This is a genomic window from Sphaerotilus hippei (assembly GCF_003201595.1).
Taxonomy (GTDB): domain Bacteria; phylum Pseudomonadota; class Gammaproteobacteria; order Burkholderiales; family Burkholderiaceae_C; genus Sphaerotilus; species Sphaerotilus hippei.
On the sequence record NZ_QJJS01000025.1, the window covers coordinates 1 to 44,746 of the forward strand.

General features: G+C 70.9%; 44 protein-coding genes and 1 pseudogene. 20 read left to right on the plus strand and 25 right to left on the minus strand.

Going from position 1 to position 44,746, the window contains the following annotated elements; genetic code table 11:
- A pseudogene (locus C7444_RS18545) lies at positions 1–112 on the minus strand (ribulose-phosphate 3-epimerase); the annotation flags it as partial.
- An 80-nt stretch (positions 113–192) separates the two neighbouring features.
- Here C7444_RS18545 and apaG point away from each other — a divergent pair.
- Positions 193–567, plus strand: coding sequence for a Co2+/Mg2+ efflux protein ApaG (gene apaG, locus C7444_RS18550; protein ID WP_110402351.1), 375 nt, complete (start codon positions 193–195; stop codon positions 565–567).
- Positions 564–2,669, plus strand: a complete 2,106-nt coding sequence (locus tag C7444_RS18555) for a site-specific recombinase (protein WP_245909637.1) — start codon at positions 564–566, stop codon at positions 2,667–2,669. The genes apaG and C7444_RS18555 overlap by 4 nt, the downstream gene beginning before the upstream one ends.
- Positions 2,670–2,697: 28 nt before the next feature.
- Here C7444_RS18555 and C7444_RS20340 read toward each other — a convergent pair whose 3' ends face one another.
- Complete coding sequence (locus tag C7444_RS20340; RefSeq protein ID WP_170130806.1) at positions 2,698–2,850, minus strand: hypothetical protein; 153 nt, start codon at positions 2,848–2,850, stop codon at positions 2,698–2,700.
- 88 nt (positions 2,851–2,938) lie between these two features.
- On the opposite strand from C7444_RS20340, the gene mltA reads away from it, so the two are divergent.
- Together mltA and C7444_RS18565 are read left to right on the plus strand one after the other, a co-directional pair.
- Complete coding sequence (gene mltA, locus C7444_RS18560; protein WP_245909638.1) at positions 2,939–4,249, plus strand: murein transglycosylase A; 1,311 nt, start codon at positions 2,939–2,941, stop codon at positions 4,247–4,249.
- 119 nt (positions 4,250–4,368) lie between these two features.
- Complete coding sequence (locus tag C7444_RS18565; RefSeq protein ID WP_110402353.1) at positions 4,369–5,181, plus strand: MipA/OmpV family protein; 813 nt, start codon at positions 4,369–4,371, stop codon at positions 5,179–5,181.
- A gap of 22 nt (positions 5,182–5,203) precedes the next feature.
- Here the strand turns inward: C7444_RS18565 and C7444_RS18570 are convergent, their stop codons facing one another.
- The gene (locus C7444_RS18570; protein ID WP_110402354.1) at positions 5,204–6,496 is read right to left on the minus strand and encodes an NAD(P)/FAD-dependent oxidoreductase; all 1,293 of its coding nucleotides are present in this window, start codon (positions 6,494–6,496) and stop codon (positions 5,204–5,206) included.
- Between the two features lie 171 nt (positions 6,497–6,667).
- Between C7444_RS18570 and C7444_RS18575 the strand changes: the two genes are divergently transcribed.
- Positions 6,668–7,075, plus strand: a complete 408-nt coding sequence (locus C7444_RS18575; protein ID WP_110402388.1) for a GlcG/HbpS family heme-binding protein — start codon at positions 6,668–6,670, stop codon at positions 7,073–7,075.
- Positions 7,076–7,165: 90 nt separating this feature from the next.
- Here C7444_RS18575 and C7444_RS18580 read toward each other — a convergent pair whose 3' ends face one another.
- The 4 genes from C7444_RS18580 to C7444_RS18595 form a co-directional block, all read right to left on the minus strand.
- Positions 7,166–7,957 (minus strand): SDR family oxidoreductase, encoded by a 792-nt coding sequence (locus tag C7444_RS18580; protein WP_110402355.1) that lies wholly within the window; start codon positions 7,955–7,957, stop codon positions 7,166–7,168.
- A gap of 84 nt (positions 7,958–8,041) precedes the next feature.
- On the minus strand, positions 8,042–9,469 hold the full coding sequence (locus tag C7444_RS18585) for an FAD-binding oxidoreductase (protein ID WP_110402356.1): 1,428 nt from the start codon (positions 9,467–9,469) through the stop codon (positions 8,042–8,044).
- 60 nt (positions 9,470–9,529) lie between these two features.
- The gene (locus C7444_RS20345; protein WP_170130807.1) at positions 9,530–9,667 is read right to left on the minus strand and encodes a hypothetical protein; all 138 of its coding nucleotides are present in this window, start codon (positions 9,665–9,667) and stop codon (positions 9,530–9,532) included.
- Positions 9,668–9,765: 98 nt separating this feature from the next.
- Positions 9,766–10,758 (minus strand): AraC-like ligand-binding domain-containing protein, encoded by a 993-nt coding sequence (locus tag C7444_RS18595; protein ID WP_170130808.1) that lies wholly within the window; start codon positions 10,756–10,758, stop codon positions 9,766–9,768.
- 339 nt (positions 10,759–11,097) lie between these two features.
- Here C7444_RS18595 and C7444_RS18600 point away from each other — a divergent pair, with 339 nt between their 5' ends.
- A complete protein-coding gene (locus C7444_RS18600) occupies positions 11,098–12,057 on the plus strand; it encodes an AEC family transporter (protein WP_110402359.1) in 960 nt (319 codons plus the stop codon).
- Between the two features lie 13 nt (positions 12,058–12,070).
- Here the strand turns inward: C7444_RS18600 and C7444_RS18605 are convergent, their stop codons facing one another.
- Entirely contained in the window at positions 12,071–14,344 is a 2,274-nt protein-coding gene (locus C7444_RS18605) for a helicase-related protein (protein WP_110402360.1), read from the minus strand.
- 314 nt (positions 14,345–14,658) lie between these two features.
- Here C7444_RS18605 and C7444_RS18610 point away from each other — a divergent pair, with 314 nt between their 5' ends.
- The 4 genes from C7444_RS18610 (at position 14,659) to C7444_RS18625 (ending at position 18,998) form a co-directional block, all read left to right on the plus strand.
- Positions 14,659–15,279 (plus strand): YitT family protein, encoded by a 621-nt coding sequence (locus tag C7444_RS18610; RefSeq protein WP_110402389.1) that lies wholly within the window; start codon positions 14,659–14,661, stop codon positions 15,277–15,279.
- Positions 15,280–15,429: 150 nt separating this feature from the next.
- On the plus strand, positions 15,430–16,089 hold the full coding sequence (locus C7444_RS18615; RefSeq protein WP_110402361.1) for a M48 family metalloprotease: 660 nt from the start codon (positions 15,430–15,432) through the stop codon (positions 16,087–16,089).
- 57 nt (positions 16,090–16,146) lie between these two features.
- Positions 16,147–18,591, plus strand: a complete 2,445-nt coding sequence (locus tag C7444_RS18620; protein WP_110402362.1) for a heavy metal translocating P-type ATPase — start codon at positions 16,147–16,149, stop codon at positions 18,589–18,591.
- A gap of 89 nt (positions 18,592–18,680) precedes the next feature.
- Positions 18,681–18,998, plus strand: coding sequence for a 4a-hydroxytetrahydrobiopterin dehydratase (locus tag C7444_RS18625; protein ID WP_110402390.1), 318 nt, complete (start codon positions 18,681–18,683; stop codon positions 18,996–18,998).
- On the opposite strand, the gene C7444_RS18630 is transcribed toward C7444_RS18625, so the two are convergent.
- The 9 genes from C7444_RS18630 to C7444_RS18670 form a co-directional block, all read right to left on the minus strand.
- Positions 18,979–19,404, minus strand: coding sequence for an organic hydroperoxide resistance protein (locus C7444_RS18630; RefSeq protein WP_110402391.1), 426 nt, complete (start codon positions 19,402–19,404; stop codon positions 18,979–18,981). The two genes, C7444_RS18625 and C7444_RS18630, sit on opposite strands and share 20 nt — an antisense overlap.
- A gap of 51 nt (positions 19,405–19,455) precedes the next feature.
- The gene (locus C7444_RS18635) at positions 19,456–19,920 is read right to left on the minus strand and encodes a MarR family winged helix-turn-helix transcriptional regulator (RefSeq protein WP_110402363.1); all 465 of its coding nucleotides are present in this window, start codon (positions 19,918–19,920) and stop codon (positions 19,456–19,458) included.
- Between the two features lie 93 nt (positions 19,921–20,013).
- Positions 20,014–20,898: an MBL fold metallo-hydrolase gene (locus C7444_RS18640; protein WP_110402364.1), complete on the minus strand. Its 885-nt coding sequence runs from the start codon at positions 20,896–20,898 to the stop codon at positions 20,014–20,016.
- 11 nt (positions 20,899–20,909) lie between these two features.
- The gene (locus tag C7444_RS18645) at positions 20,910–21,290 is read right to left on the minus strand and encodes a rhodanese-like domain-containing protein (RefSeq protein WP_110402365.1); all 381 of its coding nucleotides are present in this window, start codon (positions 21,288–21,290) and stop codon (positions 20,910–20,912) included.
- Positions 21,291–21,341: 51 nt separating this feature from the next.
- Positions 21,342–21,626 (minus strand): rhodanese-like domain-containing protein, encoded by a 285-nt coding sequence (locus C7444_RS18650; RefSeq protein WP_110402366.1) that lies wholly within the window; start codon positions 21,624–21,626, stop codon positions 21,342–21,344.
- Positions 21,623–22,069, minus strand: coding sequence for an OsmC family protein (locus C7444_RS18655; RefSeq protein ID WP_110402367.1), 447 nt, complete (start codon positions 22,067–22,069; stop codon positions 21,623–21,625). Before C7444_RS18655 ends, C7444_RS18650 begins: the two co-directional genes overlap by 4 nt.
- Before the next feature lie 126 nt (positions 22,070–22,195).
- Complete coding sequence (gene cynS, locus C7444_RS18660) at positions 22,196–22,639, minus strand: cyanase (protein ID WP_110402368.1); 444 nt, start codon at positions 22,637–22,639, stop codon at positions 22,196–22,198.
- A complete protein-coding gene (locus C7444_RS18665; RefSeq protein ID WP_110402369.1) occupies positions 22,626–23,288 on the minus strand; it encodes a response regulator in 663 nt (220 codons plus the stop codon). The genes cynS and C7444_RS18665 overlap by 14 nt, the downstream gene beginning before the upstream one ends.
- Positions 23,289–23,447: 159 nt before the next feature.
- Positions 23,448–24,056, minus strand: coding sequence for an Lrp/AsnC family transcriptional regulator (locus tag C7444_RS18670; protein ID WP_110402370.1), 609 nt, complete (start codon positions 24,054–24,056; stop codon positions 23,448–23,450).
- Positions 24,057–24,239: 183 nt separating this feature from the next.
- Between C7444_RS18670 and C7444_RS18675 the strand changes: the two genes are divergently transcribed.
- Positions 24,240–27,869 (plus strand): indolepyruvate ferredoxin oxidoreductase family protein, encoded by a 3,630-nt coding sequence (locus C7444_RS18675; protein WP_110402371.1) that lies wholly within the window; start codon positions 24,240–24,242, stop codon positions 27,867–27,869.
- A 20-nt stretch (positions 27,870–27,889) separates the two neighbouring features.
- Here C7444_RS18675 and C7444_RS18680 read toward each other — a convergent pair whose 3' ends face one another.
- Positions 27,890–29,674 carry an alkaline phosphatase D family protein gene (locus C7444_RS18680; protein WP_110402372.1) on the minus strand — a complete coding sequence of 595 codons (1,785 nt, stop codon included), beginning with the start codon at positions 29,672–29,674 and terminating at the stop codon, positions 27,890–27,892.
- 186 nt (positions 29,675–29,860) lie between these two features.
- Between C7444_RS18680 and C7444_RS18685 the strand changes: the two genes are divergently transcribed.
- Both C7444_RS18685 and C7444_RS18690 read left to right on the plus strand, forming a co-directional pair.
- On the plus strand, positions 29,861–30,412 hold the full coding sequence (locus tag C7444_RS18685; protein ID WP_110402373.1) for a hypothetical protein: 552 nt from the start codon (positions 29,861–29,863) through the stop codon (positions 30,410–30,412).
- A gap of 89 nt (positions 30,413–30,501) precedes the next feature.
- A complete protein-coding gene (locus C7444_RS18690) occupies positions 30,502–31,884 on the plus strand; it encodes an esterase-like activity of phytase family protein (RefSeq protein ID WP_110402374.1) in 1,383 nt (460 codons plus the stop codon).
- A gap of 7 nt (positions 31,885–31,891) precedes the next feature.
- Here C7444_RS18690 and C7444_RS18695 read toward each other — a convergent pair whose 3' ends face one another.
- The 3 genes from C7444_RS18695 to C7444_RS18705 all read right to left on the minus strand — a co-directional run bounded on the left by C7444_RS18695 (position 31,892) and on the right by C7444_RS18705 (position 34,101).
- Positions 31,892–32,488, minus strand: a complete 597-nt coding sequence (locus tag C7444_RS18695; RefSeq protein WP_146219447.1) for a PEP-CTERM sorting domain-containing protein — start codon at positions 32,486–32,488, stop codon at positions 31,892–31,894.
- Positions 32,489–32,565: 77 nt separating this feature from the next.
- Positions 32,566–33,651, minus strand: a complete 1,086-nt coding sequence (locus C7444_RS18700; protein ID WP_110402376.1) for a calcium:cation antiporter — start codon at positions 33,649–33,651, stop codon at positions 32,566–32,568.
- A gap of 108 nt (positions 33,652–33,759) precedes the next feature.
- The gene (locus tag C7444_RS18705) at positions 33,760–34,101 is read right to left on the minus strand and encodes a hypothetical protein (RefSeq protein WP_110402377.1); all 342 of its coding nucleotides are present in this window, start codon (positions 34,099–34,101) and stop codon (positions 33,760–33,762) included.
- 186 nt (positions 34,102–34,287) lie between these two features.
- Between C7444_RS18705 and C7444_RS18710 the strand changes: the two genes are divergently transcribed.
- Positions 34,288–35,478 carry an acetyl-CoA C-acyltransferase family protein gene (locus C7444_RS18710; RefSeq protein WP_110402378.1) on the plus strand — a complete coding sequence of 397 codons (1,191 nt, stop codon included), beginning with the start codon at positions 34,288–34,290 and terminating at the stop codon, positions 35,476–35,478.
- 66 nt (positions 35,479–35,544) lie between these two features.
- Here C7444_RS18710 and C7444_RS18715 read toward each other — a convergent pair whose 3' ends face one another.
- Positions 35,545–36,168 carry a methyltransferase domain-containing protein gene (locus tag C7444_RS18715; protein WP_110402379.1) on the minus strand — a complete coding sequence of 208 codons (624 nt, stop codon included), beginning with the start codon at positions 36,166–36,168 and terminating at the stop codon, positions 35,545–35,547.
- A gap of 16 nt (positions 36,169–36,184) precedes the next feature.
- Positions 36,185–36,487 (minus strand): antibiotic biosynthesis monooxygenase family protein, encoded by a 303-nt coding sequence (locus C7444_RS18720; RefSeq protein WP_110402380.1) that lies wholly within the window; start codon positions 36,485–36,487, stop codon positions 36,185–36,187.
- Positions 36,488–36,573: 86 nt separating this feature from the next.
- Between C7444_RS18720 and C7444_RS18725 the strand changes: the two genes are divergently transcribed.
- A complete protein-coding gene (locus tag C7444_RS18725; protein ID WP_110402381.1) occupies positions 36,574–37,128 on the plus strand; it encodes a YaeQ family protein in 555 nt (184 codons plus the stop codon).
- A gap of 82 nt (positions 37,129–37,210) precedes the next feature.
- Positions 37,211–38,842: a peptide chain release factor 3 gene (locus C7444_RS18730; RefSeq protein WP_110402382.1), complete on the plus strand. Its 1,632-nt coding sequence runs from the start codon at positions 37,211–37,213 to the stop codon at positions 38,840–38,842.
- Between the two features lie 67 nt (positions 38,843–38,909).
- Here C7444_RS18730 and C7444_RS18735 read toward each other — a convergent pair whose 3' ends face one another.
- Positions 38,910–40,082 carry an alpha-hydroxy acid oxidase gene (locus tag C7444_RS18735; RefSeq protein ID WP_110402383.1) on the minus strand — a complete coding sequence of 391 codons (1,173 nt, stop codon included), beginning with the start codon at positions 40,080–40,082 and terminating at the stop codon, positions 38,910–38,912.
- Between the two features lie 107 nt (positions 40,083–40,189).
- Complete coding sequence (locus C7444_RS18740; RefSeq protein ID WP_110402384.1) at positions 40,190–41,107, minus strand: LysR substrate-binding domain-containing protein; 918 nt, start codon at positions 41,105–41,107, stop codon at positions 40,190–40,192.
- A 156-nt stretch (positions 41,108–41,263) separates the two neighbouring features.
- On the opposite strand from C7444_RS18740, the gene rpsL reads away from it, so the two are divergent.
- The 4 genes from rpsL to C7444_RS18760 form a co-directional block, all read left to right on the plus strand.
- On the plus strand, positions 41,264–41,641 hold the full coding sequence (gene rpsL / locus C7444_RS18745; protein ID WP_058088974.1) for a 30S ribosomal protein S12: 378 nt from the start codon (positions 41,264–41,266) through the stop codon (positions 41,639–41,641).
- A gap of 178 nt (positions 41,642–41,819) precedes the next feature.
- On the plus strand, positions 41,820–42,290 hold the full coding sequence (gene rpsG / locus C7444_RS18750; protein WP_110402385.1) for a 30S ribosomal protein S7: 471 nt from the start codon (positions 41,820–41,822) through the stop codon (positions 42,288–42,290).
- An 87-nt stretch (positions 42,291–42,377) separates the two neighbouring features.
- Entirely contained in the window at positions 42,378–44,480 is a 2,103-nt protein-coding gene (gene fusA / locus C7444_RS18755; protein ID WP_110402386.1) for an elongation factor G, read from the plus strand.
- A 147-nt stretch (positions 44,481–44,627) separates the two neighbouring features.
- Positions 44,628–44,746, plus strand: a 119-nt coding sequence (locus C7444_RS18760; RefSeq protein ID WP_043420540.1) for a GTP-binding protein, incomplete at its 3' end; no start/stop codon positions are given.

Sequence of the window (44,746 nt, forward strand, 5' to 3'; positions counted from 1 at the left end):
CAAAATGTATCCAGTCCGCTCCCGCGGCCAGTACGTTGCGGACCTCTTCTCCCAGCCGGGCGAAGTCGGCCGACAGGATGCTGGGGGCGATGCGGAAGGTGGGACGAGTCATGGCGCGGATTGTAGGCAAGCGCGGAAGCGGGAACTTTCCGCACTGCAGCATGTTCTGAAATGAGCCTCTATCATGCAACGATGCCAGCGCAACCCTTCATCTGCACCGTCACGCCCCAGTTCCTGCCGGAACAGACCGATCCGGCCCAAGGCATCTATGGGTTCTCGTACACCGTGACGGTCACCAACAGCGGGCAGGTGCCCGCGCAGCTGATCGCCCGCCACTGGATCATCACCGACGCGACCGGCCACACCGAGGAGGTGCGCGGCCTGGGCGTGATCGGCCACCAGCCGCTGCTGCAACCCGGCGAGCGCTTCGAATACACCAGCTGGACCCGCATCGCGACCCCCCGCGGCCGCATGCAGGGCACCTTCTTCTGCATCACGGAGAACGCCGAATGGTTCGAGACCCCCGTCCCAGCCTTCGAGCTGTCCCAAGCCCGAGCCCTTCATTGATCAAGCGACTGTCGACTGCACTGACCCGCTGGCGGACCCGCCGGGACTGGGACCTCACCTCACTGCTCAACGCCGCCAGCACACCGGGCTCCCTGCCCGAGCGCCACCTCTGGCTGATCCGGCTGGCCGAATGGCTGCGCAGCGCCCCGCCCCGCACCGGCCTGGGCAGCACCACCCCCGCCAGCCCCACCGATGAACTGCCGACCGAACCCGGTGTCGGGGCGCTGTCGGCCAACCCGGCCACCCCCTGGCCGGTGCGGCGCCTGCGCCACCTGCTCAACGTGCTGGAGCGCCACCCCGAACATGCCCGGCAGGTCCGCCAGATCCTGCGCTCGGTGCTATCGGACACCAGCCTGAGCGGCCTGCTGGCCGACTTCGGCTTCGCGCCACGCACCGCCTTCGCCAGCGAGCTGGCCGAACGCCTGCGCCTGGCCTGCCTGCCCGGCACGCCCGAGACCGAAGACCTGGGCGAGCTGTTCCAGCTGGTCTTCGACCACCCGGACGACGCGCACTGGCTGGAGGCGGTGGACTCGACCACGCTGCAGCGCCTGGGCGCGCTGCTGGTCGACGAACCGATGGTCGAGCGTTGGCGCCTCGCGCTGTTCGACTCGATCCAGCTGCTGGCCAGCCAGGTGCGCGCCACCGCGATGTCGCCGCAGATGCGCCAGCGCATCGATGCCGACCTGATGGCGCAGCGCCCGTTCTACCAGCTGGCCAGCGCCGCCGAGCAGCTCGAGGAATGCGAGGGCGATGCCGCACGGCTGGCGCAGCAGGTGCAGCACCTGCGCACGCTGCTGCCGCTGTGCCGCCAGGCCGCCGCCAGCGTGCGCCGCCACCTGGAGGCCTACGGCATTTCGGTGGACGTGGTGTTCCAGGCCCGCCAGATGCAGCTGCGCTGCGACCGCATCGATGCGCTGCTGACCTGCCTGGTCTCGACCGAGCCGGCGCGGGACTGGCAAGGGCTGGTCGTGCAGCTGGCCGGCGTGCTGCAGTCGCGCCGCGGCCTGCGCCGCCTGTTCTCGCAGCACTATTCGCTGCTGGCGCGGCTGGTGACCGAGCGCAATGCCGAGACCGGCGAGCACTACATCACCCGCACCGGCGACGAGTACCGCGACATGCTGTGGCGCGCCTGCGGCGGCGGGCTGGTCATCGCCGGCACCACCTTCCTGAAGTTCTTCATCGGCCTGCTGGGCTTCACCACGCTGTGGGCCGGCTTCTGGGCCGGCATCAACTACGCCGGCAGCTTCGTGCTGATCCACCTGCTGCACTGGACGGTGGCGACCAAGCAGCCGGCGATGACCGCGCCGGCCATGGCCGCCAAGCTCGACGGCACGGTGCTGACCGACGAGGCGATCGACGGTTTCGTCGACGAGGTGGCGCACCTGATCCGCTCGCAGATCGCCGGCATCGTCGGCAACCTGATGGTCGTCGTCCCGGTGGTGCTGGCGCTGCAGGCGCTCGCCTGGTGGATGGCGGGCGCCCCGCTGATCAGCGCGACCGAGGCGCACCATGCGCTCGAGAAGCTCACGCTGCCGGGGCCGACGCTGGCCTATGCCGCCTTCACGGGCGTGCTGCTGTTCGCCTCGAGCCTGATCGCCGGCTGGGTCGAGAACTGGTTCGTCTGGCACCGGCTCGACAGCGCGATCGCCTGGAACCCGAGGTTCGTGCGCCTGCTGGGCGCGGGCCGGGCGCAGCGCTGGTCCCGCTGGTGGCGAGACAACATCTCCGGCATCGCCGCCAACGTGTCGCTGGGGCTGATGCTGGGCATGGTGCCGGCGCTGGCCAGCATCCTGGCCCTGCCGGTCGAGGTGCGCCACGTGACGCTGTCGACCGGCCAGATCGCCGCGGCGCTGGGCACGCTCAAGAGCGCGGCGCTGCACGAGCCGCTGTTCTGGTGGAGCATCGCCGCCATCCCCTTCACCGGGGCGCTGAACCTGCTGGTGAGCTTCCTGCTCGCCTTCAAGGTGGCGCTGCGCTCGCGCGGGCTGAAGCTGCGTGAACGGGGTCGCCTGTACGCGGCGCTGCGCGAGCGGCTGCGCGACGATCCGGCCAGCTTCCTGCGCCCGCCGCGCACGGGCCCGGCCGCGCCGGGCCCGCACTGAGCACACCCGCAGCCCGGACCCGGGCGGCTCAGCGACGCGCCGGTGGTGGATCGTCCGGCGTGTCCTCGTCCTCGGGTGGCGCCGCGCGCTCCCCGTGGCGGCGGCCGGAGAACATCGTCCACCAGACGATGGCCACCAGCAGCAGCCCGGCGCCGAGGGCTTCAAGCAGAATCAGCCACATGCCGATGTCGTCCTTGTCTCTTCAGCCTGCCTGCGGCAGGTCGGGTTCACCCGCGCCGATGGGCCGCCGGTGGGCCGCTCCGATTCTATTGAGCCTGCTGGCCGCCTGCGGCACCTCCAGCATGGACACCCGCCAGAACCTGCCGCCGCTGGAACCGGTGCCGGCACCGGCCCCCGAACCGCCGGCCCCGCTGTCCGACGGCGGCGAGGTGCGCCTGACCACCAAGGGCCGCTGGGTGCGCAGCGACTGGACCGCCCTGCCCGGCTGGCAGGCCGACAGCGTGCGCCAGGCTTGGCCGGCGCTGTGGCGCAGCTGCGAGCGGGTGCTGAACACGGGCCTGGCCAACCGCCCCGTCACCACGCCCGCCCGCCCGGCCGCCGTGCCGACGGCCACCACCGCACGCCCGGACCCCGCCGCGCTGCTGAACGGCAACGGCGCCGTGCCGGCCCCGGCGCCCGGCTACGACACCGCCAGCGCCGCGCTGTTCGCCCGCCACTGGAGCCCGACCTGCCGGGCCGTGCGGGCGCTCGGGCCGAACGCGGACGAGAACACCGCGCGGGACTTCCTGACCAGCCGCCTGCAGCCCTGGCGGGTCGAGAGCGCCGAGGGCCGTGCCGACGGCATGATGACCGGCTACTTCGAGCCGCTGGTCGAGGCCAGCCGGGTGCGCTCCGAACGCCACGCCGTGCCGCTGCACGGCGTGCCGGCCGACCTGGCCCTGCGCCAGCCCTGGTACAGCCGCACGCAGATCGACACCCTGCCCGAGGCCCAGGCCGCGCTGGCCGGGCGCGAGATCGCCTGGGTGGCCGATCCGCTCGAGGCGCTGATGCTGCAGATCCAGGGCTCGGGCCGGCTGGTGCTGGCCCCGCAGGGCCCCGCCGGCGAGCGGCGGGTGGTGCGCGTGGCCTTTGCCGCCCACAACGGCCAGCCTTACCAGTCGGTGGGGCGCTGGCTGGTCGACCAGGGCGCGTTCACGCTCGAGCAGGCCAGCTGGCCGGCGATCCGCCAGTGGGCGCGCCAGAACCCGCAGCGGGTGCGCGAGATGCTGCAGGCCAATCCACGTTATGTCTTCTTCCGCGAGGAGGCGCTGCCGGATCCGAACGTGGGGGCACTGGGTGCGCAGGGCGTGCCGCTGACCCCGGGGCGATCCATCGCCGTCGACCGCGACAGCATTCCCTACGGCACCCCCGTCTGGCTGGCCAGCACCGAACCCCAGCCGTGGAGCCTGAACCCGCCCCCCGCACGGCCGATGCAGCGCCTGGTGGTCGCCCAGGACACCGGCAGCGCCATCCTCGGCGCGGTGCGGGCCGACTTCTTCTGGGGCTGGGGCGACGGCATCGAGGACCGCGCCGGACGCACCAAGCAGCCGCTGCGGCTGTGGGTGCTCTGGCCCCGCTGACCCGGTTCGACCGAATGCCCCGGCCATTCACCCACCGTGGGCAGAAGATCGGCGATGTGCTGTGATCGGGCCTGCAGCTCCGGCCACCGGGGCACTTTCCTGTTTTTGACGGACCCCTCATGCACCCATCCACACCCTCGAGCCGGACACGCTCTCCCTCCCTGCGCCGCTGGGCCGCCCTGTCGAGCGGCGCGCTGCTGCTGGGCGCCCACGCCGCCGCCACGGCCCAGGCACCGGCCAGCGAGGGCTGGACCTTCCGCCTCGGCCCCACGCTGGTGGCCGGCCCCACCCACCCGGGCTCCGACCAGTCGAAGCTGCGGCTGCTGCCCAACTTCGAGGCGCGGCGCGGCCTGCTGACGATCGATCCGGTGCTCGGCGTGGGCATCGACTGGCAGGACGGCAGCGGGCTGCGGCTGCGCGGCGGGATCGGGCTGGACTTCAGCGCCCGCCAGGCCGAGGACGACGACCGCCTGCGCGGGCTCGAGGAGCTCAAGGGCACGGCGGCGCTGCGGCTGGGCGCCGAGCAGCGCCTGGGTCCGTGGACGGTGGGCGGGCGGCTGGTCAGCCGGCTGGCGCGCCAGTCGCAGCGCGGCAGCACGCTCGACACCGAGCTGGGCTACTCGCTGTACAGCGGCCCGCAAGGCGCCCTCAGCTCCGGCGTGTCGGTGCGCTGGATGGACGGGCTGTACGCGCGCCATTTTTTCGGCATCGACGCGTCCCAGGCCGCGATCAGCGGCCTGCCGGTCCACGCCGCGCACGGCGGGCTGATGAGCGCCGGCCTCTACGCGCAGGCCTTCGAGCGCCTGGATGCGAACTGGTCGGGCTTCGCGCGCCTGAACCTGCAGCGGCTCCAGGGCGATGCCGCCGACAGCCCGGTCACGCGCCGGCGCCTGCAGACGACCCTGGTGCTCGGCGTCAGCCGGCAGTTCTGAGCCGGCACGGGGGCCGGCCGGCTCAGAGACCGAGCCGGTCGCGCAGGTCGTAGTAGACCGCCCCGAGTGCGGTGAACGGCACCCGCAGCAGCCGCCCGCCCGGGAACGGCAGGTGCGGCAGGCCGGCGAACGCGTCGAAGCGCCCGGCCTGGCCGCGGATCACCTCGCTCAGCACCCGGCCGATCAGGTGGGTGAAGGTCACGCCATGGCCGGAGCAGCCCTGCGAGTAGTAGACGTTGGGCGCCAGCCGTCCCACCTGCGGCAGGCGCGACAGCGTGAGCAGGAAGTTGCCCGTCCAGGCGTAGTCGATGCGCACGCCGCGCAGCTGCGGGAAGGTGCGCTCCAGCTTGGGCCGGATGATGGACTCGATGTGCGCCGGATCACGCGCCCCGTAGATCACGCCGCCGCCGTAGAGCAGCCGCCGGTCGGCCGACAGGCGGAAGTAGTCGAGCAGGAAGTTGCTGTCCTCGACGCAGTGGCCGGTGGGCATCAGCTCGGGAAACCGCTCGCCCAGCGGCTCGGTGGCGATCACCTGGGTGCCGCAGGGCATCGAGCGCCCGCTCAGCTGGGGCTCGAGCCCGCCGAGGTAGGCATTGCCCGCCACGATGACGAAGCGCGCCCGCACCTGCCCCGCCGCGGTGTGCACCACCGCGGGGTCGCCGCGCTCGATGCGCACCACCGGCGAGGCCTCGTGGATCACGCCGCCGAGCGACTCGAAGGCCATCGCCTCGCCCTGGGCCAGGCGCAGCGGGTGCACATGGCCCGCGCTGCGGTCCAGCAGCGAGGCCTTGTAGCGGCCCGAGCCGATGTGGCGCGCCGTCTGGGCGGCGTCGAGCAGCTCCAGCTCGCGGTGGCCGTGACGCTGCCAGAGCGCCTGGTGGTGCTCGAGCTGGCGCACCTGACGCTCGTTCAGCGCGGCGAACATGCTCCCGGGCCGGAAATGGCAGTCGATGCCGTAGCGCTCGATGCGCTCGCGGATGATGGCCGCGCCCTCGAAGGCCATGCTGCCCAGGCTGCGCGCCACCGCCGCGCCATGGCGGGCCTCGATGACGTCCAGGTCACGCGAGTAGCTGTGCACCAGCTGGCCGCCATTGCGCCCGGACGCGCCCCAGCCGACCTGCGAGGCCTCCAGCAGCACCACCTTGAAGCCCGCCTCGGCCAGGTGCAGCGCCGACGACAGGCCGGTGTAGCCCCCGCCGACGATGCAGACATCGGCCTGGACCGCGCCGGCCAGCGCCGGGCGCGCGGGCTGGGGCAGGCCGGAGGCCGCGTAGTAGGACGGGGCGTGGGGTGCGGTGACTGCGATGGTGGTCATGCCGGAAGGAGGAAGTGGGGGAACACGGACTCAGCAAGGGTAGTGCCTGCAGCGGGCGGCTGCTGCCGGTCATGACCCCAGGTCACGACCGTCTTGATCGGGATCAGGCAGACAGGGGCGTGTCGGCTTGTCACAATGCCGCTCCTGTTTTCATCCATCGGAATGCTGCACATGATCACCCGCCCCGCCCTGAGCCACGATGACATCCAGACGATCCTGGCGGCGTCGATCGCCGAAGCCCGCGCCAACCAGTGGGCCGTCACCATCGCCGTCGTCGACGACGGCGGCCACCTGCTGGGCCTGACCCGCCTGGATGGCGCCGCGCCGCTGTCCTCGCACATCGCCCCGTCCAAGGCCCGCACGGCCGCGCTCGGCCGCCGCGAGACCAAGGCCTACGAGGACATGATCAACCAGGGCCGCTACTCCTTCCTGAGCGCCCCGCTGGTCGACGGCCTGCTCGAGGGCGGCGTGCCGGTGGTCGTCGACGGCCACACCATCGGTGCCGTCGGCGTCAGCGGCGTGACCTCGGCGCAGGATGCGCAGGTCGCCAAGGCCGGCATCGCCGCGCTGCTGGGCTGATCACACGCCCGCGTCCGTCCGGCCCCGCCACACCGAGCCGCCGCCCGTCGGGCTGGCGGCTTTTTCATGGCCGCCCCGCCAGCAGACGACTCAGAGGCTGGTGATCATGCCGCCGTCGACCCGCACCACCGAGCCGGTGACGTAGGACGCGCGGGCGCTGGCCAGGAAGGTGACGACGTCGCCGTACTCCTGCGGCTCGCCGATCCGGCCGGCGGGGATGCTGGCCACGCTCTCGGCCGTGACGTCCTCGACCGCACGGCCGGTGCGGGCCGCCTTCTGCGTGTCGAGGAACTGCAGCCGCTCGGTGGCGATGCGTCCGGGCACGACGATGTTGGCGGTGATGCCCTCGGCGGCGACCTCGCGGGCCAGCGTCTTGGACCAGGCCACCAGCGTCGAGCGCAGCGCGTTCGACAGGCCGAGGTTGGCGATCGGCGCGACCACGCCCGACGAGGTGCTGGTCAGGATGCGGCCGAAGCGGCGCTGGCGCATGCCGGGCAGCACCCGGTCGGTGATGGCGATGACCGACATCACCATCGCCTGGAACTGCTGAGCCCAGAGCTCGGGCGCCTGGCCGGCGGCGGTCGTCGGTGGCGGTCCGCCGGTGTTGTTGACGAGGATGTCGACCGGGCCGAGCGCCTGCTCGATCGCCGTGACGCGCGCCTCGATGACCGACAGGTCGCCCAGGTCCCAGGGCAGCACCAGCAGCCGGGCGCCGGGCACCTCGGCCTCGATCGCCGCACGGGTCTGATCCAGCTTGGCGGGGGTGCGCCCGGCCAGCGCGACCTGCGCACCTTCGAGGGCCAGCGAGCGGGCGATCGCCGCCCCCAGGCCGCTGCCCGCGCCGAGCACCAGGGCCGTGCGGCCCGTCAGTCCGAGATCCATGTTCTTGCCCTCGAGGATGGAAAGGAGCGGGATCGTAGCCGGGCGGGCGGCCCCTGCACGGCGCAGGGTGGCCCGCCGCCGGACTCAGGGCAGCAGCTTGCCGGGGTTCATCAGGTTCAGCGGATCGAGCGCCACCTTGATCGCCGCCATCAGGCGCTGCTCGACCGGGTCGCGGTAACGGGCCGCCTCGTCGCGGCGCAGCACGCCCAGCCCGTGTTCGGCCGAGATCGAGCCGCCGTGGGCGATCACCGCGTCGTGCACCAGCTGGTTGACCGGCCCCTCCAGCGCGAGGAAGGCCGCGACCTGATCCGGCGTGCGGGGCCCGGGGGCCGGCGAGACGTTGTAGTGCAGGTTGCCGTCGCCGAGGTGGCCGAACACGACCAGCCGCACCTGCGGGAAATGCGTGGCCATGGCCGCGTCGGCGTGCGCGATGAAGTCCGGCACCCGCGACAGCGGCAGCGAGAGGTCGTGCTTGATGGTCTTGCCTTCGGCGCCCTGGGACTCGGAGATGTGCTCGCGCAGGCCCCACAGGGCCTCGAACTGCGCCAGCGAGCTCGACAGCGCCGCGTCCTGCACCAGATCGGCCTCCATCGCCGCCTCCAGCAGCGCCTCGAGCCCGGCGCGTGCGCTCGACTCGCTCTCGCCGTCGGACACCTCCAGCAGCACGTACCAGGGCGACGGGGCCTGCAGCGGCAGGCGGGCCGTCGGCACATGGCGCAGCACCAGGCCGAGGCAGGTGTGGCTCATCAGCTCGAAGGCGGTCAGGCGCGCGGCCAGCCGGTCCTGCGCGCGCTGCAGCAGCTGCAGCGCCACGGCCGGATCGGGCACGGCCACCAGCGCCACCGCCTGCCCGGCGGGCAGCGGGAACAGCTTCAGCACCGCCGCGGTGATCACGCCCAGCGTGCCTTCGGAGCCGATGTAGAGGTCGCGCAGGTCGTAGCCGGTGTTGTCCTTGCGCAGCCCGCGCAGGCCGCGCCAGCGCTCGCCCTGGGCGGTCACCACCTCGAGGCCGAGGCAGAGCTCGCGCGCGTTGCCGTAGCGCAGCACCTGCACGCCGCCGGCGTTGGTCGCCAGGTTGCCGCCGATGGTGCAGCTGCCCTCGGCCGCCAGGCTGAGCGGGAACAGCCGCCCCGCCGCCCGGGCGGCCTCCTGGACCTGCGCCAGCGTGCAGCCGGCCTCGACCTCGATCGTGGCGTTGGCCAGGTCCAGGCCGCGCACCCGGTTCAGGCGGGACAGCGACAGCAGCAGCGCGCGGCCCGACCGGTCAGGCACCGAGCCGCCGGACAGGCCGGTGTTGCCCCCCTGCGGCACGATCGGCACGCGGTGCTCATGGCACCAGCGCACGACGGCCGCCACGTCCTCGGCGCGGTCGGGCTGGGCCACGGCCAGCGCCTGGCCGGTCCACAGGCCGCGCCAGTCGGTCAGGAACGCCGCGGTGTCGGCGGCATCGGTCAGCAGGCGACCACGGAAGGCGGAGCGCAGGGACTCCAGGGCAGGAACGGGCGGCGTCATGGTCGCCCATGATGCCTTGCCGGTCACCCCGGGGTCGGCGCCCCGCCGGCGGCCGCCAGGTCAGCGGCCGCCGTGGCGGGGACCGCCACCCCCGCCCCCGCCACCCCCCGGACCACCGATGAAGGGCGGCAGCACGCAGCAGGCCCCGAGCGTGAACACCACCATCAGCATCGCGCCCCAGCGCATCCATCGTTTCATGTCGATCTCCGTTGAGCGGGACACACGGACCGTGTCCCCGTCGACCTCAACGGACGGCGCCGCCGCGCGGACATTGCTCGCAGGTAAAGCCCGGCCCTTCAGCGCCGGACGCGCCATTCGGTGGGGGTCATGCCGAAGGCCTGGCGGAACACGCGGGAGAAGTGCGCCGCCTGGTTGAAGCCGCACTGGAACGCGATCTCGCTGATCGAGCGATGGGCGTGCGCGGGGTCGGCCAGCTGCTCGCGGCAGCACTGCAGCCGGCGCCGCCGGATCGTGGCGGCCACGGTCGCGGGCTCGGTCTCGAACAGCCGGTGGATGTGCGAGGGCGACAGGCGCGTGAACGAGGCGATGTGCTCCACGTCCAGGGCCGGGTCCCCCAGGTGCGCCTCGATCACCGCATGGATGCGCGCCAGGTGATAGGCCGACAGGCGGTTGCGGCCACGGCGACGTTCGGGCTCGGACGCTGGCGGCAGATGCGGCACGACCAGGGCCGCCAGGGTGTGCAGCAGCGCATGGCGCACATGGCCGCTGACCTGCGGATCCGGCGTCTCGACATCACCGGACCGGGCAGGAGTCGCCGCGATCACGCCGTCGGCCAGCTGGGTGAGCAAGCGGCCCGGCAGGCCGCTCCCGCTCATGACCTGAGCAAAAGGCAGCTCCGTCCGGCCGAGCAGGCCCCGCAGTTCGGCCGCGGGCACCCTCAGCACGGTGTGCTCGAACGAGGCCTGGAAATCGAGCCCGCAGGGCCGGGCACTCGAGATCAGCGTGAAGTCGCCGGGATGCAGGCAGGCGGTGCGGCCCGCCTGGCTGACCTGGCTGATGCCCTCACGCTGGATGTTGAAGAGGATGGTTTCGCACGAACCTTCGTCGGCCATCGACTGGGTCCGCCGGACGCTCTGGGCGCCCGATCGCACGCGACAGACATCGAGATCCTGGAGCGGAGCGCGTTCGATGGAGCCGTTGAACTCCCCGAGGGACCCGACCGTGTCCACCTGGACGCGGAGCAGCTGGGCACACACCTGATCGGCCCAGAACGCCAATCGCCGTCCGCTGGGCACCTCGTCCGTCGAGACCCGCACGGCAGCGGTCACCGGCTCGACGGGCGTCCCTTGGCTGGATGGCTGATGCAATTCGTCGTCCCTCTGCTGACCGGCCGGGGCCTTTCATGGCGGGAAAAGTTCCCTTCATGACCCGGTTGCGGCGCGGATGCGAGTATCGGGCAAGCTGGAGGCGAGCCCTGGACAAGCCGGATGCAAAAGGTCCGGCGATGATCAGATGATCACGCTGTCAACACGTTGCTGGACCGGCACGGCAGCGAGGCCAGGTGTGCTCCCCGGACACCACACCCCCTCGCCGTCGTGCCCCTGCCAGCCCCGGCGGATCCGCCAGGCACTAGGATGCGGCGCCACCACGCTGCCCGCCCTGCCCGCATGTTCACCATCCTGACCCTCACCATCCCCGTCTACCTGCTCATCGGGGCGGGGTTCCTGTCGGTGCGAGGCGGCCTGTTCGTGGCCTCGGACATGCGGGTGCTGGGCAAGTTCGTGGTGAATTTCTGCCTGCCCGGCCTGCTGTTCAACGCGCTGGCCTCGCGCCGGCTCGACGAGGTCTTCAACGCGCGCTACCTGGGCGCCTACGCGCTGGGTTCGCTGCTGGTGCTGGGCCTCGGCCTGTGGATCGCGCACCGCGTGCGCCGACTGCCGATGGACGTGGCCACGCTGCACGGGCTGGGCATGTCGGCCTCGAACTCGGGCTTCTTCGGTTACGCGATCGCCGCCCCGCTGGTCGGCGCCCCCGCGGCCGTGGGCCTGGCGCTGACGATGATGGTCGAGAACCTGCTGATGCTGCCCCTGGTGCTGGCGCTGGCCGATGCCGGAGCCAGCGGGCGGCGCGGCAGCCAGAGCTTCGTGCCGGCCTTCAGGATCGCGCTGCGCAACCTGGGGCGCAACCCGATGATCCTCGCCATCCTGGCCGGGCTGCTGTTCGCGCTGCTCGAGATCGAGCTGCCGGCGCCGGTGGCGCGCACCGTGCAGCTGGTGGCCACGGCCGCCAGCCCGGTGGCGCTGTTCGTCATCGGCGGCACGCTGGCGGGCTTCGGCGTGCGCGGCATGCTGCGCGACGTCTCGGTGGTCAGCACCGGCAAGCTGCTGCTGCATCCGCTGGCGGTGGGCACGCTGCTGTGGGCCTTCGGGCCGATCGACCCGGCGCTGCGCGAGACCGGCATCCTGCTGGCCAGCGTGCCGATGCTGAGCATCTACCCGGTGATCGCCCAGCGCTACGAGCAGGAAGGTTTCTGCGCCGCCGCGCTGCTGGTCACCACGGTGGCCTCGTTCTTCACCATCAACGCGGTGCTGTGGCTGCTGCGGCACGTGCCGCAGCTGACCGGCTGAACGCCGCCGCGGCTCAGGGCCGGCCGCCGCGGCGCGACTGCCACAGCGGCTTCTTGCCCTTGAGGTGGCGCTCGATGCCGGCGTTGAGCCGGTTGCGCAGGTCGAGCACGTCCTCGAGGTGGCCGTAGACGCCCGGGAAACGCAGGTCCAGCCACAGCCACAGCGTGCAGGCGCGCAGCGCCTGCTCCATGCGGTCCAGGCGGCTGCGCTCGTCGACCTCGTCGAGGAACCAGGGCTCGCCGGCGGTGCCGTTGTGCGCATGGCTGGCGGCCCAGCCGAGGAAGGCCTGCACCAGCTGCTCGGTGCGCAGGTCCACCGGCGCCTGGGCGTAGGTGAAGCGCTCCTTCAGGCTCAGCGGCGCGGCCACCCGGTCGAGCTCCTCGGCCAGCTCCAGCATCTGCTGCAGCTGGGCGACCTGGAAGTGGGCGTTGTCGAGCTCGAGCTGCTCCATGAACACGTGCAGCACCTCGTGCAGCCGGTTCTTGCCCAGGCGCGAGGCGATGGTGTGGATGTGCCAGCCGTTGGGCGCCACCGGGGCCTTGAAGTTGCGCGGCGCGCGCGGCTGGCGCGGCAGCAGCTCCTTGAGCACCCGGCCGGCGCCCGACTCGGCTTCCTTGAGCACCCCCGTCCAGCCCTCCTCGTGCATGCCGAAACGCCCGGCCCGCCCGGCGATCTGGTGCACCTCCGACTCGGTCAGCTCCCGGTCGGCCACGCCGTCGTACTTGCTCATGGTCGAGAACATGACCCGGCGGATCGGCAGGTTCAGGCCCATGCCGATGGCGTCGGTGGCCACCAGGATGTCGGACTCGCCGGACGCGAAACGCTCGGCCTCGCGGCGTCGCACCTCCGGCGGCAGCGCGCCGTAGACCACCGACACGGTGTGGCCGTGCTGGGAGATCTGGTCACGCAGCATCAGCACGTCGCGGCGGCTGAAGGCCACGACCGCGTCCCCCTTGACCAGCGCGTCGATGGACACCGGCGCGCGCAGCAGCTGCACATGCTGCTTGCGCTCGAAGTGGCGGATCTGCACCGACTCGCCGCACAGGCCCAGCAGGTTCTCGAGCGCCGGCACCGCGTAGGCCGAGCAGATGATGATGACCTCGCGCGCCGGCACGGCCACGACCGCCTGGGTCCAGGCCCAGCCGCGCCAGTCGTCGAAGATCATCTGGGCTTCGTCGATCACCGCGACGTCGATGAGCTCGCGGGTGCCGACCATCTCGATGGTGCTGGAGACGACCCGGGCGCCGTCGGCGGGCACGCTTTCTTCACCGGTCAGCAGCGAGCACGGCACGCCGCGCGCGACCAGCCGGTCGCGACCCTCGAGCGCCAGCAGGCGCAGCGGGGCGAGGTAGGCGCCCTTGTCGGCCAGCGCCAGCCGCTCGAAGGCAGCGTGGGTCTTGCCGCTGTTGGGCGGGCCGACGTAGAGCGTGACCTGGCGGCCCAGCTGGCGGGCCGGCTCGAAGGTGTCCGGATAACCCTGGAACGCGAGCTCGCGGGTCAGGCCGGCGAGCGTCTGCAGTTCGTAGACATGGTGTTCCCAGCGGTCCTGGGCGCGGGTGCAGGCAGCCTTCAGGCTGGCGATCGGCTGCGGCAGCGCACATTCGGACTGCAGCCGCGGCAGCAGCGAATCGAGGTGGCGGTCATCGCACATCTCGCTGCGCTCGACCAGCGAGTTCAGGTGGGCCAGCAGCTCGTCGGCGTGCGGGTAGGCCGGCACCGGACCGAGCGAGGCCAGCAGCACCCGCTCGTCGGCATGGCGGAAATAGCTCCAGACCAGCTCGGCATCGACCGGCGCCTGGAAGGCCACCGTCACCGACCAGCCCAGCTGCGCCAGCGCCAGCGGCCGGCGCACCAGCCGCTCCCAGCGGCCCTGCAGGTTGCGGCTGACCCCCTGGGCCTCGAGCCACGCGGTGCGTTCGTTGAGCTGGGCGCGGCTGTCGCGGCTGACCGGACAGGCGTCGAGGTGGCGCAGCGCGGCATCGAACAGGTCCGGCGCGATCCAGCGGCTCGGGCGCTGGCCCGGCACCGATTTCTGCAGCAGCACCAGGCCCTGTTCATCGAGCCAGCCCTCGGCATCGGGGTGGTCGGGCGGGCACAGGTCCGCCGGCTTGACCACCTGCGGCAGCACGTAGGCGGCCTGGCGCACCCGTTCGAGCTGCTCCGCAGCCAGGTGGGCCGGCACACGCGCCGCGTGGGCCGCACGCGGCAGCCGGGGGGTGCGCGGCGTGGCAGGTTTCGGGGCGGGGGCCGGCGCGGCGGTCGGAGCAACAGGGGAAGAATCGTGCATGTCGGGCAGGCCGCAGGGGCCTGCAGTGGAAAAGTTCGTACAGCATGCACTGTAACGTGAGCAGCCACCGACCTGCGGCCCGCGTGCCGGGTCCGGATGCGGCAGCCGATCACGCCCGGTGCGCATGATTCATGCAGCGAGGCCCTCCGAGCTGACGTTCTCCCTGTTGCAGTGCATCATGGAGCCTTCAGTGGCCTGACCCCGGCCTCGGCCCCCATCCGGTCCGTCCGGGGGCGCACCATCACGGGCCCATCGGCCCGGGCGGGTGCGCAGACCCTCCACGCCATACCCTGGCCTTCCTGGTGCTGCCCCTCATGTCCGCGACATCGACCCTTCCCCCGGCCCCGCGTCACACCCTGTTCGAGGATGCGCAGGCGCTCTTCGCCGGCACGCTCTTCGTGTCGCTGGCGCTGATCCTGTTCAAGCAGGTCGGCATGATGACCGGCGGCACGGCCGGGGCGGCCTTCCTGGTGCACTACGCCAGCGGGCTGGACTACGGCCAGGTGCTGTTCGCCATCAACCTGCCCTTCTACTGGTTCGCCTGGAAACGCATGGGCGGCGAGTTCACGCTCAAGACCTTCGGGGCGATCACGATGCTGTCGTTCATGACCAGCTGGTCGCCCACGCTGTTCGCGATCGAGCGGCTGCACCCGGCCTACGCCGCCATCCTGGGCGGGCTGCTGCTGGGCACGGGCTGCCTGTTCCTGGCGCGCCACCGCGCCAGCCTGGGCGGGGCCACCATCATCTCGCTGTACCTGCAGCAGGTGCACGGCCTGCGCGCGGGCAAGGTGCAGATGGGGCTCGACAGCATCATCCTGCTGGCCGCCTTCCTGGTCATCCCCGCCGAACGGGTCATGTACTCGCTGCTCGCCGCCGCGGTGATGAGCCTGTTCCTGGCGATCAACCACAAGCCGGGCCGCTACACGGTGCACTGAACGCGGCGCGCGTCGTGCCGGTCCGGGCGCTTGCCCGTGAACGATGCCCTTTGCCCGCAGGATTGCCCCGGAAACCATCCGGATTTCCCCTGATGAATGGCATGGCCCCTGCATACACTGAGCCGGTCTCTTGATGCACCGGAGCCGGAAATGCGCGCTGTCTGCCTGTCCGCACTGCTGATGTGCAGCGCCCCCGCCTGGTGTGTCGACATCGTCGAGGTGCTGGTCAGCTCGAATGAACGGCGGCTGTCGACCCTGGTCGATGCCCCCGCCGACAGCGCCCGCGCCGCGGTCGTGCGCGCCACCTGGGAGCGCCTGCGCCCGATGGTGCCGATGGCGCTGCCCACGCTGCGGGTGGTGACCGGCCCGCTGCAGGCCGAAGCGGTGATGGGCACGCTGGTCGTGGCCAGCGAGGCCCTCGCCGACCTGAGCGAAGGCGAACGGGTGCTGATGCTGGCCCATGAGCTGGGCCACGTCTCGCTGCACCACTGGGGTGAGCAGCGCACGCTCTACCAGCGTTTCATTCCCGGCGAGGTGCGCCCGGACACCACCGATCCGGTGGCCGGTGCGCTCGGCGCCGAGGCCCACACCCAGTCCTACCGCCACGAATTCGAGGCCGATGCCTTCGGCTACACGATCGCCCGCCGCATGGGCTACGGCACGGACACCGCGCTCGCGCTGATGGGCCGCCAGGCCGTGCCCATCGACACCGCGACCCACCCGGGCGCCCGGCGCCGCATGATGCAGTTCCGTGAGCTGGAAACCCGGCTGCAGCAGCCGTCCCGCCAGGCGGCCGCCACCGCCGACTGAAGCGGCGCCCCCACACACGCACCGGCACCGGCGCTTTGTGGGAAGCTTGCGGTCGCCATGTCGACCCCAGCGCCCTCCTCCCCCTCCGGCCCGCCGAGCGCGGCCCTGCAACTGCCGGTCACCGGCATGACCTGCGCCTCCTGCGTGCGCCGGGTCGAGAAGAGCCTGAAGGCCGTGCCGGGCGTGCAGCAGGCCAGCGTCAACCTCGCCACCGAGTCGGCGACGGTCCGGGGCGACACGTCGCTCGACCTGTCGGCGCTGACCGCCGCGGTGCGCCGGGCCGGCTTCGACGTGGCCACGGCCGACACCACGCTGCAGGTGACGGGCATGACCTGCGCCTCCTGCGTCGGGCGGGTCGAGAAGGCGCTGCTCAAGGTGCCGGGCGTGCTGGCGGCCAGCGTCAACCTGGCCACCGAACGGGCGACGGTGCAGGCCCTCGGCACGGTGCCGGTGGCCACGCTGGTGGCCGCCATCGAGCGCGCCGGCTACCAGGCCGAGGACCTGGCCGCGGCGGCAGGCGCCCCCGCACCCACCCGGCGCCGCCTGCCCGAGTGGTGGCCGGTCGGTCTGGCCGCGCTGCTGACGCTGCCGCTGGTCGCGCCGATGCTGCTGATGCCCTTCGGCCTGCACCTGATGCCCTCGCCCTGGCTGCAGCTGCTGCTGGCCACCCCGGTGCAGTTCGGCCTGGGCTGGCGCTTCTACCGCGGCGGCTGGCACGCGCTGCGGGCCGGCGGCGGCAACATGGACACCCTGGTCGCGCTGGGCACCTCCGCCGCCTACGGCCTGTCGCTGTACCTGATGCTCGAGCACGGCTCGCACGCCGGGGCGCCCCACCTCTACTTCGAGGCCAGCGCCGCCGTCATCACGCTGGTGATGCTGGGCAAGTGGCTGGAGAGCCGTGCCAAGCGCCAGACCACCGACGCGATCCGGGCCCTCAATGCGCTGCGCCCGGCGCTGGCCCGGGTGCTGCGCGACGGCATCGAGCAGGAGCTGCCGGTCGACCGGGTCCGGGTGGGCGACCAGGTCAGCGTGCGGCCGGGCGAGCGGGTGCCGGTGGACGGCGTGGTCAGTGCCGGGCGCAGCCATGTCGATGAATCGATGATCACCGGCGAGAGCCTGCCCGTGGCCAAGTCGGTCGGCGACCGGGTGACCGGCGGCGCGATCAATGCCGAAGGGGCGCTGACCCTGACCACCGCGGCAGTGGGCGCCGAGACCACGCTGGCGCGCATCATCCGGCTGGTCGAGTCGGCCCAGGCCGGCAAGGCGCCGATCCAGCGCCTGGTCGACCAGGTCGCGGCGGTCTTCGTGCCGGTGGTGCTGGTCATCGCGGTGCTGACCGTGGCGGGCTGGATGCTGCAGGGCGCCGGCTGGGAGACCGCGCTGGTGCATGCCGTGGCGGTGCTGGTGATCGCCTGTCCCTGCGCGCTGGGACTGGCCACGCCCACGGCCATCATGGTCGGCACCGGCGCGGCCGCACGTCACGGCATCCTGATCAAGGACGCCCAGGCGCTGGAGCTGGCCCACCGCGTGGACACCATCGTCTTCGACAAGACCGGCACGCTGACCGAAGGCCGGCCCACCGTGGTCGCGCTGCTGCCCGCCCCCGGGCACACGGATCACGAGGTGCTGGCGCTGGCCGCAGCGCTGCAGCGCGACAGCACCCACCCGCTGGCCCACGCCGTGATGCAGCGTGCCCGCGACCAGGGCCTCGACCTGCCGCAGGCGCTCGAGGCCCGCGCGCTGGCCGGACGCGGCCTGCAGGCCCGGGTCGGCGAGCAGATGCTGCTGTTCGGCAGCAGCCGCCTGCTGCAGGAGCAGGGCCTGTCGCCCGGGACGCTGGCCCCGGCCGCCACGACCCTGGAGGACGAAGGACGCACGCTGTCCTGGCTGATGCGGGCGGCCCCCGAAAGCGGCGCCGGGGCCGAGCTGCTCGGCCTGCTGGCCTTCGGCGATGCGCTCAAGCCCTCGGCGCTGGTCGCGGTGGCCCGGCTGCATGCGCGCGGCCATCGCACCGTGATGCTCACCGGCGACAACGCCGGCAGCGCCCGGGCCGTGGGCGCAGCGCTGGGCCTGAGCGAAGTGCGCGCCCAGGTGCTGCCCGCCGACAAGGCCCGCATCGTCGCCGAGCTGCGGGCCGCCGGGCGGGTGGTCGCGATGGTCGGGGACGGCATCAACGACGCCCCCGCGCTGGCCGCCGCCGACGTGGGCATCGCGATGTCCACCGGCACCGACGTGGCGATGGAGACGGCCGGCATCACGCTGATGCGGGGCGACCCGGGGCTGGTGGCCGATGCGCTGGACGTGTCGCGGCGCACCGTCGCCAAGATCCGCCAGAACCTGTTCTGGGCCTTCGCCTACAACGTGATCGGCATCCCGCTGGCCGCGCTGGGCGGGCTCAGCCCGGTGATCGCCGGGGCGGCGATGGCCTTCAGCAGCGTCAGCGTGGTCGGCAACGCGCTGCTGCTGCGGCGCTGGAAACCGGGCCACCCCTCCGGGCGCTGACGGACCGCGATGCACCGATGGCCCTGCTGCCGGCACGCCCGGAAGATGCTGCGACCATCGGTGCTCCGCGCCATGAACGGATCCGGACCATGACTGGACGCCTTGACGACACCGAACGGCCCGCCCTGCTGGCCAGCCTGCCCGACTGGGCCTGCGACCCCGCCGGCACGGCGCTCACGCGCGAGTTCCGCTTCGCCGACTTCCAGGCCGCCTTCGGCTTCATGACCCGGGTCGCGCTGTGGGCCGAGCGGCACGACCACCATCCGCAGTGGAGCAACGTCTACCAGCGGGTCACGGTGACCTGGAGCAGCCACGACGTGCAGGGCCTGTCGATGCGTGACATCGACGCGGCCCGGCACTGCGACCTGCTGTGGGCCGCGCAGGGCTTCAGACCACCGTCAGCGTGACGTCGATGTTGCCGCGCGTGGCGTTCGAGTACGGGCAGACCTGGTGGGCGGCCGCCACCAGCGCCTCGGCGGCGCTGCGCTCGAAGCCCGGCACCGTGATCGCCAGCGCGACCTGGATGCTGAAGCCGCCGGGGATCGGACCGATCCCCACGTCGGCGCTGATGGACACGTCGTCCGGCAGCTTGATCTTCTGGCCCGCGGCCACGGCCTTCATCGCGCCGATGAAGCAGGCCGAATAACCGGCCGCGAACAGCTGTTCCGGGTTGGTGCCCGCGCCGCCGGCGCCGCCCAGCTCCTTCGGGGTGGAGAGGGTCACCTCCAGCGCGCCGTCGGACGAACGCGAGGTGCCGGTGCGCCCGCCGGTGGAGGTGGCGTGGGCGGTGTAGAGAACCTTTTCGAGTGCCATGGTGCAGTCCTTCTTCAAGCGTCGGGAGGGAGGGAAAGGTGCCGGCCGGCTTCAGGCGGCCAGGCGCAGTCGCCCGCGCAGCGCCTGCAGGCGCTGCGTGAGCTCGGAGATCTCGTCGAGCGGACAGGCCGCCGCACAGGCGACCTGGAGCGGAATCGCCTCGGCACGCGAGCGCAGGGCCCGGCCGGCGACGGTCAGCCGCAGCCGCACCCGCCGCTCGTCGGCCGCATCACGCTGCCGCTCGAGCCAGCCGGCCGCCTCGAGCCGCTTGAGCAGCGGGGTCAGCGTGCCGGAGTCGAGCATGACCCGCTCGCCCAGCGCCGACACCGTCACGTCGTCGGCCTCCCACAGCGCCAGCATCACCAGGTACTGCGGATAGGTCAGGCCGAGCGGATCGAGCAGCGGCTTGTAGACCCGGGTCATCGACAGCGAGGCGGAATACAGCGCGAAGCAGAGCTGGCGGTCCAGCTCGAGCCAGCGGGCGGCGTCGGTGGCGGGGGTCGGTGCGGTGGCCATGCGCAATGATTGCTCACGACTAGATTGCACACGATCAATATGGTCTTGCGAGGGTCTTGCGACACCTCCCGCCCGCGCCGCCGGCGCCCGGCCTCACAGGGCGTCGAGCGGGATCTTCAGGTAGCGCACGCCGTTGTCCTCTGGCTCGGGCAGCCGGCCGGCGCGCATGTTGACCTGCACCGACGCCAGCAGCAGCGCCGGCATCTGCAGCGTCGCATCACGCGCCTGGCGCATCGCCACGAAGCGCTGCTCGTCGATGCCCTCGTGCGCCTGCACATTGCCGGCGCGCTGCTCGGCCACGGTGCTGCTGGCCTGCGGCGCCCGATCGCCGGGCGGGTAGTCGTGGCACAGGTAGAGCCGGGTGGCCGGCGGCAGCGCCAGCAGCCGGCGGATCGAGCGGTACAGCGTGCGGGCATCGCCGCCGGGAAAGTCGCAGCGGGCCGTGCCGTGGTCGGGCATGAAGAGCGTGTCGCCGATGAAGGCCACCGTCGTGTCGCCCGCCTCGACCACATAGGTCAGGCAGGCCGGCGTGTGGCCGGGCGTGTGCATCACGCGCACCGGCAGGCCGCCGATGCGGAAGGTGTCACCCTCGGCGAACAGGCGATCGAACTGGCTGCCGTCGCGAGCGAAGTCCGCCCCGGCGTTGAACAGTGCGCCGAAGGTCTGCTGCACCGTGGTGATCATCGCGCCGATGGCCAGCCGTCCGCCCAGCGCCTGCTGCAGCCGGGGCGCGGCCGACAGGTGGTCGGCATGCACATGGGTCTCGAGCAGCCACTGCACCTGCGCGCCCAGCTCGTGCACCCGCTCGATCAGCCGGTCGGCACTGCGGGTGGATGTCCGTCCGGAGCGGGGATCGAAGTCGAGCACGCCGTCGACCAGCGCGCACTGCCGCGTCGCGCGGTCGAGCACCAGGTGGCTCCAGGTGAAGGTGGCCGGGTCGAAGAACGACTCGACCTGCAGACGCGAGGCGAGGGTCACGGCAGGCCCCTTCAGTCGAAGCGCAGCGGCGCGGGCTGCACCACGGCGCCCCCCGCGGCGGTCCAGGTGTCGATGCCGCCAGCGATCGACCACACGTCCAGGTAGCCCATGTCCTGCATCGTGCAGGCGCCCAGCGCGGCGCGGCCACCGCTCTTGCAATAGATCAGCACCTTCAGGTCACGCCGCTGCAACGCCTCGGCCGCCGACAGGCGGAACTCCAGCAGGCCACGCGGCACGTTGATCGCCCCTGGCAGGTGCCCGACCGCGTATTCGTCGGGCTCGCGCACGTCGAGCACCAGATCGACGGCCGGCAGAGCGGCCTGAGCCTGGGCAGGGTCGAGCTCGCGGATGCGAGCCCGGGCGGCGACGACCAGATCGTGAGCGGTTTTCATCAGGGCAATCTCCAGGGCCAGGTTCAGGACATCGACGGGACGACGCGGCGATCAGCCACGGCGCAGCACGAGGCCGCTCTTCAGGGCCAGGTCACCGACACCACCCCCGTTGTGCACATTGCGGTAGCCCAGGCGCTGCAGCACGCCCAGCGCCAGGCCCGAGCGCATGCCCGAGGCACAGCAGAGCACGACCGGGGTGTCCCGATCGGCAACGGCAGCGGTGATCTCGCGCTCGAGCCGGTCGAGCGGCAGGTTGAAGGCTCCGTCGAGGTGGCCACCGGCGAACTCGCCCGGGGAGCGCACGTCGATGACCAAGGCATGCAGCGGTGCGCTCATTTCAGCACCGCGCCGGTCGAGTCCCGCACCGACACCACGACGGGAAACCCGGCGGCCACGCTCTGCGTGACGGTGCAGTAGGCCTCGAAGCTGGCCAGCACCCGGTCGAGGTGCTGCAGCGAGGCGGCCGGCACGCCCAGCGTCAGCACGGCCTGCATGCCCAGCACGCGCATGCGGGCGTCGGCGTTGCGGCCGACCTCGGCGCTCACCTCGCAGCTGACGGGCTCGGGCTGCTGGCGGAACTTGCGCAGCGCGAACAGCAGCGAATCGCTCAGGCAGTTGCCCACCGCCGCGGCCAGCAGCTGCACCGGCGACGGGCCGGCGCCCTGCCCCAGCGGCGCGGGCTCGTCGGTGCGCAGGGACGGCACGGGCGCCTCGAAGCGCACGTCGAACTGGTAGTCCTGCACCTGCTGCAGGTGCACGGTCACGCGGGAATCGCTCATGGGAATCCGGCCTTCGGAGTGGTCGACCGGCCCATTGTCACGGCACCGGACCCGGGAGGCCTCGATCCCGATCAATACCCCGGCAGGTTTCCGGGGGCAAACGCCCCGCCGGGGCGCCCGGTCGGCTCAATAGGTCCGGTAGGGCAGGAACTTGCCCGACATGGTGATGTGGACACGGTCGCCCTTGGGATCGGCCTCGCGGGTCAGGTCCATGCGGAAGTCGATCGCGCTCATGATGCCGTCGCCGAACTCCTCGTGGATCAGCGCCTTGAAGGTCGTGCCGTAGACGCTGACCAGCTCGTGGAAGCGGTAGATCAGCGGGTCGGTGGGCACGGTGGTCGGCAGCGACCCCTTGTAGGGCACGACCTGCAGCCACTTCACCGCCTCGTCGGGCAGCTCGAACAGCTCGCCGAGCAGCACGGCCTGCTCGGGCGAGAAGGTCATCTGGCCCAGGCAGCCGGCGGTGACCCACTCCTTGCTCAGGCCGAGCCTGGCGGCCACGTCCTCCCAGCGCAGGCCCTTCTTCACCTTGGCCTCGATGATCATTTCGGTGACGTCATTGCGGTTCATGGTCGCTCCTTGAAAGAATCGGTCGCCGGCTCAGCGCGTGGCGCGCCAGGCCGGCCTCGTCGTGCGCACCGGTTTTTTCCAGCAGGCGCGCCCTGCAGGTGCTCACCGTGTTCGAAGACAGTGCCAGCTGGCGGGCGATCTGCTCCACCGTGCGGCCGCTGGCGAGCAGCAGCAGGATCTGGTGCTCCCGGGGCGACCAGGGCTGGGCGCCGGCAGGCTCGCCCTGCGGGCTCATCGCCCGAGCCAGGGCGTCGGCCACCGCAGGCGTGAGGTGGGGCAGGCCGGCGGCCAGCGCCCGGATGGCCTGCAGCAGCTCGCTCGCCCCGGTGCTCTTGTGCAGGTAACCCGAGGCGCCCTGCTGCATGCAGCGCACCGCGTACAGGCGCTCCGGGTAGGTCGACAGCATCAGCACCGGCACCCGCGGACAGAGGGTGCGCAGCGCCGTCAGCGTCTCCAGCCCGTCACGGCCGGCCAGCGCGAGATCGAGCAGCAGCACGTCGGGCATCAGCCGCTGCGCCAGGCTCAGGCAGTCGGCGCTGCTGCCGGCCTCGTCGATGACCATCACGTCCGGCGCCGCGCCCAGGGTCTGCCGCAGACCCTGGCGCACGATGAAGTGATCGTCGCAGACCAGCACCCGGATGGCTCTCATGCGGCGGCCCCGGCACGCAGCCCCCGGACGGGGTGGAGAGACTGGAAGTTCGGATCGCCATTCATGCACCATGCGAGTGCAAGGCGCATGCCACTTGGCGTGGTTCAGGCCGGCATCGGGTAACGATTCGTGAGTGCCGGGCCGATGTGCCCCCCCCGTTCAGCCGGCCGGGCCGTGGCGCCCGGCGCGCCCGGCCTGCAGGTGGCCGAGCGGCCAGGCGGCGCCGGCCTTGACCTCGCCCAGCGAGAAGCTGGTGTGCAGGTCCTTCACGTTAGGCAGGCTGAACAGGTGAGCCCGCGCCCAGAGCGCATAACTGTCGAGATCGGTGCTCACCACATGCAGCTCGAAGGTGCCGGTGCCGCTGATGAAGTGGCAGGCCACCACCTCGGGCAGCGCCAGGATGGCCTGCTCCAGCTCGCGGGTCGCGCTGGCGTTGTTGCGCTCGGCATCGACGCGCACGAAGGCCAGCACGCCCAGGCCGATCTTGCGCCGGTCGATGTCGGCACGGTAACCGGTGATGATGCCCTGCTCCTCGAGCCAGCGCACCCGTCGCCAGGTCGGCGCGGTGGACAGGCCGATGCGGTGGGCCAGCTCGGCATTGGTCAGCCGCGCGTCCCGCTGCAGCTCGGCCAGGATGGCCAGGTCGTAGCGGTCCAGGCCGGTCTTTTCGCTGCCGCGCTCCTTCTCGCCGGTCGGTGCCCCGGCATCCGGCGAGCGCTTCGTCTCACCACGGGTTTTCCCTGAATCCGCATTTTCTGGCAATTTCATCTCCCGAATGACGTTGATTCGTCTTGTTTGTTGCGCCGAGTATCGTCATATCGACAAACAAAGAAAACCCTTCTCCGGAGCGAATTCCTACACTGGATCCCGCCACGAGCCCTTCGGGACCCGTCCGGCCGGCCACCGCCGGCCCGGCCGCCGCCCCGCCCGAACCGAGAACGGAGACCCGCCATGAACGCCCCGCTGCCCGATGCCGTCCGCCTTGCGCTGGAGGCCATCACGCTGGACGACAAGTACACGCTCGGCCACGGCCGGGCCTTCATGAGCGGGGTGCAGGCCCTCGTGCGCCTGCCGATGCTGCAGCAGCAGCGCGACGCGGCGGCCGGCCTGGACACGGCCGGCTTCATCAGCGGCTACCGCGGCAGCCCGCTGGGCACCTACGACCAGGCGCTCTGGGCGGCGAAGAAGCACCTCGACGCCCACCGGATCGTCTTCCAGCCCGGCGTCAACGAAGAACTGGCGGCCACCGCCGTCTGGGGCTCGCAGCAGCTCGACCTGTTCCCGCAGACGAAGAAGCACGACGGCGTGTTCGGCCTCTGGTACGGCAAGGGGCCGGGTGTGGACCGCTGCAGCGACGTGTTCAAGCACGCCAACATGGCCGGCACCGCCCGCCACGGCGGCGTGCTGGCGATCGCCGGCGACGACCACATCAGCAAGAGCAGCACGGCCGCGCACCAGAGCGACCACATCTTCAAGGCCTGCGGCATGCCGGTGTTCTTCCCGAGCACGGTGCAGGAGATCCTCGACATGGGCCTGCACGCGCTGGCGCTGAGCCGCTACTCGGGGGTGTGGGCCGGCATGAAGACGATCCAGGAGGTGGTGGAGTCCTCGTCCTCGGTCAGCATCGAGCCCGACCGCGTGAACATCCTGCTGCCCGAGGACTTCCAGATGCCGCCCGGCGGCCTGCACATCCGCTGGCCCGACACCCCGCTGGAGCAGGAGGCGCGGCTGATGGACCACAAGTGGTACGCCGCGCTGGCCTACGTGCGGGCCAACCGGCTGAACTACAACGTGGTCGCCACGGCGCACGACCGCTTCGGCCTGATCGCCAGCGGCAAGGCCTGGAACGACATGCGCCAGGCGCTGGTCGACCTGGGGCTGGACGACGACACCTGCCGCGCGCTGGGCATCCGCCAGCACAAGGTCAACGTGGTGTGGCCGCTCGAGGCGACGATCACGCGCGACTTCGCCCAGGGGCTGCAGGAGATCCTGGTGGTCGAGGAAAAACGTCAGGTCATCGAATACCAGCTCAAGGAGGAGCTCTACAACTGGCGCGCCGACGTGCGCCCGAACGTGCTGGGCAAGTTCGACGAGCCCGAGGGCGACCAGACCGGCGGCGAGTGGTCCATGCCCAACCCGAGCCAGAACTGGCTGCTGCGCGCCAAGGCCGACCTGACGCCCGCGATCATCGCCAAGGCCATCGCCCGGCGGCTGAAGAAGCTGGGCGTGCCGGCGCACGTGGCCGCCCGCATGGACCAGCGGCTGCAGGTCATCGAGGCCAAGGAGCGGGAACTGGCCGCCCCCGCCACCGCGCCGGTCGGCGACCGCGTGCCATGGTTCTGCAGCGGCTGCCCGCACAACACCAGCACCCGCGTGCCCGAAGGCTCGCGCGCGCTGGCCGGCATCGGCTGCCACTACATGGCGACCTGGATGGACCGCAGCACCATCACCTTCAGCCAGATGGGTGGCGAGGGCGTGGCCTGGGTCGGCCAGGCGCCCTTCACCACCGACACCCACGTCTTCGCCAACCTGGGCGACGGCACCTACTTCCACAGCGGCCTGCTGGCCATCCGCCAGAGCATCGCCTCGGGCGTCAACATCACCTACAAGCTGCTGTGCAACGACGCGGTGGCGATGACCGGCGGCCAGCGGGTGGGCGAACGCCCCGAGGGCCACTCGGTGCTGCAGATCATGCAGAGCCTGATCGCCGAGGGCGTGGCGAAGCTGGTCATCGTCACCGACGAGCCGGCCAAGTACGCGGGCGTGGCGCTGTCGCCAGGCGTGACGGTGCACCACCGCGACGAGCTCGATGCGATCCAGCGCCAGTTCCGCGAGTGCAAGGGCACGACGGCGATCCTCTACGACCAGACCTGCGCGACCGAGAAGCGCCGCCGCCGCAAGCGCGGCACGATGGTCGAACCCGAGAAGCGCGTCGTCATCAACGAGCTGGTCTGCGAGGGCTGCGGCGACTGCTCCGAGCAGAGCAACTGCCTGAGCGTCGAGCCGGTCGAGACCGAGTTCGGGCGCAAGCGGCGCATCAACCAGAACTCGTGCAACAAGGACTTCTCGTGCCTGAAGGGCTTCTGCCCCAGCTTCGTCACGGTCGAGGGCGGGCAGCTCAAGAAGCCGAAGAAGGAGCAGCGCGGTGACCTGAGCGCCCTGCCGCCGCTGCCCGAGCCGGTGCTGCCGGTGGCCGAGAGCGCCTGGGGCATCGTCGTGGCCGGCATCGGCGGCACGGGCGTGATCACGATCGGCCAGGTGCTGGGCATGGCCGCGCACCTCGAGGGCAAGGGCATCGTCACGCAGGATGCGGGTGGCCTGGCGCAGAAGGGCGGCGCGACCTGGAGCCACATCCAGATCGCCAACCGGCCCGACGCCATCCACACCACCAAGGTCGACGTGGCCCGGGCCGACCTGGTGATCGCCTGCGACCCGCTCGTCGCCGCCCACCGCAGCACGCTGGCGACGATGCACGCCGAACGCACCTTCGTCGCGCTCAACAGCCACGGCAGCCCGACCGCCAGCTTCGTGCACGACCCGGACTGGCAGTTCCCGGCCGCCGGCTGCGATGCCGCGCTGGACGCCGCCGCCGGTCCCGGGCACGTGGGCCGCTTCGACGCCGACGAAGCGGCGGTGCAGCTGCTGGGCGACTCGATCTACGCCAACCCGATGCTGCTGGGTTACGCCTGGCAGCAGGGCCGCGTCCCGCTCGGTCGGGCGGCCATCCATCAGGCCATGGCGCTCAACGGCGTGCAGGTCGAACGCAACCAGGCGGCCTTCGAATGGGGCCGCCACTGCGCGCACGACCTGGCCGGCGTGCGGTCGCTCTACGCGGCGGCGCAGGTGATCCGGATCGTGCGGCGGCCCTCGCTCGACGAGCTCGTCACGAAACGCGCCGAGTTCCTGACGGCCAGCCAGGACGCCGCCTGCGCACGGCGCTACCGCGACTTCGTGGCCCGGGTGCGCGAGGCCGAGTCCGGCGCGCTGGGCGCCGGGCCGCATGCCCAACTGCGCCTGACCGAAGCGGTGGCCCGCGGGCTGTTCAAGCTGATGGCCATCAAGGACGAGTACGAGGTCGCCCGGCTGCATGCCGACCCGGACTTCGCGGCCCGGATCGCCACGATGTTCGAGGGGGACTACCGGCTGGTGCACCACCTCGCCCCGCCGATCCTCGGACGCACCGACGCCCGGGGCCACCCCGTCAAGCAGGCCTTCGGGCCGTGGATGCACCGGGTGATGCCGTGGCTGGCGCGGTTGAAGTTCCTGCGCGGCACGGCCTTCGATCCCTTCGGTCGCACCGAAGAGCGCCGCACCGAGCGGGCGCTGATCGGCGAGTACCGCACGATCATCGAGACCCTGCTCGCCGGGCTGAGCGCCGAGCGGCTGCCCGCGGCGGTCGAGATCGCCAGGCTGGCCGAGCAGATCCGCGGCTACGGGCATGTGAAGGCCACGAACCTGGCCCGGGTGCGCGCCAGGTGGGCCGAACTGCTCGCCGGCTGGCACTTGCAACCGCACCCGCACCCGCACCTGTCCCCGGCCAAGCCGGTGGCCGACCGCCCGTCAGCCCCGCTGACTCGCTGACCCGGGCCGCGCGGCCGGCTTCAGGCCACGGCGACGATGCTGCGGTGGGCAGCCCCCGGCAGCACACGCAGCGCCTGGCCGGTCACCGCCGTGTAGACGTGGCTGGCCACGGTGCTGACGTAGACCCAGTCGGCGCGGCATTCGCTGGCGGTGGCCGTCAGCAGCAGGTAGCCGCGGCGGGAGGTGTCGCAGTACTGCAGCGGCCCGATCAGCTCGGTCAGGCCGGCGGCCAGCGCGGCCGGGGCCTCGGCGGGCAGGACGGCCTCGAAACCCGGCGAGCTGACCGAGCTGGTGGCGAATTCGACCCCCACCGGGTGGCCGCTCAGGTCCTTCAGGTCGCTGGCCCAGGCGTTGTGGGTGTCGCCGGCCAGCACGACCAGGTTCTTGTCGAGCGCGCGGGCGGTGGCCAGCACGGTCTCGCGCGCCACCGGATAGCCGTCCCAGGCGTCGAGGTTGTAGGGGATGGCGGGCTGGGCGAGCACGGCCAGCTCGGCCACGGTCAGCGTGGCCGGCGCGATCTGCGCCTTGACCGCCAGGGCCGCATAGGCCGACACGCTCACGCCACTGCCCGGGTTCAGCGCCTCGAACAGGATCGGCGCCGGGATGTCCATGCGCCCCATCAGCACCTGCTGGCCCAGCACCTGCCAGGTGGCGCTCGAGGCCGCCAGCTGCGCCTGCAGCCAGGCGGTCTGGGTCGCCCCGAGCAGCTGGCGGCTGGTGCTCGACAGCGCGGTGGTGAAGGTGGTGGCGTCCAGGCCGCCGCTGGCGCTGAGGTAGCTGGCGTAGTCGAGCTGCTGGTCACGCCCGATCACGCGGGTGTCGAGCATGTGCAGCGCCAGCAGGCCACCGAAGTCGAAGCTGCGGTAGATGGTCAGCGGATCGCTGCCGCTGCGCACCGGCAGCCACTCGTGCCAGGCCTGGGCGGCGGCGGCACGGCGGGAGGCGAAGCTGCCTTCGCTGGCGGCGTCGTGGTTGCCCGCACCGGCGCTCCAGGTGTCGTCGGCGAATTCGTGGTCGTCCCACACCGCGATCATCGGCGCGGCCGCGTGCAGGGCCTGCAGATCGGCGTCACCGCGGTACTGTGCATAACGGCGACGGTAGTCCGACAGCGACAGCAGCTCGGTGGCCGGCTCGACCAGCCGGCCCAGCGTGGCGGCATCGGCGCTGGCATATCCACCCCGCTCGTACTCGTAGAGGTAGTCGCCCAGGTGCACGGTGGCATCCAGGTCCTCGCGCCGGGCGGCTTCGGCGTAGACGTTGAAATGACCCGCCGGGTAGTTCGCGCACGAGAACACCGCCAGCCGGACCTGGCTGGCCGAGTCCGAGGGCAGCGTGCGGGTGCGCCCGACCGGCGAGCGCTGCTCGCCGACCGAGAAGCGGTACCAGTAGGCGGTGCCGGCGCTCAGGCCGGTCGCGTCGACCTTGACGGTCCAGTCGCGCGACACGTCGGTGCTGGTGCTGCCGCTGGCCACGACGGTGGAGAACGCCACCGAGGTCGCCACCTCCCAGCGCAGCGTCACGGCCGACGTGGCCGCGGTGCTCAGGCGGGTCCACAGGATCACCCGGTCGGCCAGCGGATCGCCGCTGGCCACGCCGTGGGCATAAGCGACCCCCGGCTCGTCGTCGTCGCTGCCGCCGCAGCCGGCCAGGCCGATCGTGCCGAGCACCAGCCCGCCCAGCGCCAGGTCGCGCACGAAGGAGCGGCGCCCCGGTGAGGCCGCCTCCTGCGGGACCAGCAGCCGGGGGCCACGCAGCACCGGCAGGCCGGACGGATCACGGGGTTCGGACGGGTCGTTTCGGTTCATGGCGGTCTCCGGCTTCGGGCGAGGGGGCGACACCTGGGCGCATCGTTCGGTGTCCGACTGTAGGGCGCGGGTGTGATGTCGGCGTGTCGTCGCCGCGCCACCACACTCCGTGACCGTGATCACGGCAGCCGGCGCCGGGCGGGACTAGATTCGGAATCCGGAAAAATCACTTCACGAGGAATTGCCATGTCCCACCTGCGCCTGACCCGCACCGCCTCCCTCGCCGCCGCGCTGCTCGCGGCCACCGCCGCCCAGGCCGCCGGCTGGCAGTGGCTGCCGATGTTCAACGATCCGGGCTACCGGGCCGAACCGAGCCTGGCGATCACCGGCAACCGCGTGCTGCCCGACACCGGCCCGACCGCCAACGCCTTCGGCCTGGAGTTCAACGCCAACTGCGGCCTGGTGCAGAGCCCGGACCAGCGCATCCGCACGCACGTGAACCTCAGCCGCACCGACAAGTCGGGCGTGAAGGTGACGGCGCTGGAACTGTCGCCGCGCTACACGGTGCCGCTGGGCGGCGGCCTGTCGGTCGGGGTCGGTCCGAGCGTGGGGGCCTTCCAGGTCAGCACGCCGGGGCTGGACCGCACGCTGCTGGGCCTGGGCGCGGCCGCGGGCGTGAACTTCCGCGCCGGCATGCTCTACACCGGCTTCGACGTGCGCTACCACGCCACCACCTCGCGCGACGGCGTCGATCACGACCCGCTGACCTTCGGCGCCAAGGTCGGCATCAACTTCTGATCCACCGGCCACCTCCACCGCGCTTCATCGGGATTTCATGGCCCCGGCCTAGATTGCATCGCACGTCCGAACCCCACAGGAAGCCCGCGATGCATCGACCCCTTGCCTTGTCCCGCCTGACGGCCACGCTGGCCGCGGCGCTGGTCACGCTCTGCGCCCAGGCGCAGAGCGAAGTGACCGCCGTGCTCGCCGGCCACGCGCTCGTGCCCCACGACACCACGGTGGCCGCCCCGAAGGATGCCGGCCCGCTGTTCGCCACGGCCGGCAAGTTCACCGCGGCCAGCCGCCTGCGCAGCGACACGATCGGGTCGGTGCCGGCCAGCACCTTCGTCGGCGACGCCCGCCATCCGCGCCCCTCCGGCGGGGCGCTGCCGGTGCGGGGCCAGGCGGTGCAGGGTTTTTCGGGCATCGTGATGCTTCAGCGCGACGAGTTCCTCGCGCTGACGGACAACGGCTTCGGCAGCCGGATCAACTCGCAGGACGCGCTGCTGATGGTGCACCGCCTGAAGGTGGACTGGGCCGGCGGCCAGGCGCGGCGGATGGCGACCACCTTCCTGCGCGATCCGGACCGCAGGATCCCGTTCTTCATCCAGAACGAGAACACGCGCGAGCGTTACCTGACCGGCGCCGACCTGGACGTGGAGTCCATCCAGGTGGTCGGCAAGGAGTGGTGGATCGGCGACGAGTTCGGACCCTGGGTGATCCGCTTCGATGCACAGGGCAAGGCGCTCGGCCTGATCGAGACGGTGGTGGGCGACCGGACCTACCGCGGCCCCGACCACTACCTGAACGCCCGGCTGCCGAACTACCCGGGTGAGGCGGGCGGCTACGAGGTGCGCCGCTCGGGCGGCTTCGAGCCGATGGCGCGCTCGATCGACGGCAGCCGGGTCTATCCGATGTTCGAGTGGCCGCTGTGGGACGCGGCGGCCAAGGCGCCCGAGCAGATCGACGGCAAGCCCTACACGCGCATCCTGGAGCTCGACGTCGCCACGCGGCAGTACACCGGCCAGCATAAAAAATACGCCTTCGAGGCGAGCGGCCACGTGGCCGCCGACTTCCAGATGCTGGACGCGACCACCGGCCTGGTGATCGAGCGCGACGACAGCACCGAAGGGGCCGGGCCGGGCTGCCCGGACGAGCCGCGCACCGACTGCTTCACGCGCCCGGCGAAGTTCAAGCGCCTCTACAAGATCGACCTGTCCCAGACCGACGCCCAGGGTTTCGTGCGCAAGGTCGCCTATGTCGACCTGACACGCATCGCCAACCCGAAGCGGCTGGCTCAGGCCGGCCCGAACGAGGCGGTGTTCGTGCTGCCCCACCTCGGCCCGGAAGGCCTGACCGTGGTCGACCGCCGGCACGTGGTGCTGGTCAACGACAACAACTTCCCGTTTTCTTCGGGCCGCCAGATCGGCAAGCCCGACGACAACGAGCTGACGCTGCTCGACATCGGCGCCCTGGTCGACGCGAAATGAGCGGCGCTCAGGCGCGACGGCGGCGTGCCGCCGCGCCGAGCAGCGCCAGCCCGGCGCCCATCAGCGCCCAGCTGCCGGGTTCAGGCACCGCGGCGGCCAGACCGCCGTATTCCACGAAATAGCCCAGGGCGTAGCTGGTGTCGTTCGGTCCGCCGTAGTCGCCCCACAGGCCGAGCGACGGCGCGTTGAGCACCACGTAGTTCTCGCCCAGGCCGAAGTCGTTGGGCTCGTCGGGCGCCCAGGCGCTGAAGGTCAGCGCCTGTCCGGCCTCCGGGCCGCTGCGCCAGGTCCAGGCGTTGGCATCGGTGCCGGCGTCGCTCGCACCGATCCAGCCGGTCTGCCAGGCCCAGCCGGGCTGGGCCGACAGCCAGTCGTTCTCGGCGGCCGACGTGAGCGTCGCGAGGTAACCCTGCTGCCCGTCGAACACCAGCGCGCCGGCCTGCGAGAACGCTTCCTTGGCCGTCACGGCGGTGGCGACCCATTCGTAAAAGTGGCCGTTGCCGGCCCATTGCACCGGCGCGGCGCCCGCCCCTGCGGACATGGCCAGAGCTGCCGCCGCCAGCGCCAGCGGACGGGTCATCGAGCGGGGAACGGAGCGGATCATGGGCAGGGCCTGCGGCGGGAGTTCGATGGCCCCAATGTAACGAACGGTGACCATCCTGGCCACCGTCCACCCCCGGTTCATGGCACCACGGCAAAAAACAGGAAAACCGCGAACAGCACCAGGTGCACCGCGCCCTGCAGCACGGTGGCCCGGCCGCTGCCCAGCGTCAGCACGCCGACGATGAAGGTCAGGAACAGCAGCACGGTGTCCCGACCGCCCAGGCCCAGCGTGAGCGGGTACGGCAGGAACAGCGACAGCACCGCCACCGCCGGCACCGTCAGGCCGATGCTGGCCAGCGCGGAGCCCAGCGCCAGGTTCAGGCTGGTCTGCAGGCGGTTGCTGGCCGCCGCCCGCACGGCGGCCACGGTCTCGGGCAGCAGCACCAGCAGCGCGACCAGCACGCCGACGACGGCCGGCGGGGCACCGACGGCCCGCACCCCGGCCTCCAGCGCCGGCGCCAGCGTCTTGGCCAGGCCGACCACGCTGACCAGGCAGACCACCAGCAGCCCCATCGACAGCAGTGCGACCCGGTCGGGCGGTGGCTCCGCATGGGACTGGTCCCCGCCCTCGGGCAGGAAATAGTCGCGGTGCCGCACGGTCTGCACGAAGACGAACAGCCCGTACAGCGTCAGCGACGCCACCCCCGCGAACGCGAGCTGCGCGACCGACAGCGTCGGGCCGGACGTGGTCGTGGTGAAGGACGGCAGCACCAGCGTCAGCGTGCTGAGGGCCGCCAGCACCGCCAGCGCGGGGCTGGTGCCCTCGACCCGGAAGGCCACCACCCGGTGGCGCAGCCCGCCGACCAGCACGCACAGGCCGACCACCCCGTTGCAGACGATCATGATCGCGGCGAAGACCGTGTCGCGCGCGAGCGCGGCGGTCGACTCGCCACCGGCCAGCATCAGCGCCACGATCAGCGCGACCTCGATGACGGTGACCGCCATGGCCAGCACCAGCGTGCCCATCGGCTCGCCGACGCGGTGGGCCACCACCTCGGCATGGTGCACGGCGGTCAGCACGGCTGCGACGATGCCGCCCCCCACCAGCACCCCGGACAGGCCGCCCAGCGGCTGACCGTAGGTCAGCGCCAGCGCGGCCGCGGCCAGGGCAGGAAACAGCAGACTCCAGAACGGCAGCGCGGGGTGCAGGCGGGACGGGCTCATCGGTCGGTTCGGTGGGGTGAAGTGAGGAACAGCCCCGAGATTACAGGCGGTTCCGATCACCGTGCCCGACCGATGCCATCGGGATGCGCAGCGCCGCCGCGGCGGCCGTCAGTGCTCGCGCAGGCGCAGGATGTTGGCGTCCACCACGTCGCTGACGGGCTGCAGCGCACGGTGGGCGACCAGCAGCGCCTCGCGCTGCCCGTGGGCATGGGCTTCGGGGCTCCACCACAGCGGCGGCGCCACGCTGGCGGTGGCGCCGGCACTGAGCGCGCCCCCGCACAGGACCCACCACGACTCGACGGCCGCGGTCATCTTCTCGGTCACCATGCGCTGCATCTCGTTCATCGCCTCGGGTGACCACGGGACGGCCTGGCTGATGTAGGCCACCCGGCGGGCGACCACCTCGGGCGCGGCGGTCGCCACGCGGGTCGAGGCATTCCAGAAGTTCATCCAATCGGTCATGGGTAGTGCGCCTCAGGTGAATTGACGTAAACGGAAACCCCAATGTTGCACCGCAGCATACTACGGAACACTCGGGATCCCGAAGGCCATCGAGCCGGGTGTCAGGCTTCTGAAGCCCGGCAGGCGCACCATCGATGCGGACCCATCTGATCACCCCCTGGAGGAGGACAACCCATGAGCTATCCCCGTGACGTCTTTGTGGTCGGTGCCGCACGCACCGCGATCGGCACCTTCGGCGGCGCGCTGAAGGACGTGCCTCTGGCCGACGTGGCCACGCTGGCGGTCAGGACCGCACTGGCGCGCAGCGGCGCCCCGGCCGACAGCGTCGGCCACTTGGCCATGGGCACCGTCGTGCCGACCGAGCCGCGTGACGCCTACCTGAGCCGTGTCGCCGCCATCAACGCCGGGCTGCCCAAGGAGACGCCGGCCTTCAACGTCAACCGCCTGTGCGGCTCGGGCCTGCAGGCCATCGTGTCGGCGGCGCAGTCGCTGATGCTGGGTGACGCCGAGGTGGCGATCGGCGCGGGCGCCGAATCGATGAGCCGCGGGGCCTACCTGCTGCCGCAGGCGCGCTGGGGCGCACGCATGGGCGACTCGCCGATGCTCGACTTCGTGGTCGGCGCGCTGCACGACCCCTTCCACAAGATCCACATGGGCGTGACGGCCGAGAACGTGGCCGAGCAGTACGGCATCACCCGCCAGATGATGGACGAGCTGGCGGTCGAGAGCCACCGCCGCGCGACCGCCGCCATCGAGCAGGGCCGCTTCAGGAGCCAGATCGTGCCGGTCGAGATCGCCAGCCGCAAGGGCACGATCAGCTTCGACACCGACGAGCACGTGAAGGCGGGCACGACGATGGAGACGCTGGGCAAGATGAAGCCGGCCTTCAAGAAGGAAGGCGGCACGGTCACCGCGGGCAACGCCTCGGGCATCAACGACGGTGCGGGCGCCATCGTGCTGGCCACGGCCGGGGCGATCCAGGCGCACGGCCTCAAGCCGATGGCACGCCTGGTCGCCTACGCCCACGCCGGGGTCGAGCCGACCCTCATGGGCATCGGCCCGGTGCCGGCGACCCGGCTGGCGCTGCAGCGCGCCGGCCTGAAGATCGCCGACCTCGACGTGATCGAGTCCAACGAGGCCTTCGCCGCCCAGGCCTGCGCGGTGGTCCAGGCGCTGGAACTCGATCCGGCCAAGGTCAACCCGAACGGCTCGGGCATCTCGCTGGGCCACCCGATCGGGGCGACCGGCGCCATCATCACGACCAAGGCCCTCTACGAGCTGGAGCGCATCGGCGGGCGTTATGCGCTGGTGACGATGTGCATCGGCGGCGGCCAGGGCATCGCCGCCATCTTCGAACGCGTCTGAGCGACAGGCACGACGGTCGCGAGACCGGTTTCAGCGGGCCCTCGCGGGCCCGTCTTTTTTTGAGCTTCAGCGCCGCTGCAGCGTGATCGCCAGCTCGAACCAGCGGCCATTCGGATGCGGCACCGGCACGTGGGGCGGTGCCGGCCAGTCCCAGCCGGACGCGGGCAGCAGCGCACGCAGCATGTGCACGTCGAGGTGATAGGGCGGGCCTTCGACGCGACCCTCGCGGGCGCCCTCGCGCAGCGCCTGCATGGCCAGCAGCGCCAGCGTGCCGCCCGGCCGCAGCCAGTGCGCCAGCCGGGCGGCGTAGGCCGACCAGTGGTCGGGGTGCAGCGCGCACCAGCAGGTCTGCTCGTAGATGACGTCGACCGGCTCGTCGGGTTGCCAGGCCAGCACGTCGGCCTGCACCAGCGTGACCGCCGAGGCGGGCAGGCCCGCGGCCTCCAGGCGCTGGCGGGTCAGGGCCAGCGCACCGGGCGCGTAGTCGATCGCCGTGACGTGGCAACCCGCCTGCGCCAGCGCCAGCACCTCGTGGCCGCTGCCGCAGCCCGGCACCGCCACCCGCACCCCCGGCGCCAGCAGGCCGGCCTGCTGCCAGACGGCCAGCTGCGGGCCGGGCTCGCCGCGGTCCCAGGGCAGGTCCCCGGCCTCGAAACGCTGCTGCCAGAAGTCGAGGGTCGGGCCGGCCATGGTCACGCCCCGCGGATCAGGCCGACTTGGCCAGCAGCTCGAAGTGCTCGACCACCGGCGGCTGCGCGAAGAACGGGCCGACGATGGCGCGCCATTCGGCGAAGGCCGGCGACTCGCGGAAGTCGACCGTGTGGTTCTCCAGCGTCGCCCACCAGATCATCAGCAGGTAACGCTCGGGCGACTCGATGCCCTTGTTGACCTTGTAGCCCCAGAAGCCCTTCGCCTTGCTGATGACGGTGCTCAGGCCATGCTGGATGGCGACGTCGAACTCGGCTTGGCGGCCGGGCTGGATGCGGATGTCGGCAACTTCGAGAATCACGGAAAGATCTCCTGTACGGAACGGGCCAATGAGCCCGGCATCGTAGCGCCAAGCGGGCCCGCGACGGCGACGCCTAGAATCGGTCGATGGCCATCCGTTCCACCATCTACAAAGCCGAGCTGTCGATCGCCGACATCGAACGCAACTACTACGCCGATCACCAGCTCACGGTGGCACGCCATCCGTCGGAAACCGAGGAGCGCCTGATGGTGCGGCTGGTGGCGTTCGCGATGCACGCGCACGAGGCCCTCGCGCTGGGCGGCGACATCTCCACCGACGACGAGCCGGCGCTGTGGCGCCGTGCGCTGACCGGCGACATCGAGCAGTGGATCGAGGTCGGCCTGCCCGACGAGCGCCTGCTGCGCAAGGCCTGCGGCCGTGCCGACGAGGTGGTCGCGCTGACCTACGGCGCCCGCAAGGCCGACCTCTGGTGGACCGACAACGCCAACGCGCTGGGCCGCCAGCGCAACCTGACGGTGTGGAACCTGACCGCCGAGGACTGCGAATCGCTGGTCAGCCTGTGCCAGCGCTCGATGCGCCTGGGCATGACGATCCAGGACGGCCAGATCCTGATCGCCAGCGGTGCGCACAGCATCGAGATCAGCCCCGTGCTGCTGCAGAAGGCCGCGGGCAGGAAGTGACGCAGCAGCGACAATGGCGGACTGGCCGCACGGCCGGCCCGTCCCGTCCGAGTCACGCCCCCCGTTCCGCCCCGAGTTCCGCATGAGCACCGATCCCACCTCCCCGCTGGCCCGCGACATCCTGCGTCGCCGCACCTTCGCGATCATTTCCCACCCCGACGCCGGCAAGACCACGCTGACGGAAAAGCTGCTGCTGTTCTCGGGCGCGATCCAGATCGCCGGCTCGGTCAAGGCCCGCAAGGCCAGCCGCCACGCCACCTCCGACTGGATGGAAATCGAGAAGCAGCGCGGCATCTCGGTGGCCTCGTCGGTGATGCAGATGGAATATGGCGACTGCGTCATCAACCTGCTCGACACCCCCGGCCACCAGGACTTCTCGGAAGACACCTACCGCGTGCTGACCGCGGTGGACGCGGCGCTGATGGTGGTGGACGCGGCCAACGGCGTGGAAGAGCAGACGCTGCGCCTGCTGAAGGTCTGCCGGGCCCGCAACACGCCCATCATCACCTTCGTCAACAAGATGGACCGCGAGGTCAAGGAACCGCTGGCGCTGCTCGACGAGATCGAGCAGACGCTGGGCATGAGCCTGGTGCCGATGACCTGGCCGGTGGGCATGGGCCGCAACTTCCGCGGCGTGATGGACCTGCAGCATGACCGCATGCGGGTCTTCAAGGCCGGTGCCGACAAGATGGAGAACGCCGGCGACGAGGTCGTCGACGGCCTGGACAACCCGGTGCTGGCCGAACGTTACGGCCTGGACTTCGAGAACGCCACCGGCGAGATGGAGCTGCTGCGCGAGGCCACCCCGGCGCTGGACCGCGAGGCCTTCCTGGCCGGCCAGCAGTCGCCGCTGTTCTTCGGCTCGGCGGTGAACAACTTCGGCGTGCAGGAAGTGCTCGACGCGCTGGTCGCGCTGGCCCCGCCGCCCGGCGAGCGCCAGGCGCAGGAGCGCCTGGTCGTGCCGACCGAGGAGAAGTTCAGCGGCGTGGTCTTCAAGGTGCAGGCCAACATGGACCCGGCCCACCGCGACCGCATCGCCTTCGTGCGGGTGTCCTCGGGCCGCTTCACCCGCGGCATGCGCCTGAAGGTGACCCGCAACGGCAAGGAGATCCGCCCGCAGACGGTGGTGAGCTTCCTGTCGCAGCGCCGCGAGCTGGTCGACGACGCGGTGGCTGGCGACATCATCGGCATCCCGAACCACGGCGTGCTGCAGCTGGGCGACACGCTGACCGAAGGCGAGATGCTGCATTTCACCGGCCTGCCCTTCTTCGCGCCGGAAAGCTTCCGCACCGTCGAGATCAAGGATCCGCTGCGCAGCAAGCAGCTGCGCCAGGGCCTGCAGCAGCTGGGCGAAGAAGGGGCGATCCAGGTGTTCAACCCGGTCTCGGGCGGCTCGCTGATGCTGGGCGCGATCGGCCAGCTGCAGTTCGAGGTGGTGCTGCACCGCCTCAAGAGCGAGTACGGCGTCGACGCCCGGCTGGACAACTGCCGCTTCTCGATCGCCCGCTGGATCACCAGCGCCGACGAGGCCAAGCTGAAGAAGTTCATCGACTCCGAGCCGCTGCGCATCGCCCACGACGTGGTCGGCGCACCGGCCTTCCTGGTGCAGTACAGCTCCGACCTGCGCGTGGCGCAGGAGCGGGCGCCCGACGTCCAGTTCCACTCGATGCGCGAGCACTCGGGACGGGTGTTCAACGCCGCCCCGTCGCTCTGACGCCGGAGCCCCCTGCGACGGACCGGACCCGAACGTGGGTCGGCCGACGCGGCGGGCGGGCGGCAGGTCAGTCGACCGGGTTCGCGCTCGGCAGCGGGTAGGTGCCCGGCACCAGGATGCGGCGGTCCACGTTCATGAGCCGGGTGTGGCCGGTGAACGCCATGGTGACGTCGAGCTCCTTGTGCAGGATCTGCAGCGCCTTGGTGACGCCGGCCTCGCCCATCGCCCCCAGGCCGTAGACCATCGCGCGGCCGATCAGCGTGCCGCGTGCGCCCAGGGCCCAGGCCTTCAGCACGTCCTGGCCGCTGCGGATGCCGCCGTCCATCCAGACCTCGATGCGGTCGCCCACCGCCTCGACGATGGCCGGCAGCGCCTCGATCGAGCTCAGCGCCCCGTCGAGCTGGCGCCCGCCATGGTTGCTGACCACGATCGCGTCCGCGCCGCTGGCCACCGCCAGGCGGGCGTCCTCGACATCCTGGATGCCCTTGAGGATCAGCTTGCCCCCCCATTGCGCCTTGACCCAGGCCACGTCGGCCCAGGACAGGGTCGGGTCGAACTGCTCGTTGGTCCAGGCCGACAGCGAGCGCATGTCGCTGACCCCCTTGACGTGGCCGACCAGGTTGCGGAAGGTGTGGCGCTTCGTGCCGGCCATGCCCAGGCACCAGCGCGGCTTGCCCATCAGGTTGATGATGTTGGTCAGCGTCGGCCTGGGCGGCGCGGTCAGGCCGTTCTTCAGGTCCTTGTGGCGCTGGCCGATCACCTGCAGGTCCAGCGTGAGCACCAGCGCGCTGCACCGGGCGGCGCGCGCGCGCTCGATCATGCGGGCCATGGCCTCGCGGTCGCGCATCATGTAGAGCTGGAACCAGAACGGCGCGGTGGTGTGCTGCGCGATGTCCTCGATCGAGCAGATGCTCATCGTCGACAGCGTGAACGGGATGCCGAACTTCTCGGCCGCACGCGCGGCGTGGATCTCGCCGTCGGCGTGCTGCATGCCGGTCAGGCCGACCGGCGCGATGGCCACCGGCATCTTCGCGTCGACGCCAACCATCTTCACCGCGGTGCTGCGGTTCTCCATGTTGACCGCCACGCGCTGGCGCAGCTTGATCTTCTGGAACTCGCTCTCGTTGGCGCGGTAGGTCGACTCGGTCCACGAACCCGAGTCGGCGTAGTCGTAGAACATGCGCGGCACGCGCTTCTCGGCCAGCTGGCGCAGGTCCTCGATGGTGGTGATGACGGTCATGGGCATGTCTCCTGCACCCTGGGTGAGCGCGCCACGACCGTTCGGGGCCTGCGCGAGGGCTGGGGACGGATGCTAGCCAAGGCCGGACGGCGCGGGCGGAAAGTTCTTCAGCCCGGACCGGAAAGCGACTCCAGTGCCCGCAGGGCGATCGCCTGGCTGCGCCCGGCCAGCCAGGCGATGAACTGCTCGCCGGCCGGCCGGCCGGTGTTGCAGACGGCGTAGTAGTGGTTGCGGGGCCGCGCCACGAGCCGGAAGACCGGCCGCAGCGCGCCACTGCGCAGCCAGCCATGCGCCAGCGACGGGCGCGCCAGCGCGACCCCCTGCCCGCAGACGGCCGCCTCCAGCGTCATGCCCAGGTCGACCAGGCGGGGGCCGGTCGACGGTTCGCGCCACGGCAGCCCGGCCACCTGCCACCACGGCGCCCAGGGCTCCAGCGGCGTGCGCAGCAGCGGTGCGCCGGCCAGGTCGGCCGGCACCCGCAGGGGCGGCAGGCGCTCGAGCAGCACCGGCGCGGCCACCGGCAGCAGCACGTCGTCCATCAGCGGCACGACCCCCGGACTGCACAGGTCCCCGTTGCGGATGTCGACGTCGGCCTCCGAGACACCGCCGTCGAGGAAGGGGATCGACAGCACCACCTCGAGCTCGATCTCCGGATGCAGGCGGCCGTAGTCCTCCAGCAGCGGCACCAGGATCTGGCGGGCGAAGGTCGGCGGCGAGCTCACCCGCAGGCGCTGCACCCGCTGCGCCTCGCGCTGGTGCAAGGGCACCGCGGCCAGCAGCGTCAGCGCGGCCCGCACCTGCTCCAGGTACTCCTTGCCCGCCGCGGTCGGCGTCACCCCCCGCAGCCCGCGGGCCAGCAGCGCGGTCGACAGCAACTCCTCCAGCGTGGCCACACGCTTGCTGATCGCGCTGGCGGTCACGCCGAGCTCGTCGGCCGCCCGCTCGAAGCTGCCCAGGCGCACCGCCGCCTCGAACGCACGCAGGCCGTCGATCGAGGGGAAACGCACGTCACCAGGGCTCAGCATGACCCCGATGCTAGTCCAGGCCGGCCCCTCAGCCGAGGCGCCGAAGGGCTTGACTTGCTGGCCGAGCCGTGCTGTCTTATACTCATAGGCTTTTCGGCAGTTCCGGCTGCGCGAAAGACAATTCACGTCGTAACTTCAAACGGGAACAAGTTACCCATGCCTACCATCAACCAGCTCGTGCGCCACGGCCGTCAGGTCGAGGTCACGAAGTCGAAGTCGCCTGCGATGCAGAACTGCCCGCAGCGCCGCGGTGTCTGCACCCGCGTCTACACCACGACCCCGAAGAAGCCGAACTCGGCACTTCGCAAGGTCGCCAAGGTGCGCCTGACCAACGGTTTCGAGGTCATCTCGTACATCGGCGGTGAAGGCCACAACCTGCAGGAACACAGCGTCGTGCTCGTGCGCGGCGGCCGTGTCAAGGACTTGCCGGGTGTGCGTTACCACATCGTGCGCGGCTCGCTCGACCTGCAAGGCGTCAAGGATCGCAAGCAGTCGCGCTCCAAGTACGGCGCGAAGCGTCCCAAGAAGGCCTGATCCGTCGGGTCATGAAGCGGTCACCCGCGGGCTCCATGCTCGCGCCCGGTGGCGAATCTGCGGTTCCGGGCGGCACAAGCCGTCAGCGTGAACCGAGTAAGTGGGTGTCCTGAGATTGCCGTGACACCCGTGGCCTGGGAATCGTCCCAAGCCGACTGAAGTCTCGAAAGGAAGAGAAATGCCTCGTCGTCGCGAAGTACCCAAGCGGGATATCCTGCCGGATCCGAAGTTCGGATCGGTCGACCTGTCCAAGTTCATGAACGTCATCATGGAATCGGGCAAGAAGGCTGTTGCAGAGCGCATCATCTACGGTGCCCTGGAACAGGTCGAGAAGAAGGCCGGCAAGGACCCGCTGGAAATCTTCATGATCGCGCTGAACAACGTCAAGCCGATGGTGGAAGTGAAGTCCCGCCGCGTCGGTGGCGCGAACTACCAAGTTCCCGTGGAAGTTCGCCCGTCGCGCCGCATGGCCCTGGCCATGCGCTGGCTGAAGGAATCGTCGCGCAAGCGCAGCGAGAAGTCGATGGCCCAGCGTCTGGCCAACGAACTGCTCGAAGCCTGCGAAGGCCGCGGCGGCGCCATGAAGAAGCGTGACGAAGTCCACCGCATGGCTGAAGCCAACAAGGCGTTCTCGCACTTCCGTTTCTGAGCAGGTCCCACCAGACCTTGAACCCCCTGGCTGCCCTCTTCGGTCCGATCGACCGTCTGGGGCAGTCTTTGCATTTGGAGTGACATCATGGCTCGCCAGACCCCCATCGAGCGGTACCGCAACATCGGTATCTCGGCTCACATCGACGCCGGCAAAACCACCACCACCGAGCGCATCCTGTTCTACACGGGTGTGAACCACAAGATCGGTGAAGTCCACGATGGCGCGGCCACGATGGACTGGATGGAGCAGGAACAGGAACGCGGCATCACGATCACGTCGGCCGCGACGACCTGCTTCTGGAAGGGCATGGACCGCTCGCTGCCGGAACACCGCTTCAACATCATCGACACCCCCGGACACGTGGACTTCACCATCGAAGTCGAACGTTCGATGCGCGTGCTCGACGGTGCCTGCATGGTCTACTGCGCCGTGGGTGGCGTGCAGCCGCAGTCGGAAACCGTCTGGCGCCAAGCCAACAAGTACAAGGTGCCCCGCCTCGCGTTCGTCAACAAGATGGACCGCACCGGCGCGAACTTCTTCAAGGTCGTCGACCAGATGAAGACCCGCCTGCGCGCGAACCCGGTTCCCGTGGTCGTGCCGATCGGCGCTGAAGACACCTTCACCGGCGTGGTCGACCTGCTGAAGATGAAAGCCATCATCTGGGACGAAGCCTCCCAGGGCATGAAGTTCAGCTACGAAGACATCCCGGCCGAACTCGAAGGCGTCGCCCAGGAATGGCGCGAGAAGCTGGTCGAGGCCGCTGCCGAAGCGTCCGAAGAGCTGATGAACAAGTACCTCGAGACGGGTGAGCTGACCGAGGAAGAGATCAAGCTGGCGATCCGCACGCGGACCATCGCCTGCGAGATCCAGCCGATGCTGTGCGGCACCGCGTTCAAGAACAAGGGCGTGCAGCGCATGCTCGACGCCGTGATCGACTACCTGCCCTCGCCGGTGGACATCCCCCCGGTCAGCGGCACCGATGACGACGACCAGCCGATCAGCCGCAAGGCCGACGACAAGGAGAAGTTCTCCGCGCTGGCCTTCAAGCTGATGACCGACCCGTTCGTCGGTCAGCTGACCTTCGTGCGTGTGTATTCGGGCGTGCTGCAGTCGGGTTCGACCGTCTACAACCCGATCCGCGGCAAGAAGGAACGCATCGGCCGCATCCTGCAGATGCACGCCAACCAGCGTGAAGAGATCAAGGAAATTCTGGCCGGCGACATCGCCGCCTGCGTGGGCCTGAAGGAAGTCACCACGGGCGAGACCCTGTGCGACATCGACTCGCCGATCACGCTGGTGAAGATGATCTTCCCGGAGCCGGTGATCTCGCAGGCCGTCGAGCCCAAGACCAAGGCCGACCAGGAAAAGATGGGCATCGCGCTGGGTCGCCTGGCTGCGGAAGATCCGTCGTTCCGCGTGCGCACCGACGAAGAATCGGGCCAGACCATCATTTCCGGCATGGGCGAGCTGCACCTGGAAATCATCGTCGACCGCATGAAGCGCGAATTCGGCGTGGAAGCCAACGTCGGCAAGCCGCAGGTGGCCTACCGCGAAACCATCCGCAAGTCGGTGGAAGACGTCGAAGGCAAGTTCGTGCGTCAGTCCGGCGGCAAGGGCCAGTACGGCCACGTGGTGCTGAAGGTCGAACCGCAGGAAGCCGGCAAGGGCTTCGAGTTCGTCGACGCCATCAAGGGTGGTGTGGTTCCGCGCGAATTCATCCCCGCGGTGGAAAAGGGCCTGATCGACACGCTGCCCAACGGCGTGCTGGCCGGCTTCCCGGTGGTGGACGTCAAGGTCACGCTGACCTTCGGTTCGTACCATGAAGTCGACTCGAACGAAAACGCCTTCAAGATGGCCGCTTCGATGGGCTTCAAGGACGGCATGCGCAAGGCCAACCCGGTCATCCTCGAGCCGATGATGGCCGTGGAAGTCGAGACCCCGGAAGACTACGCCGGCTCGGTGATGGGCGACCTGTCCAGCCGCCGCGGCATGGTCCAGGGCATGGACGACATGGTCGGTGGTGGCAAGGTCATCCGCGCCGAAGTGCCGCTGTCGGAAATGTTCGGCTACTCGACGACGCTGCGCTCGGCCACGCAAGGCCGCGCCACGTACACGATGGAGTTCAAGCACTACAGCGAAGCTCCGAAGAACGTGGCTGACGCGATCATCACCGCTCGCGCCAAGTAAAGTCATGCCGCTGCCACCTGCGGGTGGCAGCATTCATCTGTTGTCTTCGGAAGGCCTGCCGTGAGCTGCCAGTGGCTCACGGACACGCAGTGCGCCGGAGACATAAAACCGCACACTGGCAATGTTCTTTGATCTGGAGATCTGAAAATGGCTAAGGAAAAATTCGAGCGGACCAAGCCGCACGTCAACGTCGGCACGATCGGTCACGTGGACCACGGCAAGACGACCCTGACGGCGGCCATCACCACCGTGCTGGCAGCCAAGTT

Bases quoted from the DNA above. Each gene is read 5' to 3' on its own strand.
- apaG (WP_110402351.1), top strand. From the start codon at position 193: ATGCCAGCGCAACCCTTCATCTGCACCGTCACGCCCCAGTTCCTGCCG.
- C7444_RS20340 (WP_170130806.1), bottom strand. From the start codon at position 2,850: ATGTGGCTGATTCTGCTTGAAGCCCTCGGCGCCGGGCTGCTGCTGGTG.
- C7444_RS18565 (WP_110402353.1), top strand. From the start codon at position 4,369: ATGCACCCATCCACACCCTCGAGCCGGACACGCTCTCCCTCCCTGCGC.
- C7444_RS18570 (WP_110402354.1), bottom strand. From the start codon at position 6,496: ATGACCACCATCGCAGTCACCGCACCCCACGCCCCGTCCTACTACGCG.
- C7444_RS18575 (WP_110402388.1), top strand. From the start codon at position 6,668: ATGATCACCCGCCCCGCCCTGAGCCACGATGACATCCAGACGATCCTG.
- C7444_RS18580 (WP_110402355.1), bottom strand. From the start codon at position 7,957: ATGGATCTCGGACTGACGGGCCGCACGGCCCTGGTGCTCGGCGCGGGC.
- C7444_RS18585 (WP_110402356.1), bottom strand. From the start codon at position 9,469: ATGACGCCGCCCGTTCCTGCCCTGGAGTCCCTGCGCTCCGCCTTCCGT.
- C7444_RS20345 (WP_170130807.1), bottom strand. From the start codon at position 9,667: ATGAAACGATGGATGCGCTGGGGCGCGATGCTGATGGTGGTGTTCACG.
- C7444_RS18600 (WP_110402359.1), top strand. From the start codon at position 11,098: ATGTTCACCATCCTGACCCTCACCATCCCCGTCTACCTGCTCATCGGG.
- C7444_RS18605 (WP_110402360.1), bottom strand. From the start codon at position 14,344: ATGCACGATTCTTCCCCTGTTGCTCCGACCGCCGCGCCGGCCCCCGCC.
- C7444_RS18610 (WP_110402389.1), top strand. From the start codon at position 14,659: ATGTCCGCGACATCGACCCTTCCCCCGGCCCCGCGTCACACCCTGTTC.
- C7444_RS18615 (WP_110402361.1), top strand. From the start codon at position 15,430: ATGCGCGCTGTCTGCCTGTCCGCACTGCTGATGTGCAGCGCCCCCGCC.
- C7444_RS18620 (WP_110402362.1), top strand. From the start codon at position 16,147: ATGTCGACCCCAGCGCCCTCCTCCCCCTCCGGCCCGCCGAGCGCGGCC.
- C7444_RS18625 (WP_110402390.1), top strand. From the start codon at position 18,681: ATGACTGGACGCCTTGACGACACCGAACGGCCCGCCCTGCTGGCCAGC.
- C7444_RS18630 (WP_110402391.1), bottom strand. From the start codon at position 19,404: ATGGCACTCGAAAAGGTTCTCTACACCGCCCACGCCACCTCCACCGGC.
- C7444_RS18635 (WP_110402363.1), bottom strand. From the start codon at position 19,920: ATGGCCACCGCACCGACCCCCGCCACCGACGCCGCCCGCTGGCTCGAG.
- C7444_RS18645 (WP_110402365.1), bottom strand. From the start codon at position 21,290: ATGAAAACCGCTCACGATCTGGTCGTCGCCGCCCGGGCTCGCATCCGC.
- C7444_RS18650 (WP_110402366.1), bottom strand. From the start codon at position 21,626: ATGAGCGCACCGCTGCATGCCTTGGTCATCGACGTGCGCTCCCCGGGC.
- C7444_RS18655 (WP_110402367.1), bottom strand. From the start codon at position 22,069: ATGAGCGATTCCCGCGTGACCGTGCACCTGCAGCAGGTGCAGGACTAC.
- cynS (WP_110402368.1), bottom strand. From the start codon at position 22,639: ATGAACCGCAATGACGTCACCGAAATGATCATCGAGGCCAAGGTGAAG.
- C7444_RS18665 (WP_110402369.1), bottom strand. From the start codon at position 23,288: ATGAGAGCCATCCGGGTGCTGGTCTGCGACGATCACTTCATCGTGCGC.
- C7444_RS18670 (WP_110402370.1), bottom strand. From the start codon at position 24,056: ATGAAATTGCCAGAAAATGCGGATTCAGGGAAAACCCGTGGTGAGACG.
- C7444_RS18675 (WP_110402371.1), top strand. From the start codon at position 24,240: ATGAACGCCCCGCTGCCCGATGCCGTCCGCCTTGCGCTGGAGGCCATC.
- C7444_RS18680 (WP_110402372.1), bottom strand. From the start codon at position 29,674: ATGAACCGAAACGACCCGTCCGAACCCCGTGATCCGTCCGGCCTGCCG.
- C7444_RS18685 (WP_110402373.1), top strand. From the start codon at position 29,861: ATGTCCCACCTGCGCCTGACCCGCACCGCCTCCCTCGCCGCCGCGCTG.
- C7444_RS18690 (WP_110402374.1), top strand. From the start codon at position 30,502: ATGCATCGACCCCTTGCCTTGTCCCGCCTGACGGCCACGCTGGCCGCG.
- C7444_RS18695 (WP_146219447.1), bottom strand. From the start codon at position 32,488: ATGATCCGCTCCGTTCCCCGCTCGATGACCCGTCCGCTGGCGCTGGCG.
- C7444_RS18700 (WP_110402376.1), bottom strand. From the start codon at position 33,651: ATGAGCCCGTCCCGCCTGCACCCCGCGCTGCCGTTCTGGAGTCTGCTG.
- C7444_RS18705 (WP_110402377.1), bottom strand. From the start codon at position 34,101: ATGAACTTCTGGAATGCCTCGACCCGCGTGGCGACCGCCGCGCCCGAG.
- C7444_RS18710 (WP_110402378.1), top strand. From the start codon at position 34,288: ATGAGCTATCCCCGTGACGTCTTTGTGGTCGGTGCCGCACGCACCGCG.
- C7444_RS18715 (WP_110402379.1), bottom strand. From the start codon at position 36,168: ATGGCCGGCCCGACCCTCGACTTCTGGCAGCAGCGTTTCGAGGCCGGG.
- C7444_RS18725 (WP_110402381.1), top strand. From the start codon at position 36,574: ATGGCCATCCGTTCCACCATCTACAAAGCCGAGCTGTCGATCGCCGAC.
- C7444_RS18730 (WP_110402382.1), top strand. From the start codon at position 37,211: ATGAGCACCGATCCCACCTCCCCGCTGGCCCGCGACATCCTGCGTCGC.
- C7444_RS18735 (WP_110402383.1), bottom strand. From the start codon at position 40,082: ATGACCGTCATCACCACCATCGAGGACCTGCGCCAGCTGGCCGAGAAG.
- C7444_RS18740 (WP_110402384.1), bottom strand. From the start codon at position 41,107: ATGCTGAGCCCTGGTGACGTGCGTTTCCCCTCGATCGACGGCCTGCGT.
- rpsL (WP_058088974.1), top strand. From the start codon at position 41,264: ATGCCTACCATCAACCAGCTCGTGCGCCACGGCCGTCAGGTCGAGGTC.
- rpsG (WP_110402385.1), top strand. From the start codon at position 41,820: ATGCCTCGTCGTCGCGAAGTACCCAAGCGGGATATCCTGCCGGATCCG.
- fusA (WP_110402386.1), top strand. From the start codon at position 42,378: ATGGCTCGCCAGACCCCCATCGAGCGGTACCGCAACATCGGTATCTCG.